We start from the raw sequence: 55,564 nt of genomic DNA, 5'->3' as shown, positions 1-55,564 counted from the left end.
GCCTCGTTGAAGCGGCTCCGCGAGTCGGCCGGGTTGATGCTGTGCCCGAAGTGCTCCCAGCCGATCCCGCGGACGAAGCCGGACAGGAGCCGGCCCTTCGTCAGGTGGTCGAGCATCGCGATCTCCTCGGCCACCCGCAGCGGGTTCCCGCGCAGCGGGATCGCGTTGCCCAGCACCATGATCGTCGCCCGGCTCGTCCGGCGGGCCAGCGCCGCGGCCATGATGTTGGGCGAGGGCATGGTCCCGTAGGCCGACTGGTGGTGCTCGTTGACGACGATGCCGTCGAACCCCACCGACTCCGCGTACTCGAGCTCGTCGAGGTAGCGGTGGTAGAGGTCGACGCCGACCGCCGGGTCGAAGTGGGCGTTGGAGAACGTCAGCGACGGCGAGGGGTACTTCTCGACGTCGTCGAAGTCGTCGGGCAGGTACGGGTAGGGCATCAGGTGGAAGAAGTTGACCTTCATTCTCAGCTCCCCAGGTGCTCGACGACGGCGGCGGTGACCTCGGCGGGACGCTCGCCGTGCAGGGCGTGGCCGCAGTCCTCGACGACGACGAGCCGGGCGTCCGGGATGCGCTCGGCGAAGCGCTGCGCGTGCTCTCGGGGGACCAGCCGGTCCTCGCCCGCGGCGAGCACGAGCGTCGGGGCGGTGATGCGGTGCAGGCGGCGCTCGAGCTTCGGGTCGTTGAGGAACGGGTGCCAGCCGAAGCGGGCGAGGGCGCCGAGGTCGCGGTAGGTGGCGAGGATCTGGTCGGTGGTGGGCTCGGCCGAGAGTGCCGCGGTCACCAGGGCCTCGTCGTGGAACAGCGCGCGCATCAGCTGCGGCGGGTTCATGAGGAACAGGTCCGCGATCGGCGCCTCGGGGATCCGCAGACCGATCGCGGCGCCGAGCACGAGGCGGCGGACGCGCTCGGGGGAGTGCATCGCGAGCTCCGCGGCGACCCAGCCGCCGAAGGACACGCCCACGACGTCCACCTGCGCGAGCCCGAGGCCGTCGAGCAGGTCGAGGTAGTGGTAGACGAGGTCGTCGACCGTGTGCAGCTCGGGGAGGTCGTCGGAGAGGCCGAAGCCGGGGTGGTCGGGGGCGACGAGGTCGCCGACGCCGGCGAGCCCGAGCTGCAGCGGGCCCCACTCGTTCGCGCCGCCCGCGGAGTGCAGGAGCAGCACCGGGTGGCCCTGCCCGGCGCGCCGGTAGGCGATCTCGCCGCCTGCCGCGCCGCATCGCTGGACCGGCGGCGTGGCCGGGTCGACGTCGGTCAGGGTCATGGGTCCTCCTGGTCATCCGGCGGGCTGTCGCGTCAGGATGTGAGTGCGGACACTAGGAAGTGGGCCGCGCCCGGCACGATCCGCCGACCGCCGTCGTCGGCCGGTTCCTGCAGCGGATCCCGCGGGACGGAGGACATCGATGTCGCTCTTCACCGAGGACCTGGCGCGCCCCGAGCTCGGCGCGGCGGACACCGTCGACATCCGCACCTCGCGCCCCGCGGTGGCCCGGTCGCGGACGATCGAGTTCCTCGGCTGCGGCCACGCGATGACCGTCGACGACGACGTCGAGGACTTCGACGCCGCGGTGTCGTGGCGCCGTGTGGGCGGGGTCGGCGTGCTGCGGTCGCGCTACCGCTCGCCCGTCACGGTCACCTGCACGCCGCCGATCCCGTGGGTGACGATCAGCTTCATCCCGCGCGGGGCGGTCGCGTTCGCGGCCGGGGGCCGCCGCACCACCGGCGACCGGCGCCGCGGCGTCGTCCTCGACTACGCCGAGCGCGTCGACATGCAGTGGGGGCCGGGAACCGAGCAGTTCATGGTCGCGATGGAGCGCGACCGCCTCGAGCGCGGGCTGCGCGGCCTGGTCGAGGACGTCCCCGACGCGCCGCTGGAGTTCGAGCCGGGCCTGGACGTCGAGGGCACCGGGCGCGCCGTGATCGGGGCGGTGGCGAGCCTGCGGGCCCTGCTCGCGCACTCGCCCGGGCAGGTCCCGGCGGTGCTGGCGGGGGAGGTCGAGCACGCCGTCGTCACCGCGCTGCTGCTCGGCACGCGGCACAACCACCGTGACCGCATCTTCCGCCGCTCGCCGCCCGCCCCGCGGCGGGTGCTGCGCCGGGTGCTCGACCTCGTGGAGTCCGCGCACGACAGCACGCTCACCGTCGCGGACCTGGCGGCCTGCGCGGGCACCAGCGAGCGGGCGCTGCACGCCGCCTTCCGCCGCGAGCTCGGCACCACGCCCATGGCCTACCTGCGGGGCCGGCGGCTCGAGGCCGCGCGCGAGGACCTGCTCGCCGCGCCACCCGGCGACGGCGTCGCGGCGATCGCCATGCGGCACGGGTTCTCGCACCTCGGCCGCTTCGCCGCCGCGTACCGGGCGCGGTTCGGGGAGCCGCCGTCATCCACGTTGCGACGCTGATCAGCACCGGCGGGGCGAGGTGGGCGTGCGCCTCAGAGGTCCACCAGGACGATCCCGATCACCACCACCGCCGCGGCGACCGCCCGGCCGCGGCCGAAGCGCTCGCCGAGGAAGACCGTGCCGATGACGGCCCCGATGACGATGCTCGTCTCGCGGAGCGCGGCGACCGCGGCGGTGGCCCCGCTGGTCTGGGCGACGAGCACCAGCCCGTAGGCCGCGAGCGACACCAGGCCGCCACCCAGGCCGGCGAGGACGACGCCGCGGCTGAGCGTGCGCAGTCTGCGCCCCCGTCTCGCCAGGGCGACGAGCGGCATCACCGGGCCCTGGAGCAGGAACATCCACGCCGCGTAGACGGGCACCCGTGTCGTGGCGACGGCGCCGGCGTCGACGACCGTGTAGGTCGCGATGGACAGGCCCGTGGCCAGTGCAGCGCCGAGGGCCGGGAGGGAGGCGCGCGAGAACCGCCCGCCGTCGAGGGCGAGGCGCAGGAGGCCGAACGAGATCACGCCGATCCCGACCAGCTGGAGGGCCGGCACGTCCTCGCCGCGGGCGATCTCGACCAGCGCGACCACCCACGGCGCGGTCCCGCGCGCCACCGGGTAGACCTGGCTGAACTCGCCGAGCTGGTAGCTCCACCAGAGCAGCAGCGTGTAGACGACGTGGACCGACGCCGAGGCGAGGATCGCCGGCCACGCCGCGGCCGGCGGCGGGCCGAGGGCTAGCGCGGCACCCCCGCCGATCACGACGTACGTCGTGCCGATGAGGGCGAACCCCACGAGACGGTCCGGGACGCCGTGCGCCACGGCGTTCCACGTCGCGTGCAGGACCGCGGCGAGCAGGGTGAGGGCCGTGATGGCGGTGGTCACCGAGGAGGCTCGTGGTGTCGCTGCCCGCCCGGAGGCGGGCACGTCGAACAGGAGCCCTCGGGGCTTCTCTCCCGTCAGGTGTCGACCGGCCCGGACCGTGGGTCGGGGGCGGCCGTGGCGCCGCTCGGTCCAGACCCCGACCGTCCCTGGTTGTGGGCTGGGCGACGGGAGGCGGGCGGAACCCTAGGCGCAACCACGTGCTGGCCGGACCCTAACGCCGATCGCCGTGCGCCCGCCCCTCCAGCGCGCTTTTCTTCGCTTTTGCCCCTTACGCGGCCCGAGATCTCGCGCTACGATCGAACACGTGTTCGACAGCGGGTGGACTGCGGTGGCCGAGGAGCCACGTCCGTCCCCCGCTGTCGCCTGGTCGCAGTGGGCGCCGGGGGCCGGGCTCGCGGCGGCCCTGGAGGCCACCGAGCCCCTCGACCTCGCCGACGACGAGGGCTACGACGCCGCCGAGAGGCTCGCCGGGTGGGAGGCCCTCGTCAGCTGGGCGACCGGCCGGCTCCACCGCGAGACCGCCGAGTACCTGCAGGCCCGCCAGGCGCGCGTCCGGGGTGCCGGCCGGAGCGAGCTGGTGTCGGAGTCGGTGGCGATGGAGGTGGCCACCCTGGCGCGGGTGGCTCCGCGCACCGGCGAGATCCGTGTCTTCCAGGCCGAGAGCCTGCTCGATCGCCTGCCGGGCACTCTGGCGGCGCTCGAGGAGGGGCGCATCTCGCTGGGGCACGCGCGGGTCGTCCTCGAGCAGACCGAGATGTGCGACACGGCCACGGCGCGCGCGGTCGACGCCGATCTCTGGTCGCGGCCGACGCGCGACCGGACGCCGACCCAGCTGCGCGACCTGGTCCGCCGCATCGTCACCCGCCTCGCCCCGGACATGATCCGTCGCCGGCCCGAGCAGGCCGAGAAGAAGCGCGGCCTGCGCTACTGGTCGGACGACCACGGCGCCACCGGCGTGCTCCAGCTCCGCCTCCCCGCCGACCAGGATCGCGGCGTCTACAGCGTCATCGACGCCGTCGCGCGCCGCGCGGGCGACGAGCCCGACGGCCCGAAGCGCGACATGGAGCAGAAGCGCGGCGACACCGCCCGCGACCTCGTCCTGGACGGGGCCACCGCGCACGGCGTGCTCGGCGACGGCGCGTGCGGCGGGGACGACGACGCGATGCAGCCGAGCCGTGGCGGCGCGACTGGCGGCAGCGCGACTGGCGACGACGCGGCGGAGGGCGGTGTGATCGGTGACGACGCGCCCGGTGACGACCCGACCGGTGACGACGCGGCCGCCGGCGCAACCGGTGGCGGCGCGGGCAACGGCGAGGAGGTGTGCGACGCCGCGGCCGGCGAGGGCGACTCCCGCGATCCGGTGCGGGGTGTGCGGCGCGGGGTGCGGTCGCCGGTGCGCACCGAGGTGCGGGTGACCATCGGGTGGGACGTGCTGGCCGGGTTCTCCGATCGACCCGGTGAGATGGAGGGCCACGGCCCGATCCCCGCCGCGATGGCTCGGCGCCTGGCCTCCGACCCCCAGGCGTGGTGGCGGCGTCTGCTCACCGACCCGGTCACCGGCACGGCCGCGCACCTCGACGCCCGGCGCTACCGGCCACCGGCCGCGATGCAGGATCTCGTGCGCGCCCGCGACCAGACATGCGCGGCGCCCGGTGCCGGCTGCCGGCGTCGCGCTGCGACCTCGACCACGTCGCGCCCTACGAGCACCATCGCCCGGGCGGTGGCGCCGGGCCGACGCGGGCGGACAAGCTCAAGCCCGCCTGCCGGCGACATCACCGGGTGAAGACGCACGGGGAGTGGTCGGCGGCGCTCGGTCCCGATCCCGACGGCGGCAGCGCACCGGTGATCATCTGGACGTCGCCGTCCGGTCACCGCTGGTCCGTGCGCTCTCCGGAGCTCGACCCACCTCGGTGGGAACGGGACGAGACCGACGACTGGCCCCGCGACATCGACTCGTGGCGACGCCGCGAGGCCCGCCCTCCACCTGGCGACCCGTGGCGCCGGCGCGCCGTCTGAGCCGGCGCGCCCGGCGGGCGATCTTCTTCCCGCTCGCCGGGAGTCGCGCTGCGCAGCGGGCCCGCCGCACGCGAGGGTGGCGGGGTGCGGACGGACGTGGTCGTCGTGGGGGCCGGGCCGGCGGGGCTGATCCTCGCGTGGTCGCTGCAGCGGGCGGGCGTGGCGACGACGGTGATCGAATCCCAGTCCCGCGAGGAGCTCGGGAAGCTCCCCAAGGCCGGCATCGTCGAGTACCGCACCGTGCAGCTCCTGACCGCCGAGGGGCTCGGCGGCACCGTGCTCGAGTTCGCGGCCGAGAACCACCGCTGCGAGTTCCGGACCGCCGACGAGTCCGTGCTGGTCGACTACGGCGCGCTGACCGGGGGCCGCCCGCACTACGTGTTCCCCCAGCACGCCCTGGTCGACCGGGTCGCGACGTCGCTGCTCGACCGCGGCGGCGAGGTGCTCTTCGGCCACCGTGTCACCGGCGTCGAGCAGGACGCGGACGGCGCCACGGTCCGCACCACCGGACCCGAGGGTCCCCACGAGCTGGAGGCCGAGGTCGTGATCGGGTGCGACGGCGCGGGCAGCGCGGTCGCGCGGTCGCTGGCCGGCGTGGTCACACAGCACGACCGTCGGCACCCGCAGCGCTTCCTCGTGATCAGCGCGGCGATGCCCCCGCTGGTCGACCACACGATCTACGCCGCCCACCCCCGCGGCTACGCCGCCCACATGCGCCGGCTGCCCGACGTCACGCGGCTCTACCTCGAGGTGCCCGGCGACCAGTCGCCCGCCGACTGGCCGCACGACCGGATCCGCGACGAGGTCGGCCGGCGGCTCGGGGTCGGCGACGCGCTGCGGCACGTCGAGCTGCCCGAGGTCGACGTCCTCGACCTGCGGACCCGGGTGACGACGCCGATGCAGCACGGGCGGGTCTTCCTGGTCGGCGACGCCGCGCACCTGATCACGCCCGCGGGCGGCAAGGGCATGAACCTCGCGATCTTCGACGCCGTCGAGCTCGCCCACGGGCTGATCGCGCGCTTCGGCCCGGACGCCGACCCCACCCGCTCGGAGCGCTACGGCGAGACCCGCCTCCCCGCGATCTGGCGCACCCAGGCGTTCTCCGACTGGTTCCTGCGGATCATGACCGCCCCGCCGGGCGCCGGCGACGAGCGCGACGGCTTCGGGCTCGGCCTGCGCGAGGGCTGGGTGTCGTCACTGCAGCGCGATCCGCTGCTGCGGCGGTGGTTCGCCCACGCCTACGCCGGCGTCGACCCGACGGAGTGATCGCCGGGCCCCGTCACCCGCGCCCGGCGGTGCGCCGCCATCCGGGCCGGGGCGTCGGCGGCGCCGTGGCCGCGGTACCCGCCGACGCGCTGGACCGCCTCGAGGAACACCCGCCCGCCGAGCACCTCGGTGACCACGTGCCGGTACTCGCCGTGCTCGTCGCGGTCGAGCAGGACGCGGTGGGCGTGCAGGTCGGCGGCGGTGTCCTCGTCGACCCAGCCGCGGGCGACGAGGTCGTCGTAGTGGTTGGGCCCGACGTCGACGAGCCGCACCCCGGCCGCCGTCGCCGCTCGCGAGACGGCGAGCACGTCGTCGACGGCCAGGGCGAGCGACTGCGGCGCGGGCACCCCGGGCGCCCAGCCGCCGCGGCGCACGACCGAGGACGAGAGCACGATCCGCAGGGCGTCGGCACCCGCGCCCGCCCCGAGCAGGCGGCTGCGGACCAGTCCGAACGGGGCCGCGACCTCCCACTCGCCGAGCGGTTCGAGGCCGAGCACGGCGCGGTGGAACAGCGAGGTCTCGCCGACGTCGTCCCAGGGCGGGGTCAGCGCGACGTGGTCGATGCCCTCGACGTGCCCGGCGCGGCGGGGGACGTCGATGGGGACGAAGTCGCCCGGCCAGAAGTCCGCCCGCCCCGGTCGCGGGCGGCGCGGGCAGCACAGCAGGAGCGAGCCGTCGGGTGCCGCGACCGCGCGCAGGTCGGCCTCGCCCGCCGCGTGCGGCAGCGGGCGCCGCGGGGCGAGCAGCGCCGCCGCCCGGGACGCCAGCGCCTCCGGGTCGTCGGTGCGGACGGCCAGGCCGGCCACCGAGGTGGTCGGCACGGGCTCCTCGCTCACCACCACCCGCGCGTCGCCCGCCTCCCAGAGCGTGACGGGCTTGGTGCGGTGGCGTCCGGTGGCGTCGAGACCGAGCGCGTGCAGGGCCGTGCCGACCTCGTCGGCGGTGTCGGGGTCGACCGCGATCTCGACGAACGCGGGACCGTGCACGGGCGGCCGCGACGGCAGGCCGGGCGCGGGTGACCCGACCGCCTCCTCGAGCGCCAGCAGCGACCGCCGCGCGTCGCGGGCCGCCCGCCACGGGTCGGCCTGGCGGACGACGTCGTTGAACACCTCCAGCGACCAGGGCCCCGCGTAGCCCGCGTCGGCGACGGCCGCGGTGAACGCCTCCAGGTCGAACGAGCCCTGCCCCGGGAAGAGCCGGTGGTGGCGGCTCCACGGCAGCACGTCCATCGCGAGCTCGGGGGCGTCCGCGAGCTGGACGAAGAAGATCTTCTCGCCCGGCACGTCGCGGACGGGCGCCGGGTCGGAGCCGCGCGACAGGATGTGGAAGCTGTCGAGGCACACCCCCAGCGCCGGGTGGTCGGCCGCGGCGACGATGCGCCACGAGCGGTCCCAGGTGTCGACGTGCCGGCCCCAGGCGAGCGCCTCGTAGGCGAGGCGCAGCCCGCGGTCGGCCGCCCGCGCGGCGACGGTGTGCAGCTGCACGGCGGCGAGGTCGTCGTCGTCGACGGCGCGCGGGTGGACCGACGAGCACACGAGCGCGGTGTCCACCCCGAGCTGCTCCATCACCGCGAACTTGCGGTCGAGGCGGGTCAGGACGGCCGCGAAGTCCTCCGGCGGCAGCGCCTCGACGTCGCGGACCGGCTGGAAGAGCTCGATCGCGAGGCCGAGGTCGGCGCACCGCGCGGCGATCTCCGCGGGGCGCTCGGGGGAGCCGAGCATGTCCGGCTCGAAGATCTCCACGCCGTCGAAGCCCGCCGCGGCGGCCGCGGCCAGCTTGTCCTCGAGCAGCCCGGAGAGACAGACGGTGGCGAGGGCGTGACGGGGCACGGCTCCTCCTCTCGGGAGGGTCAGGGGGAGACGGCGACCAGCTCGGTGAAGTGGGCGAGCATCCGGTCGGCGTCGGGCTCCACGCCGGTGAAGAGCCGGAAGGCGTCGACCGCCTGGAACACGGCCATCCCGCCGCCGTCGAGCACGCGCAGGCCGCGGGCCCGGGCCGCGCGCACCAGCTCGGTCTCCAGCGGCCGGTAGACGACGTCGGCGACCCACAGGCGCGGGTCGAGCAGGTCGGTGGGGACGGGCGAGCCGGGGTGCCCGCGCATCCCGGTGGGTGTCGCGTGCACGAGGCCGTCGGCGTCGGCCAGCACGGACGCCAGCGCCGCCACCGACGCCGCCGTGGCCGCCGGCAGCGCCCCGGCCAGCGCCGCCGCCCGCCCGGCGTCGGCGTCCACGACGGTGAGGTGGCCCGCCCCGAGCCGGCCCAGCGCGTGCGCCACGGCCGCGCCCGCGCCGCCGGCGCCCAGGACGACGACGTGCCCCAGCGCGGCGTCCGGCAGCCCCCGGCGCAGCGACGTCGCGAAGCCCGACCAGTCGGTGTTGTCGCCGGTCGCGGTGCCGTCGGGGGCGAGCACGACCGTGTTCACCGCGCCCAGCGCCGCGGCGTCCGCCGAGAGCCCGTCGAGGTGGGGCAGCACGGTCTGCTTGACGGGGTGGGTCAGGTTGAGGCCGCGGAAGCCGGCGAGCCGGGCCGCGTCGAGCACGCGCCCGACGTCGTCGGCGCCGAGGCCGAGCTCGTCGAGGTCCATCCGCTGGTAGAGGTAGCGCATCCCCTGCGCGTCGCCCTCCCGCTCGTGCAGCGCCGGCGTGAGGGACGGGCCGATGCCGGACCCGACGAGGCCGACGAGCACCCGCGAGGTGGTGACGACCGCGCCGTTCGGGGACGGGGCCCTCACCGCGACGGGGCCGACGCGGCCACGGCCGGCGCGTCGTGGAACGTCTCGAGCTGCGCGGTCGGCACGTGCGCGGTCTCCCGGGCGGTCGCCGCCGCCGCGGCGGCGACCACGCAGAGCACGCCGCCGAGGACGGCGACCGGGACCCAGCCGTTCGGGCCGTCACCGGCGATGGCGGCGGCGATCGTGGGGACGAACCCGCCGATGGCGAACCCGATCTGGGTGCCCAGGGCGACGCCGGTGAGGCGCACGCGGGTCGGGAACATCTCGCCGTAGAGCGCCGGCCACACGCCGTTGGCGGCGCTGTAGACGATCCCGGAGAGCAGGATGCCGGTGAGGAACACCAGCGCGTAGCCGCCCGACGAGATCGACCACAGGTAGAGGGCGAACGCGACACCGCTGGTCAGCGCGCCGCCGATGAACACCGGCCGGCGCCCGATGCGGTCGGCCAGCCGGGCCCACAGCGGGATCGCGGCGAGCGCCACGATGTTGGCGAGGATGCCGACCCAGAGCATCGCCGTCCGCGAGAGGTCGCGGTCGGCGGTCGCGAACGACAGGGCCCAGACGCTGACGAGCGTGCTGACCGACGACACGAGCGCGGCGAGCACCACGCGCAGGACCGCGGCCCAGTGCTTCCGCAACAGCACCACGAGCGGCGCGGCGTCGTGGGCGGTGTCGGTCTCCGCGAACACCGGGGTCTCGGTGAGGGTGCGGCGGATGACGAGCCCGGCGATCACGACCACGACGCTGAGCCAGAACGGCACCCGCCAGCCCCAGCTCAGGAGGTCCTCCTGCGGCAGCGCGGCGAACGGCAGGAACACCGCCGACGCGAACACCAGGCCGGCCTGCGTGCCGCCGAGGGTGAAGCTGGTGAAGAACGCGCGCCGGCCGTCCGGGGCGTGCTCGAGGGTCATCGAGCTGGCGCCGGCCTGCTCCCCGCCGGCCGAGAAGCCCTGCAGCAGGCGCGCGACGACGAGCAGCACCGGGGCGACCACGCCGGCCGTCCCGTAGCTCGGGAGGCAGCCGATCGCGAAGGTCGACACCCCCATGAGCAGGATCGTCGCCACGAGCACCCGCTTGCGGCCGACGCGGTCGCCGATGTGGCCGAGCACGATCGCGCCGAGCGGGCGCGCCACGTAGCCGACACCGAAGGTCGCGAGGGCGAGCAGCGTCCCGGCGGCCGGGCTCGACGACGGGAAGAAGACGTCGTCGAACACCAACGCGGCGGCCGTGCCGTAGATGAAGAAGTCGTAGTACTCCAGCGCGCTGCCGATCCACGCGGCGAGCGCGGCCTTGCGGGGCTGGGCGGTGACAGGGTGCGTCATGGCGGGCTCCCGGCTCGTGCGGCGGTGCACGACATCCACGGGTGGACCGCGAATGTACCGTTTGGTTACGTACCGGATGGTGAGTTAGCCGTCACGCGGTGTCAAGGGCGGGTCAGTCGCGCCCGACGTGCGCGGTGAGGTACTCCACGACGAGCTCGCCCAGCATGCGGCGGTAGTGGTCGCGCCGGGCGGGGTCGAGCATGTCCCGGTCGAACACCACCTGGAACGTGTGCCGGTTGGCGGTGCGGAAGACGCAGAACGCGCTGATGACCAGGTGCACGTCGACGGCGTCGACGTCGTCGCGGAACAGCCCCGACGAGCGTCCGCGGGCGAGGATCCGGTCGAGGACGTCGATCGCGGGCGCGGCCAGGCCGGCCAGGACCGACGAGGTCCGCAGGTGCTCGGCGTGGTGGATGTTCTCGATGCTGACCAGGCGGATGAAGTCCGGGTTCGCCTCGTGGTGGTCGAAGGTCACGTCGGTCAGCGCGCGGATCGCGGCGGTCGGGTGCAGGTGCTCGACGTCCACGCCCTGCTCGAGCGCGCGGATGCCGCGGTACGCCTGCTCCAGCACCGCCAGGTAGAGGCCCTGCTTGCTGCCGAAGTAGTAGTAGAGCATCCGCTTGGTGGTGCGGGTCTTCGCGGCGATCTCGTCGACGCGGGCGCCGGCCAGGCCGCGCGTCGAGAACTCCTCGGTGGCCACCGCGAGGATCTCCGCGCGGGTGCGCTCCGGGTCCCGTTGCCGCGTGTCCCCGCCTGCCGCCACGGACCGAGTACACCACGCCGGCGGTGTGGACCAGGCGGTGAACACGTCGGCCCCCGGCCCGGAGGACCCGGGACGGGGGCCGGTGCGCGTCGGCGCCCTCGGGGGACTCAGGCGCCGTGCGTCGTGGCCGAGCGGTAGTCGGTGTAGGTGTACGGGTTGTCGAGGACCTTGGTCTCCGGGATGTCCGGGTTCATCCCCTGCTGCCAGGCGTCCTCGCCGAGCTCGCCGCGCAGGTGGTCGACGGTCTGCTCGACGGTGCGGCGGGCCGCCGCGAGGTCGACCCCGACGAGGCGGTGGTCGCGCTTGACGATCCGGCCGTCGACGAGCACGGCCTCGACGTCGCCGCGCTGGGCCTGGAACACCACGTGTCCGTAGGGGTGCAGGACCGGGAAGCCCACCGGCGAGTGCTCGTTGCGGACGAGGACCAGGTCGGCCTTCTTGCCCACCTCGATGCTGCCGAGATCCGCCTCGCGGCCCAGCGCGCGGGCACCGCCCATCGTGGCCATGTCGACGACGTGCTCGGCGCGCAGGGCGTGGTGGGTGACGGTCTCGCCCTTGGCGTGCGCCTCGAGGTGCTCGCGGGAGCGGTCGGCGCTCAGCGTCGCGCGCATGGCCGAGAACAGGTCGCCGCTCCACCACATGGAGGTGTCCATCGACAGCGACATCGGGATGGCGTGGGTCCGCAGCACCCAGGAGGGCGGGTAGCCCTGGCCCGCGCTCTGCTCGCTCTCGGTGGACACCGACACCGAGCCGCCGGTGGCCGCCATCCGGTGGTAGGAGTCGGCGGACAGCGTCGCGGCGTGCACGTACACCGTCTCGGGGCCCATGAACCCGTGCTCGTGCATGAGGCGGATGCCGTCGTCGTTGGTCGCGCCCCACACCCCGGCGTGGGTGGTGACCGGCAGGCCGAGCTCGCGGGCGACCTCGAACGCGGGCTTCTCCGGGAAGGTCGGGTCGCCGGTGACGTCGAAGGCGAGCTGGAAGCCCTCGACGTCGCCGCGGCGCCGCTCGAGGACGTCGCGGAACCCGGGGCTCGCCGTCCAGTTCGCGGGCGCGTCCTGGATGTTGCCGTACGCGAGGACGAAGCGGCCGGGCACGCCGGCGAGCGCGTCGATCGCGGCGTCGGCGTGCTCGGGGGTCTGCAGGTTGTGGGACCAGTCGACGCACGTGGTGACGCCGGCCTCGATCGCCTCGAGGGCCGCGAGCAGGTCGCCGGCGTGGATGTCCTGCGGACGGAAGCGCCGCCCGTGGTCGAGGTAGTTCCAGACGAAGTACTGGGTCAGCGTCCAGTCGGCGCCGTACCCGCGCAGCGCCGTCTGCCACATGTGCCGGTGGGTGTCGATCATCCCGGGCATCACGACGCCCCCGCGGGCGTCGATCTCGTCGGTGCCGGCCGGGACCTCGACGTCCACGCCGATCGCGGCGATGCGGCCGTCGACGACGAGCACGTCGTGGCCCTCCAGCACGGAGTGCGCGGCGTCGACGGTGAGCACCGTGCCGCCGCGCAGGACGACGGGACGCCGCTCGGCGGCGGGCTGGCTCATGGAGCACTCCTCGGTCGGTGACTCGATGGCGGACGGACGTCCGGCAGACGGTCGGATGGCGTGGGTCACCCTCGTCCCGAGATGGTCGAGTTGTCAACGACCACCGTGCACCACGCCGTGGGGACCGTGGTGGTCGTGCTGTCCGCCCAGCGGTCGCAGCGGCTACAGTCCGCCCAGCCGCGTCGCGAGGGAGGGAGTCACCGTGCCGCGAGACGGAGCGGGGCCCGACTTCATCGAGGCCCTGGCGCGCGGGCTCGACGTCATCACCGCGTTCGGCGCCGCGCGCCCGGTGATGACCCTGGCCGAGGTGGCGGCCGCGACCGGGCTCGCCCGCCCGACCGCGCGGCGCATCCTGCTCACGCTCGCCGAGCTCGGCTACGTCCGGGCGGTCGAGCGCGGGTTCGTGCTCACCCCGCGCGTGCTCGACCTCGGCGTGGCCTACGTCGACGCCCTGGGCCTCTGGGAGGTGGCGCGCCCGCACCTCGAGCGCCTCGTCGAGCGCACCGGCGAGTCCTGCTCGATCGCCCAGCTCGACGGCTCGGACATCGTCTACGTCGCGCGGGTCGCCGTCCCGAAGATCGTCGCGCTGAGCGTGCAGATCGGGACGCGGTTCCCGGCGCTGGCGACCTCGCTGGGCAAGGTGCAGCTCGCGGCGCTCCCGCCCGACGAGCTCGAGCGGGTGCTCGCCGAGCCGACGCGCTCCGGCCTGACCCCGCGCTGGCGCCCCGAGCCCGACGAGCGCGACGCGGTGCTGCGCGAGGTGCGCGCCCGGGGCTGGGCGCTCACCGACGAGCAGCTGGCCGCGGGCATCCGGTCGGTGGCGGCGCCCCTGCGCGACGGCGAGGGGCGGGTGATCGCCGGCGTCAACGTCAACTGCCACGCGGCGGAGACGTCGGTCGACCACCTGCTCGGCCACCACCTCCCGCTGCTGCTGCAGGCGGCCGGTGACATCTCCGCCGACTTCGCCCGCCGCGCCGCGCTGCCGCGGCGGACGCTGCCGGCGTCCTGACGGGCGCGGTCAGGCCGCGGGCTCGACCAGGTCCAGGAAGACCCAGCTCGCCCCCGGTGCCAGCCCGGCCAGGTGGCGCCCGCACCCGTGCCGGACCGCCGGCCCGGAGGTAACGTGCTGGGTGCCGCCGTGCAGGTCACGGAAGACGCGGTTGAGCGGGCCGCTGCGCAGCGCGGTGGTGCCGGCCCACTGGTAGACGGTCCGGCCGACCTCCTGCGCGGCCTGGGTCGCGGTGTGCAGGGCGAGCCGCAGGAGCGTGTCCTGCTCGGTGGTGAGCCCCTCCCCGCGCTCGAGGCCGGCCTCGATGTCGGCCCAGACCTCGAGGTTCCAGGCGCGGGCCGCGCGCAGCGTCGCCTCGGCGCGGGCGTAGTCGGCGTGGAACTCGCTCGTGTCGACGCCGGCGTTCCGCGTCCCGGCCTTCGCCGCCGCGACGGCCTGCATCTCGTCGAGCAGCCGCCGCCCGACCCCGAGCGCCCACCCGACGTGCTGGAGGCTCGCGAAGGCGGCCAGGCCCAGCCGGAACACCCCGCCGCCGAGCAGCGGCTCGGTGGTGGTCGCGACGTAGGTGTGCTCGGCGGGGACGAACACGTCCTCGCAGTGGTAGTCGACGCTGCCGGTGGCCCGCAGGCCCATGACGTCCCAGTCGTCGACGATCGTGACCAGCTCGCGGGGCAGGGTGAACACGCGGACCTCACCGGTGTCGCAGAGCGCGGCGGTGTGGATGTGCGTGGCGTGGTGCAGGCCGGAGGCGAACGACCACGAGCCCGAGAGCAGGTAGCCGCCCGCGGCGGCGCGCGCCCGGCCGGGGCGGGTGCCCTGGCCCGCGGCCAGCGTGCGGTCGCCGTGCTCCGCGGTGATCTCGGCGAAGGGCTCGCGCCCGAGGTAGGCCGCGGTGGTCCCGATGGCCATCTGCAGGGTCATGACGACCCAGCCCGTGGACGCGTCGGCGCGCGAGAGGGCCTCGATCGCCGCGATGACCTCGCGCGGCGCGAGCTCCATGCCGTCGAGCTCGCGGGGCATGCTCTCGTGTAGACGCCGCTCGCGTGCAGCGCCTCCGCCACGCGCGGGGTCAGGCGGCCGCCGGCCTCGCCGGCGCCGGCCTCCTCGCGCAGCAGCGGGTCGAGCTCGCCGATGCGCGCCATGAGCGCGGCGTGGCGGTCGCCGGTGGGCCGGTCGGTGGTGTCGGTGGTGTCTGCCGTGGGGCGGACGAGCTGATCGGTCACGACTCCTCCTCGTCGGGCGTCACCGGGGTCTCGATCGGTTCGAGCATCGAGAAGATCTCCTCGCGGCGGTGCTCGAACTGCTCGGGCAGCTGGAACCGCTGCCCCAGCTCGTGCGGGGACTCGTCGCAGGTCCAGCCGCCCTCGGCGTGCGTCACGGCCAGCTCGAACAGCGCCCCGCCCGGCGTGCGCACGTAGACCGACTTGAAGTACTTGCGGTCCTTGAGCTCGGAGATGTCGGTGTAGCCGTTGCCCTCGATCTCGAACTTCAGGTCGTCCTGGTTCTCGAGGGTCTCCAGGTTCCAGGCGACGTGGTGGAAGGTCCCGGCGCCGTAGCGCCAGGTCCCCTGGTCGTCGGAGGTGTCGGCGATCAGCTCCACGTGGTTGCCGTGGCTGTCCTGGCCGACCTGGTAGGCGGCGCGGTCGCCGTCCTCGACCAGCTTGCCCTGGGAGTGGAAGACCTCCTCGGAGAACTCGACCATGCGCTCGGGCGTGGCCACGTGGATCCCGGTCCCGTGGATGCCGTGGATCGCGTACTCCGGGGGCACGCCCTGCCCGGGGTGGCCCACGCGCGGGTCGCCGTCGACGGGGACCAGGGCGTACTCGATGCCGCAGGGGTGGCGGAACTCCAGGCGGCGGCGGTCGAAGACCTCGGTGCTGGTCACCTCGACGCGGTGCTCGGTCAGGCGCCGCTCCCAGAAGTCCAGCGAGTCCGCCGGCACCGAGAGCAGCACCTCGCGGGCCTGGTTGGTGCCCCGGCGCCCGACGAGCCCGGCCTGGCGCCACGGGAACGTCGTCAGCACCGCGGACGGGTCGCCCGCCGCGTTCGCGTAGTACAGGTGGTAGATCGGCAGCGAGCCGTCGAAGAGCACCGTGCGCTTGATGAAGCGCATGCCCAGCGTGTCGACGTGGAAGTCGACGTCCTCCTGGGCGCCGCCCACCGACAGCGTCGTGTGGTGGGAACCGCGGATGTGGGACACGGGACCTCCTGGGGACCGGGCCGGGTGGCCGGGCTGCTCGCCCCGACGCTAGAAGTGGTCCACGTCTCGTGACTCTCGCTACAGTGCACGACCACCTCCGCTCGGTGCACGGCGCGGGGGTCGGCGGACGACGACCGGCCGTCCCGCCGCAGCGGAGGTGCTGCCCATGGACGCTCATGGACGCTGACGACGAGGTCCGCGACGCCCGCGACGTCGACGCCTGGCGCGGCGCGGTGACCGGGGCCCTGCTGCCGTTCCACGTCGAGTGCCCGGCCCCGGAGCGGTTCCGCGGCAGCATCGGCCGCCGCCGGCTGGGCGACACCTCGATGATCGCGATGACCTCCCGTCCCCACCTCGCGGTGCGCGCGGCCGAGCACATCGGTGACGGCCCCGCCGACTACCTCCTCTCGCTGCAGCTCGCGGGCACCGCGCAGTTCCGCCAGGACGACCGGCTGGCCCGGGTGGGCCCGGGCGACATGGTCTTCTACGACTCCGGCCGCCCCGTGGAGATCGTCAGCGGCGAGGGCTACCGCAGCCTGTGCTTCCGGTTCCCGATCGACGGGCTCGGCGGTCACCGCCGGGCCGGGGAGCTGACCGCGACGACGCTCGACCCGGCCCACGGGCTCGCGCCGGCCGTCGCGGGCCTGCTCACCGGGCTGCACGAGAGCCTCGAGCGCCCGGGGGCCGACGTCCGCGGCGAGACCGTCCTCGTCGCGGCGCACCACGCCACCGAGCTGGCCCGCACCCTGTTCGACGACGAGCTCGCCCGCCGCGGGCTGCTCGCTGCCCCGGACCCCCACGAGGAGCTGCGGGCACGCATCGACCGGCACATCGACCACCACCTCGCCGACCCGGGCCTGTCACCGCGCAGCGTCGCCGCCGCGCTGTTCGTCTCGACCCGCCACCTGCACGCCCTGCTCGCCGAGGACGGGCGCACCGTGGCGGGCACCATCCGCGAGCGCCGGCTCGCCCGGTGCCTGGCCGACCTCGCCGACCCGCTCCAGGCCCGCACCCCGGTCTCGGCCGTCGCCCTGCGGTGGGGGTTCACCAACGCGACGCGGTTCGGCCAGCTGGTCAAGGCCACGACGGGGCGCACGCCGGTGGCCTACCGTCGGGCCATGACGGACGGGACGGCGTGACGGCTCGGGCCGAGGCCCTGCGGGCGCCCGGGGTGGAGGTCCGCGGCGCCCCGCCGGGCACCGCGGCGCTCGCCGTCGTGCTGCTGCACGGCCGCGACCAGGACCCGGCGTGGATGCACGAGCACGTCGTCGGCCGGCTCGCGCCGCGCCTGCCCGACGGAGCGATCACCTGGGTCCTCCCCGCCGCGCCGGGCCGCACCTGGTACGCCGGCCGCGTCCACGACCCGCCCGGGGAGACCCTCGCCGAGCGGGACCGCGCCGCCGACGTCGTCGACGGGCTCGCCGACGCCCTCGCCGCGCACGGCCACGACGCCCGCTCGACCGTGCTCGCGGGCTTCTCCCAGGGCGCCTGCCTCGTCGCCGACCACCTGCTGCGGCGCCGCCGGCGCTGGGCGGGCGCGCTGGTCTGGACCGGCGCGGCCGCGGGACCGCCCGGCACCGACCGCACGCCGCCCGCGGACGACCCCCGCCCGCTGGACGGGCTCCCGGTCCTCGCCACCAACGGCGACGCCGACCCGTGGGTGCCGCTCGCGGCCACCGAGGAGATGGTCGCGGCGCTGCGCGGGCGCGGGGCCGAGGTCGAGCTGCGCGTCCAGCCCGGGCGCGACCACGAGGTCGCCGACGACGAGCTGGACGCGGCCGCGGCCCTGCTGCGCCGGCTGGCCGCGACCCGGTGAGGGCCGGAGCGGTTGACACCGCCCCGCCCGTCGGTGAAGGTCGTTCGGCCAGCGGACACCTGTCCGCCAGATCGACCGGGGGACGCCGCCGCCGATGACGACCGTCGCGACCGCACCGCACTTCGACGCCGACATCTACACCGACCAGGCGCTGCGCGAGCCCTACGGGCACTACCGGGCCCTGCGCGACCTCGGGCCCGCGGTGTGGCTGAGCGCCCACGACGCCTACGCGGTGGCGCGCTACGACGACGTCAAGCACGTGCTGGCCACCCCGGAGGTGTTCCGGTCGGCGAACGGCATCGCGCTCAACGAGCCGGCGAACGCGGCGATCCTCGGCTGCACGCTGGCCAGCGACGGTGAGCGCCACGCCCACCTGCGGCGGATCGTCGCGCACCGGCTGACCCCGCGGGCGCTGCGGCCCATGCGCGAGGTCGTCACCGACGCCGCCGACGCCCTCGTGGCGGACCTCGTGGCCCGCGGCTCGTTCGACGCGGTCGGCGACCTCGCCCGGGCCCTGCCGCTGTCGATCGTGCCGGACTTCATCGGCTGGCCCGAGGAGGGCCGCGAGCACCTGTTGCGCTGGGCCGGCGCGAACTTCGACTCCTTCGGACCGCTCAACGCCCGCACCGAGGCGGCCCTGCCGCAGTGCGGCGAGATGGCCGCCTACGGCGCCCGCCTGGTGCGCGAGGGCGGCGTGCTGCCCGGCAGTCTCGGCGCCGGCGTGCTCGAGGCGCGCGACGGCGGCGAGATCACCGACGAGCAGGCCATGATGCTCATGCTCGACTACCTCGCGCCCTCGCTCGACACCACGATCAGCGCCGTCGGCAGTGCGATCTGGCTCTTCGGTGCGCACCCCGAGCAGTGGGACCGCCTGCGCGCGGAGCCCGAGCTCGTCCCGAACGCGGTGCAGGAGGTCGTGCGGCTCGAGTCGCCGATCCGCGGGTTCGGGCGGCTCGCGGCGCAGGACACCGAGATCGGCGGCGTCGCCGTGCCCGCGGGCTCCCGGGTGCTCGTGCTCTACGCGTCGGCGAACCGCGACGAGCGGCACTTCGCCGACCCGGACCGCTTCGACGTGGCGCGCCCCGACGCGCTCGAGCAGCTCGGGTTCGGCTTCGGCGAGCACGGCTGCGCCGGGCAGGGGCTCGCGAAGCTCGAGATCGCGGCGCTGCTCACCGCGCTGGCCCGCACGGTGCGCCGCTTCGAGGTCGGCGCGCCGGAGCGGGCCCTCAACAACCTGATCCGGGCGTTCGCGTCGGTCCCGGTCACGGTGCACGCCGACTGAGCGGACCGGGCACGGGCAGCAGGGAGGCGGACATGCGCATCGAGGCGGACTACGACCGGTGCGAGGGGCACGGGCAGTGCGAGGAGCGCGCCCCGGAGGTCTTCGAGCTCGACGACGACGGCAACCTGGTCCACCACTACGAGGGACGGGACCTGCCCGCCGGGCTGGAGGACGCCGCCCGGGGCGCGGCCGCGGTCTGCCCGGTGGCGGCGCTGCGCGTCGTCGAGACGTCCCCGGCGCCCCGGACTTGACGATCTCGGCCGCCGCGAGCAGGCTCCCCTCGAACACGGACACGTGTCCGTAGAGCGGACAGAGAGGCAGGACGCATGGCGCAGGAGGACCCCACCGCGCAGGGCTCGGGAGGTCCGCTCGCCGGGCTGCTCGTGGCCGACTTCTCGCGCGTGCTCGCCGGGCCCTACGCCACGATGCTGCTGGCCGACCTGGGCGCCGAGGTGATCAAGGTCGAGTCGCCCCAGGGCGACGAGACGCGCACCTGGATGCCGCCCACCCGCGACGAGACGTCGACCTACTACCTCGGGATCAACCGCGGCAAGCGCTCCATCGCGCTCGACCTGCGCGACGAGGCCGACGTGGCCCTCGCGAAGGAGCTGGCACGCCGCGCCGACATCCTCATCGAGAACCTCCGCCCCGGCGGCATGGCCAAGTACGGGCTCGACTACGCCTCGGTCTCGGCCGACAACCCGGGGCTGGTCTACGCCTCGATCTCCGGCTTCGGGTCCACCGGCGGCGGCCACGTCCCGGGCTACGACCTCATGGTCCAGGCGGTGTCCGGCCTGATGAGCCTCACCGGCGCGCCCGACGGACCGCCGTTCCGCGCCGGCATCTCGATCTTCGACGTGATGGCGGGCAAGGACGCGCTGATCGGCATCCTCGCCGCGCTGCGCCACCGCGACGCCACCGGCCGCGGCCAGCACGTCGAGCTGTCGCTGCTCGCCTCGGCGATGTCGGGGATGGTCAACCAGAGCTCGGCGTACGCCGCGGGCGGCGTGGTGCCGACCCGCATGGGCAACGCCCACCCCAGCGTCGTGCCCTACGAGCCGCTGCCGACCGCCGACAACGACCTCATCGTCGCGGCCGCCAACGACGGCCAGTTCCGCAAGCTGTGCGGCGTCCTCGGGATGCCCGAGCTGGCCGACGACCCGCGCTTCCTGCGCAACGCCGACCGCACCGAGCACCGCGACGAGCTCAAGCCGATCCTCGTCGAGGCGCTGGCGGCCAAGGGCGCCGACGAGTGGTTCGACCTGCTCGTCGACGCCGGGGTCCCGGCCGGCCCGATCAACAGCGTCGCCGGGGGCTTCGCGATCGCCGAGCGCTTCGGACTGGACCCCGTGGTCCCGGTCGGCGAGGGCGACCGCGCGGTGCCCACCACCCGCAACCCGATCCGCTTCTCCGAGACCCCGGTGACCTACGAGCTGCCGCCGCCCGAGCTCGACGAGCACGGCGCCGAGCTGCGGAAGTGGCTGGCGAGCGATGCCTGAGTACCCGACGGCTCTGGGCGCGGCGTCCAAGGACACCATCACCCTGCTCGGCCAGGACCTCGCGAACGACGTCATGGGCGAGGTCGGGTTCGGCGAGCTGGCGTTCTGGCTCGCCACGCAGCGCCGGCCGACGCCGGGGGAGACCCGGGTGTTCGAGGCCGTCCTCGCCGCGCTGGCCGACCACGGGTACACGCCCACCGCGATCATCAGCCGCCTCGCCCACCTGTCGGCGCCCGACTCGGTGCAGGGCGCGCTCGCCGCGGGCCTGCTCGCCGGTGGCTCGCGCTTCCTGGGCGTCACCGAGGACTGCGGGCGGTTCCTGCACGAGGTGCTGGAGAACGCCGGCCCGCTGCCGACCGACGACGCCGGCTGGGACGACCTCGCCCGCGCGACCGTCCGGCAGCAGCGCGAGGCGACGAAGTTCGTCCCCGGGCTCGGCCACCACGTCCACAAGGACGGCGACCCCCGCACGCCGCGGCTCATGGCGATCGCCGCCGAGGAGGGCGTCACGGGCCCGCACCTGGCGCTGTTCGCCGCGATCGGGCGTGTCCACCCCGAGATCCTCGGGAAGACGCTGCCGCTCAACGGCGCCGGCGTCTGCGGCGCCGCGCTCGCCGACCTCGGGCTGCCGCTCGAGCTGCTGCGCGCGTTCGCGCTGCTGGCCCGCACCGCGGGCCTGATCGGCCAGCTCGCCGAGGAGCTGCGCCACCCCGTCGGAAGAGACATCTTCCTGTCGGTGGACCTCAACAACCGGCCGGTCGATCCTGACCCCTACGAGCCACCACCGTTGGAGGGATGGCGATGACGCAGACACCCGTCACGGTCACCGAGGACACGATCACCGACCTCGCCGCGTCCCGCTGGGGCACGGCGCACGACCCGCGCACCGCCGAGCTGCTGACCGCACTCGTCCGCCACCTGCACGCGTTCGCCCGCGAGACCAAGCTCTCGGAGGCCGAGTGGATGGCCGCGGTCCGCTGGCTCACCGAGGTCGGGCAGATCAGCGACGACAAGCGCGAGGAGTTCATCCTCACCTCCGACGTCCTCGGCCTCTCGATGCTCGTCGTGCAGCAGAACCACCGCTTCGCCGAGGGCGCGACACCCGCCACCGTGCTCGGCCCGTTCCACATCGAGGGCTCGCCGGAGCTGGCGTACGGCGCGGACATGTCCGACGGCCTGCCCGGCACGCCGCTCTGGATCCACGGCACCGTGCGCTCGCTCGACGGGACCCCGGTCCCCGGCGCGGTGCTCGACGTGTGGCAGGCCGACTCCGACGGCGCCTACGAGTCCCAGCTCGACGTCGACGAGGCCCGCCTGCGCGGGAAGTACACCGCGCGCGAGGACGGCACCTACTGTGTGCGGACCATCGCCCCGCTGGGCTACGCCATCCCCATGGACGGGCCCGTCGGGCGCCTCATCGCGCAGACCGACATCAGCCACTACCGGCCGGCGCACGTCCACTTCCTGCTCAACGTGCCGGGCTTCGAGCCGCTGATCACCCACCTGTTCCGCGAGGGTGCGCAGTACCTCGACAGCGACGTCGTGTTCGGCGTCAAGCGCGAGCTGGTCGTCACCTTCACCGAGCGGGAGCCGGGCCCGACGCCCGACGGCGGCCACTGCGACGTCGCGTGGTGCGAGGCCGCGTACGACTTCGTGCTGCAGCCGAGCTGAGAGGACCCCTGATGGCGACGCTCCCCCTCCTGCCGACCTCGCTCGTCGGCAGCTACGCCCAGCCCGACTGGCTCATCGACCGCGCCCGGCTCGCCGACCGGTTCCCGCCCCGGGTGCGCGCCAAGGAGCTGTGGCGGGTGGCGCCGGAGCTGCTCGAGCAGGCGCAGGACGACGCGACGCTGCTGGCGGTCCGCGCGCAGGAGCGGGCGGGGCTCGACGTCCTCACCGACGGCGAGATCCGCCGGGAGAGCTACTCGAACCACTTCGCCACCGCGCTCGAGGGCGTCGACGTCGACAACCCCGGCACCGCGCTGGACCGCAGCGGCCACCCCAACCCGGTCCCGCGCATCACCGGGCCGATCAGCCGCCCGCGGCCGATCCAGGTCGACGACCTGCACTTCCTGCGCGCGGCGACCGACCACACGATCAAGATGACCGTGCCGGGCCCGTTCACCATGTCCCAGCAGGCCCAGGACGACCACTACGGCGACCCGGGGGCGGCGGCCATGGCCTACGCCGCCGCGGTCAACGCCGAGATCCGCGACCTGTTCGCCGCGGGCGCGGACGTCGTGCAGATCGACGAGCCCTACATGCAGGCCCGGCCCGACGCGGCACGCGCCTACGGGCTCGAGGCGCTGAACGCCGCCCTGGAAGGGGTCACCGGCACCACCGCGGTGCACATCTGCTTCGGCTACGCGGCGATCATCCACGAGCGCCCCGAGGGCTACTCGTTCCTGCCCGAGCTCGCCGGCTCGCCGGTGAAGCAGATCTCGATCGAGACCGCGCAGTCCGGCCTCGACCTGGGGGTGCTGACCGACCTCACCGACAAGACGATCATCCTCGGGGTGCTCGACCTGTCGGACCCGGCCGTGGAGAGCCCGGGGGTGGTCGCGTCCCGCGCGCGCCGGGCGTTCGAGCGCATCCCGCCCGAGCAGCTCGTGCTCGCCCCCGACTGCGGGCTGAAGTACCTGCCGCGCGACGCGGCGTTCGGCAAGATGCGCTCGCTCGCCGACGCGGCGAAGCGCCTGCGCGCGGAGCTCCGCTCGGGCGGGGAGGGCGTGCCGACGCCGCAGTGACGGTGCAGTGACGGTGCAGTGACGGTGCAGTGACGGTCGGGCCCTCGCCGTCGCGGCCCCGAGGTCGCGCACCGCCCGCGGGGAGCACGTGGCCGCGGTGATCGACCGCCGGACGGATCGGGTACCAGCGCGCCCGGAAGCCGTTCGAGCAGGAGGAGCCCATGGCCGACCCCGGGGAGTCCACCAAGGCGGCGCGCGCGGGGCAGCGCGTCGCCGGCGCCGTCAAGCAGGCGGCCGGAGCGATCACCGACAACCAGGACCTGCGGGCCGAGGGCGAGCTGCAGCAGGAGAAGGCCGACGCGGCCAAGGAGGCCGAGCGCGCCGACGAGTTCGCGCAGCAGAAGCGCGAGGAGGCCGAGGCGCGGGCCCGGGAGGAGGAGCTGGCGGTCGAGCGCGAGCGGTTGGCCGCGCAGGACGCGACCGCCGCGCGCGAGGAGCGCGCCGAGCGCGACCGGCAGGCCGAGCAGCAGCGGGCCGCGCAGGACACCGCGTCGCGCCGGCAGGCCACCGAGCAGGTCGCGCAGGCGCGCGAGCAGGAGCTGCGCCGCGACGAGGCGGACGCCGTGCGCGAGCGCACCGCCGCCGAGGCGCGCGCCCGGGACGAGGAGGTCCGGGCCGAGCAGGCGCGTCACGACGCCCGGGCGATCGAGAACGTGGAGGAGAGCTGAGATGGCGCCGCTGGCAGGAGTGCCCCGCACGGTCGTGTCGCTGGGGTTCGGGGTGGCCCGGGTCCCGGTCGACCTGCTCGCCCAGGTGACCGGCAACGGCGGCAACCGCGAGTTCGGGCCGACCCTGGCCTTCGACAGCGTCGAGGCCACCGTGCGCGGGATCCTCGGCTCGGTGCTCGGCGACCCCGAGCTGGCCGCGCAGGGGCACCGGCAGGACGCCCGCGTGCAGCGCCGCAGCGCCGCCGCGGAGCGGGACCGGGCCGCGGACGCCCGGCGCGAGGTGGCCGACGACCGGCTGGCGCAGCGCCGCGAGCGCGACCAGCAGCAGCGCGAGCAGGTGCGCGAGCAGACCGTCGAGCAGGAGCAGCGCCTCGAGCAGGAGCGCCGGCAGCGCGAGCAGCAGGCGCAGGAACGCGAGCGGCAGCGCAAGGAGCAGGCCGCGCGCGACGAGGCGACGGCCCACGAGCGCATCGACGAGCACGCCCGGGAGGCGCGCCGCACGCGGGTGCAGGAGGAGTCCGAGGCGGTCGTCGCCGAGCGCGAGGCCGCGGAGAAGAAGGCCGAGGCCCTCGAGCTCGCCGAGGCGGCGGACGAGGCCGGGCGGCGGCGCTGACCATGGTCGACCGCGAGGCGCTCCTGGCCCGCTACCGCGAGCTCGTCGACCGCGAGCTGCCCGCCGCGGCCGCCCGGGACCGGTGGGTGCTGCGCCACGACCACTGCTTCGGGCGCGTGCTCCTCGACGACGCGGTGGGCGCCTGCTGGTACGACGTGCTCGACCGTCGCGCCGGCGCCGCGTACCGCCAGCTCGACGACGACCGCCTCGCCCACGCCGTGGCGCAGGGGGAGCGGTTGCTCGCCGAGGGCGATCCGCTGCTGCGCGGGCTCGACGCCCGGTCGCTGGCGTGGCGGGGGAAGCCGGCGAAGGTGGGCGCCCAGCACAAGACGTGACGTGGACCGCAGGGCGCCGGGCACGGCATGCTCTGCCGATGGTGGCGCCCGCTGACACGGCCCGGGACTCGCTGACGGTGCTGTGCCGGGCGCTGCTCGAGGAGGTCGACGACCTCGCCGACCGGCTCACCGCGCGCATCCTCGAGCGCGAGGACGTGTACGGCGCGCTGGGTGTCCCGGTGCACGACGACCTGCGCGCCACGTGCCGCGCGAGCCTGGAGCGTCTGCTCACCCAGCTCGCCGGCGACCTCCCGCCCGACGTCGACGCGGGCGCGCTGACGGTCGACGCCGGCCGGCGCCGGGCGCGGCAGGGCGTGCCGCTCGAGGTCGTGCTGCGTGCCTACCGCCAGTGCGGCCGGCTCGTCTGGGAGCGGATGCGGGTCGTGTCGAGCGAGCGCTTCGCGGGTGTGCACGACGGCGCGCTGCTGGTGGTCGCCGACGACGTGTGGCGGATCCTCGACGCGAGCTCCGACCGCCTCGTCGACGCCTACCGCCGCGAGGAGACCCGCCTGCGCGGTGTGGAGATCGGCCGGCGCTGGGCCGTGCTCGAGGGCCTGCTCGCCGGGCGCGGCCACGAGCCCGCGTGGGCCCTCGACGCCGCACGCCTGCTCGACGTCGACCCCGAGGCCCCCGTCGTCTGCGTCGTCGCTCCCGCCGGGGACGGCGCGGAGCGGGGCTCGACCCGGTCGAGCGGCGACGATCCGCTGCCCACCGGCGAGGCGCTCGCCGGCGCGTTCTGGCACGTCCGGTCGGCGGAGCTCGTGGGTGTCGTGGTCGGTGCCGCGAGCGCGGGTGACGTCGTCGCGGCCCTGCAGCCGGAGGCGACCGGACCGGTGGGCGTCTCCCCACCCGTGCCCGGCCTCGGTCAGCTCGACGTCGCCCACCGCTGGGCCCGCCTGGCCGCCCGGACGCTCCCGGCGGGCGTGGGCGCCGTCGCCGACCTGGACGACCGGCTCCCCGAGGCCCTGCTCGCCGAGGCCGCCGACCTCGTGCCCCGCCTGCGCCGCGCCGCGCTCGGCGACCTGCTCGACCTGCCCGCCGCGGAGCGCGGCACCCTGCTCGCGACCCTGCGCGCGGTGCTCGACGCCGACGGCTCGCCGTCGCACGCCGCCACCGCGCTGTACTGCCACCGCAACACCGTCATGTACCGGCTCGCCCGCCTCGAGGCGCTCACCGGGCGGCGTCCCGCCGACGCCCGCGACCGCCTGCTCCTGGGCCTCGCGCTCGTCGCCGGGGACGACGACGGGTAGCGCGTCTGCCGGCATGCGGGACGGGCGTCCCGGCGGGCGCCCGACCGTGGTCCGATGAGCGCGTGGAGCTCGACGTCGACCCCTTCGCCCTCGACGTCCTCGCCGACCCGGTCCCCGCCGACACCGCGATCCGGGAGGCCGCGCCGGCGGTCCGGCTGCCCGCGCACGGGGTGTGGGCGACCGGGCGGCACACCGAGGTGGCCGGGGTCTTCCGCGACTGGGAGACGTGGTCGTCGGCGGCCGGCACGGGGCTCGCCGACATCCGCCGCGGCGAGGGGTGGCGCCCCCCGAGCGTGCTGCTCGACGCCGACCCGCCCGCGCACACCGCCGCGCGCCGGGTGATGAACCGGGTGCTCGCGCCGCGCGCACTCGCCGACCTGGAGGCCCGGTTCGCGGCCGTGGCCGCCGAGGTCGTGGACGACGCGGTGGCGGCCGGCGAGGTCGACGCGGCGACGGCGCTGGCCGAGCGCTTCCCGATGACCGTCCTGCCCGACGCGGTCGGCATGGCCCCCGAGGGCCGCGAGCACCTGCTGCCCTACGCCGCGCTGAACTTCGAGTCGATGGGACCGCACAACACGTTGCGCGCCGAGGCCGAACGGCGGGCCGGCGGGGCGCGGGAGTACGTGACCTGGCAGGTCCGGCGCGAGGCGCTCTCCGACGACGGGATCGGCGCGGCGATCTACGCCTACGCGCAGGCGGGCGACATCGGCGCCGACGACGCCGCGCTGCTCGTGCGGTCGTTCCTGTCCGCGGGGATCGACACGACGATCCTCGCGCTGGGCTCGGTGGTGCACGAGCTCGCGCGGCGCCCCGAGCAGTGGGCGGCGCTGCACGCCGACCCGGCCTCGCGCGGGCGGCGTTCGAGGAGGGCCTGCGCCTCCACACGCCGAGCCCGGTGATCGGGCGGACGGCGACGCGCGAGGTCACGCTCGGGGACGCCACGATCGGCGCCGACGAGAAGCTGCTGCTCATGCTCGGTGCCGCCAACCGTGACCCGCGCCGGTGGGACGCGCCCGACGCGTTCGACCTGCACCGGCGCACCGCCGGCCACACCGCCTTCGGCGCCGGCGTGCACAACTGCGTCGGCCAGGTGATCGCGCGCATGGAGGCCGAGGCGCTGCTCGGGGCCCTCGCGCGCCGGGTCGCGCGGCTCGAGCCGACGGGGGAGTCGCAGCCGCGGCTGTCGAACTGGCTGCGCGGGTTCGCCACGGTCCCCGTCCGGCTGGTGCCCGCCTGACCCACCTCGGGCTTCCGGCATCCGGAAACCGCTGTTGGGTACAGCGCGTGACGCGCCGCACACTCTCCCGATCCGTGCCGCCGACGTCACCGGAGGGTCCATGACGGTCACGCACGCCGTCGACCGATCGGAGCGTGTGTCGACGGGGCCGGTCGTGGCCCGGGCACTGCGCCTGCTCGAGGCGTTCTCCGACGACCGCCCGACGCTGACGCTCAGCGAGATCTCCCGCCGCTCGGGGGTGCCGCTGTCCACCGCCCACCGCCTCGTCGCCGAGCTCGAGACCTGGGGCGCGGTGGAGCGCGACACCAACGGCCGCTACCAGGTCGGGCTGCGGCTCTGGGAGGTCGGCGCGCTGGCGCCGCGCGGCCCGGGGCTGCGCGAGCGGGCGCTGCCCTACCTCGAGGACCTCTGCGCGGTGACCCGCGAGAACGTCCAGCTCGCGGTGCGCGAGGACGACGAGATCGTCTTCGTCGAGCGCCTCGCCGGCACGCGCGCGGTCGGCGTGCTCACCCGCGTCGGCGGGCGGTGGGCGATGACGGCGACCGGCGTCGGGCTGGTGCTGCTCGCGCACGCCCCGGCCGCCGTGGTCGAGCGCGTCCTCGAGGGCCCGTTCACCCGCCACACGCCCTACACGCTGACCGACCCCGTGCGGGTCCGGGAGATGCTCGCCGCGATCCGGACCCGCGGCTACGCCGTCAGCGAGCGCCAGATCACCGACGACGCCACGTCGGTCGCCGCCCCGATCCGCGACGCCTCGGGCGAGATCGTGGCCGCCCTGTCGGTCGTCGCCCACCACGGCAACCCACCGGTGTCCGTCCTCGCCCCGCTCGTGCGCACGAGCGCCGCCGGTGTCTCCCACGCCCTGGCCGCCGGTCGCCGGCGCCGAACCCACTGACCCGGAGGGCCACCATGGCCGACGAGACCCCCACCCGCTCCGGCCGCGAGGTCCGCAAGGTCGCCCTCGCGAGCCTCGTGGGCACGTCGATCGAGTGGTACGACTTCTACATCTACGGCCTCGCGGCCGTGACGGTGTTCGCGCCGCAGTTCTTCCCGAAGACCTCGACGTTCACCGGCACGCTCGCCGCGTTCGCCACGTTCGCCGTCGGCTTCGTCGCCCGACCCATCGGCGGGGTCGTGTTCGGGCACCTCGGCGACCGCATCGGGCGCAAGGCCACGCTGGTCACGACGCTGGTGACGATGGGCGTCGCGACGACGCTCATCGGTGTCCTCCCGACCTACGCCACCATCGGGGCGCTGGCCCCCGTCCTGCTCGTCGTGCTGCGCCTCGTCCAGGGCTTCGCGGTCGGCGGCGAGTGGGGCGGCGCGGTGCTGATCTCGGTGGAGCACGCGCCGGAGTCGAAGCGCGCCTTCTACGGCAGCTTCCCGCAGCTCGGGGTGCCGATCGGGCTCATCGCCTCGAACGCGATCTTCCTGGTGCTCGCCGCCGCCATGCCGGCCGAGGCGTTCTCGACGTGGGGCTGGCGCATCCCGTTCCTGCTCAGCGCCGTCCTCGTGCTCGTCGGGCTCTGGGTGCGGCTGCGCATCGAGGAGAGCTCGGAGTTCGTGGCCGTGCGCCGCGCCGGGTCGATGGCGCTGCCGCTGGCGTCGGTGCTGCGCCACCACTTCCCGCAGGTGCTGTGCGGCATCGCGATGTTCACCGGCATCACGGGCATCGGCTACATGGCCGCGACCTACACCATCCAGTACGGCACGAGCGCCCTCGACCTGCCACGGGCGCCGCTGATCGCGATCGTGCTCGTCGTCGCGGTCCTCGAGGTGCCGCTGATCCTCTGGGTGTCCGCGGGCGCGGACCGCTGGGGCCTCTCCCGCACGATCCTCGCCGGGAGCCTCGCCACGGCGGTCGTCGCGGCGGTCTTCCTGCCGCTGCTGGCGACCGGGTCGCTGCTGCTCATCGCGGTCGCCGTGGCCGCGGCGCGCTGGGCGTCGGCGCCGATGTGGGGACCGTCCGCGGCCCTCGCCGCCGAGTGCTACCCGACCGAGGTGCGCTACAGCGGCGCGTCGGTGGGCTACCAGCTGGGCGCGATCGTCGGCGGCGCGCTGGCCCCGATCTTCACGACGCTGCTGCTCGCCTCGCCGCTGGGCATGCCCGGCGCGGCGGCCTACCTCGTCCTCATCACCCTCATCTCGGGTCTCGGCGCCCTGGCCGCCGACCGTCTCGTCCGCCGCGCGGGGACCCGCGAACCGACGCAGGCGGCCGCCTGAGCCCGGACGCCTGGCCGCGCCAAATCCCATAGGATATGGTCCGGCGTCGTGAGCGGGTCCGACACGGCGCTGCTCGGCGACGCCCCGGCGCTGCCCGAGCAGGTGGCGCTGCAGCTGCGCGAGCGCATCCTGTCCGGCGGGCTGCGCCCGGGCACGTTCCTGCGGCCCGACCGCCTCGCCGTCGAGCTCGGGGTCAGTCCCACACCGGTCCGCGAGGCGCTGCAGGCGCTGCGCGCCGACGACATGGTGCGCGCGCTGCCCCGCCGCGGGTTCGTCGTCGCGCCGCTGGACCGGGGCGACGTCGTCGACCTGTTCGCCGTCCAGGCGCAGCTCACCGGGGAGCTCGCGGCCCGGGCGGCCGGGTCGATCGGCGCGGAGGGCCTGGCCACGGTGCGGGCCCGGGCGGCCGAGGTCGACGCGCTCATCACCGGCGGCGCGGGGCCGGACGGGTCGAGCTCCGCGGGGCGTCGTCTCCCGACCGGCGACCTCGCCGACGCCGAGCGCCGCTTCCACGCGACGCTCAACCGCGCCGCGGGCGCCCGCAAGCTCGCCTGGCTGGTCGGGCGGGCCGCCCACTACCTGCCACCGCGCTTCTACACCGACCGCGAGGCCTGGCGCACCGCCACCGTCGCGGCCCACCGCACGCTGCTCGACGCGCTCGCGTCGGGCGACGCCGACACCGCCCGGGCGGCGATGGAGGGCCACGTCCTCGACGGACGCGACCTGCTCGTCGCCCACCTCGAGGCGGTCGGCTTCTTCGACGAGAGCTGAGGAGACCGACGATGCCCGTCACCCTGACCGAGGAGCAGCAGGACCTCGCGAACGCCATCGCGGAGTTCGCCCGCCGCGAGGTGCCCGACAAGGCGCGGCGCGACGAGCTGACCGCCGAGGGCCCGCACTCGATGGAGGTCTACCGCAAGATGGCCGACCAGGGCTGGCTCGGCATCGCGCTGCCCGAGGCCTACGGCGGCTCCGGCGGGTCGATGACCGACCTGCTCGTGTTCCTCGAGGAGACCTCGTACCACCAGATCCCCATCGGCGGCTTCGGGACGACGATCATCACCGCGGCGGCCCTCGAGCGCAGCGGCTCCGAGGAGCAGAAGCAGCAGCTGCTCGGCGACGTGATCAACGGCGAGCTGCTGGCGATCTCGATGTCCGAGCCGGGCGCGGGCTCCGACGTCGGCGGCCTGACCTGCAGGGCCGAGAAGACCGAGAACGGCTGGGTGGTCAACGGCCAGAAGACGTGGTGCTCGAACGCCCACATCTCGAAGCACATCCTGCTCGTCGCGCGCACCTCCACCGAGGGCGGCAAGCACGACGGCCTGACGATGTTCATGGTGCCCACCGACGCCGACGGGCTCGAGATGCACGGCATCGAGACGATGGGCGGCAAGGAGGTCAACGACCTCTACTTCACCGACTGCCACCTGCCCGCCGACGCCGTCGTCGGCACCGAGGGGCAGGGCTGGCGCCAGCTCATGGCCGGGCTGAACCTCGAGCGCATGATCCTGGCCGGGCTCATGCTCGGGCTCGCGCGCCGGGCGTTCGACGACACCGTCGCCTACGTCAAGGAACGCCACCAGTTCGGCCGGCCGGTCGGCAGCTTCCAGGCGATGCGCCACCGCATCGCCGACAACGCGACCGAGCTCGCGGCCACGAAGCTCCTGGTGCACGACACCGCGCGCACCATCGACGCCAACCCGGGCGCGCTGTACCCGCGCGAGGCCTCGATGGCGAAGCTCAAGGCCACCGAGATCGCCAAGCACCTCTCGCTCGAGGGCATGCAGATGCTCGGGGGCTACGGCTACGCCACCGAGTACGGCATGGAGCGCCTGCTGCGCCAGAGCGTGGTCTCGACCGTGTACGGCGGCACCAGCGAGATCCAGCGCGACATCATCGGCAAGTCGTACGGCCTGTGACGCCTGGTCCGACCGCGGTACCGCGATCGGCCCGGGACCTCGTGCTCGGGCCGGTCGTGCTCTCGGCGACCGCCAACGTGATCATGGAACTGTCGTGGCCCGGCGTCGGTCACGGGGTCGCCGAGAGCCGGGTCGACTCCGGCGACGTGATGCGCCACCCGCTGCACCGCTTCCGGACCACCACCGCCTACCTCGCGGTCGCGCTGCTGGGCACCGACGCCGAGCGCGCCGACTACCGGCGGGCGGTCGGCCGCTCGCACGCCCACGTGCACGCGACCGCCGAGAGCCCGGTCGACTACGACGCGTTCGACCCGGAGCTGCAGCGCTGGGTGGCGATGTGCCTGTACCGCGCGTTCGAGGACACCTGGGGCCTGCTCGCCGGCGAGCCCGGGACGCGGCTGCCGGACGCGGTGTACCGGCAGTGCGCCACGCTCGGCACGACGCTGCAGATGCGCCCGGAACAGTGGCCGGCCGACCGGGCCGCGTTCGACGACGCCTGGGACGACGGGCTCACCCACGTGCGGATCGACGACGCCGTGGCCGCCTACGTCGCGCGGCTGATCGACGGCGAGTTCCTGCCGGAGCCGCTGCGCGGGGCCTCCCGGGCGATGCGGACATTCCTCACCACCGGGTTCCTGCACGAACCGTTCCGCTCGCTGCTCGGCCTCGCGTGGTCGCCGGCCGACCAGGAGCGGTTCGAGACGCAGCTGCGCCGCCTCGGCGCGGTGGTGCACCGGCTGCCCGGCGGGCTGCGCCGCGCGCCCTACAGCACCGCGCTCGCCGACCTGCGCGTGCGCCGCGCGCTCGGCCGCCCGCTCGTCTGATCAGCCGGCGAGCTCCCGCCGCAGGGCGTCCTTGAGGATCTTGCCGGTGGCGGTGCGCGGGAGCGGGGAGTCCCGCCAGATCACCGTGCCCGGCACGGCGAACGCCGGCAGGGTCGCGAGCAGGGCCTCCCGCAGCGCCGCGGTGTCGGGGGCGGCACCCGGCGCGGCGACGAGGACCGCGGCGACGTCCTCGCCGAGCCGGGGATGGGGCACGCCGACCACCGCGGCCTCGAGGACGCCGGGCCGGGCGAGCAGCGCCGCCTCGACCTCCCCGCAGTACACGTTCTCGCCGCCGCGCACGACGACGTCCTTGGCGCGGTCGACCACGTGCACCCAGCCGTCGCGGCGCAGCCCGAGGTCGCCGCTGCGCAGCCAGCCGTCGCGCAGCACGGCCCCGGTCGCCTCCGGATCGCGCCAGTAGCCGCGCATGATCTGCGGGCCGCGGAAGCAGAGCTCGCCGACCGTGCCGTCGGGGACCTCGGCCCCCGTGCCCGGGTCGACGATCCGCAGCTCGGTGCCGGGCACCGGCCGGCCGACGCTGTCGGGGTGCGCGGCGTAGTCGGCGCCGGTGTTGGCGCACACCGCGGACGTCGTCTCCGTGGCGCCGTACCCGTTGGCCGCCGACGCGCGCCCGGCGAGCTCGGTGGCCACCCGCCGCACCAGCGACGGGGGGATGGGCGCGCCGCCCATCGCGATGCGGCTGAGCGAGGCGGTCTCGCGCGGGTGCTCGACGGCCAGCTCGACGACGTCGCGCAGCACGGCGGGCACCCCCGAGGCGTTGGTGAGCTGCTCGGTGGCGATGAGGCGCAGCGCCTCGTCCGGGTCCCAGTGGTGCATCAGCGCGAGCGTGGCGCCGGACAGCGCGGCGCCGTAGAGCCCGTTGAGCCCGGCGATGTGGAACATGGGGTAGGCCAGCAGCGTGCCGGGCCGGGCGGGCGCGGGCGCGGGCTCGCCCCGCCGCTGGGCGGCCAGCTGGTTGGCGCGGCCGAGGCAGGCGACGTTGAGCGCGTTCGCCACGTGGTTGCGGTGGCTGCTGACCACGCCCTTGGGCGCTCCGGTCGTGCCCGACGTGTAGATGATCGTGGCGGTGTCGTCGGGGGAGACGTCCACCTCGGGAACCGGGCCGCCGGTCCGGACCACGTCGTCCCACGCCACCACCCCGGCCGGGAGCGGGCCCTCGCCGCGCACCCGCACGATCGGCGGGAGCTCCGGGTGGCCGTCGAGCGCGGCGACCCGCTCGGGGTCCGCGATCACCACCCGGGCGCCGGCGTGCCGGATCGCGCCCGCCAGCTGCCCGCCGGTCCACCACGCGTTGAGCGGCACGACCACGAGGCCGGAGACCATCGCCGCCCAGAACGCCACGGTCCACTCGGGCACGTTGCGCATTGCGACGGCGAGCCGGTCGCCGGGTCGCAGTCCCTGACCGGCCAGCCACCCCGCGAGGTGCGCGACGAGGCGCCGGTGCTCGCCGTACGGGCACCGCTCGTGGCCGTAGACCGTGGCCACGCGGTCGTCGGGGGCGGGCGACGTCGCGTACAGCTCGCGCAGGGTGTGCGGAGCCCGCTCGTGGACGCGCATCGCGACGCCGTCGACGGTCACCGGGACCATCGCGAACTCGCCGCCCGGGGCGGTCAGCTCCGCGAGGACCGGGCCCAGCCCGGTGCGGTCGGCATGGTCGGTGGGGTCGGTGGGGTCGGCCATCTACGCGGCGGGCTTCCAGCCCAGCGCCGGGCCCAGCTTCGTCGCCATGTCGGTGAGGATCTGCACGTAGTCCTCGTGCTCGAAGGTGAACGGCAGCGCGAAGACGACCTCGCGGACCTCGCGGAACGCCGCGTCGGCGTACAGCTTCTCGGCGACCTCCTCGGACGTGCCCAGCACGTCGGGCGCGGCGAGCAGCCCCGGCCCGGGCGGGCCCAGCGGCGCCGAGGTCCGCGGGGTGCGCTTCGCGACGTAGGCCTCGTACCTGGCGCGCTGCTCGGGCGTCGCGGAGTCGGTGGGGATGACGACGAGCCCCTGCGAGACGCGCGCGGCCTCGCCGTCGGGGTGGTGCGCCCTGAACAGCGCGATCTGGCGCTGCTGGATCGCGGCGAAGTCCCAGCGCCCGTCGCGCTCGAGGTCGGAGTCCTCGGGCTTGATGATGTTGCTGGTCAGCAGGTTCAGGCCCTGCTCGGCGGCCCACCGCGTCGAGCGCCCGCTGCCCGCGCCGTACCAGATGCGGTCGCCGAGACCGGGGGCGTGCGGCTCGACCCGCGCGGAGAACTCCTCGAAGCCCGCGGTGCCCGAGAACGTGCTCACGGGCTCGCCGCGGACCATCCGCAGCAGGCGCGCGACGCGCTCGTAGGTGAGGTCCTCGGCGTCGGCGGTGTCCGGGTAGAGCGCCTGCTTGACGTCCTCCCAGTGGATCGGCGGACCCACGCTGAAGCCGGGCTCGAGCCGGCCGCCGGAGAGGATGTCGACGGTGGCGAGGTCCTCGGCCATGCGCAGCGGGTTCTCCCAGCCCAGCGGCGTCACCGCGGTGCCCATCGCGATGCGCGACGTCCGCTGCGTCAGCGCCGCCATGATCGCGATCGGCGAGGAGATGCCGGTCTGGAAGTGCCGGTGGCGCAGGTAGGCGCTGTCGAAGCCGAGCTGCTCGCCCAGCTCGATGACCTCGAGCGTCGACTCCATGCCCGGGCCGGGGTCGTCGCCGTCGAAGAGTCCGAGCGTCAGGAATCCCAGCTTCTCGAGCGGGACGTCGGGGGTGGGCACGGCATCTCCTTCCGGGGGTCCGGTGATCGGGGCAACGACCCTCGGCACGGGGGTGTTCCCGTCACTAGTGTCGAGCGTGACCCCGGAGCGGACGGAGTGGTGACGTGGCGACCACGCGCGGATTCCTCGGCCGGCGACGCGAGCGCGACCCGCGCCTGCCGCCGGGACAGTACGACGTCGGGGCGGGGTGGCCGGTGCTCACCGCCGAGGCGACGCCGCGGATGGACGCCGACACGTGGACCGTCACCGTCGACGGGCTGGTCGAGACGCCGACCACGTGGACGCTGCGCGAGCTGCGCCTGCTGCCGCCGTCGGTGTACGCCGGCGACATCCACTGCGTGACGACGTGGTCGAAGCTCGACACCAACTTCACCGGCATCTCGTTCGACACGCTGCTCGACGCGGTCGGTGTGAAGCCGGAGGCCACGTTCGTCGTCGAGACGTCGACCACCGGCTACACCACCAACCTGCCGCTCGACGACGTCCGCGGCGGCAAGGCGTGGCTGGTCTGGGAGCACGAGGGCAAGCCGCTGACGCGCGAGCACGGCGGGCCGGTGCGGATGCTCGTGCCGCACCTCTACTTCTGGAAGTCCGCGAAGTGGATCTCCAAGATCACCCTGCTCGACCACGACGAGCCCGGCTTCTGGGAGGTGAACGGCTATCACGAGCGAGGCGACCCCTGGCGTGAGCAGCGCTTCGACGGGGACTGACGAGCCCTGGGTCGTCCCCGACGACCGCATCGGCGGCCCGAACGACCGGCGGGCGGCGGCGAAGTGGCGCGACGCGCGCGTCGTCGAGGTCGCCCACCCGTCGACCGACGCCGTGGTGCTGCGCCTCGCCGTGCCCGAGCGCGTCCAGCACCACCCCGGGCAGCACTACGTCGTGCGGCTGCGCGCGCCGGACGGCTACACCGCGCAGCGGTCGTACTCGGTGGCCTCGGCGCCCGGCGACGACCTCGTCGAGCTCTTCGTCGAGCGCATCGAGGACGGCGAGGTGTCCGGCTACCTCGCCGACGTCGTCGAGCCCGGCGACGAGCTCGAGGTGCGCGGGCCGATCGGGCGCTGGTTCGTGTGGAGCGGGGGTGTCCCGGCCGTCGGGATCGGGGGCGGGAGCGGCGTGGCCCCGCTGGTCGGGATGCTGCGGCACGCGATCGACCTCGGGCACCCCGAGCGGCTGCGGCTCGCGGTGAGCGCGACCGGCCGCGACCGCCTGCCCTACGCCGACGAGCTCGAGGCCGTCGGCGCCCGGATCGCGCTGACCCGTGTGCCGGGCGGGAGCCGGCTCGACATGGCGGCCGTCGCGGCGCTCGTCGACCCCGGGGTCACCGTGTACCTCTGCGGCTCCGCGCGCTTCACCGGCGCGATGGAGACGCTGCTCGTCGACGCCGGCCAGCCCGCCGGGACGATCCGCGTGGAGCGCTTCGGCCCCACGGGCTGACCAGCCCGACCGCGCCGGAGGTCGCAGGACAGCGCGACGCAGGAGCGCTGGCGTGCGCATCTCCTTGGCGCGACCGACTAGTGCAGGCGGCGCTGCCAGTCCTCCGGGACGCGGCCCGCCGGTCCCGGCACCCCCTGGTCCTCGGGGTGGTTCTGCGCGCCCGCGAGGACGGGGCCGTGCCCCACCGAGCCGTCGCGGTCGTCGAAGAACCAGTCCTCGCCGGGCTCGAAGCTCGTGAGGATCGGGTGGCCCTGCTCGCGGGCGTGGCGCGTCGCGTGCTGGCTCGGCGACGAGTCGCAGCAGCCGATGTGGCCGCAGGCCGCGCAGCGGCGCAGGTGGAACCACCAGCCGCCGTGCTGGTCGCACTCGAGGCAGCCGGTGCCCGAGGGCTCGGCGTGCGGGTCGATCTCCTGGGTGCTCACTGGTCCTCTCCCGCCATCTGGGGTTCCGGAAGGCCGAGCCGCTGCCGGTCGTGCGGCGGCACGTCGGCGAGGTACTCGGGGTGCAGGCCGACCCACCGCTGGGCGTACTCGCAGAGCGGGACCAGGGCGATCCCCTCGGCGCGGGCGGCGTCGAACACGCCGCGCACGAGACGCCCGCCGAGGCCCCGTCCGCCGTAGGCGGGCTCGACCTCGGTGTGGATCAGGACGATCGCCGACGGCGATCGCCGGCGCCGGACGTCGACGTGGCCGGCCTCGACGCCGTCCACGGCCAGCACGAAGGCCCCGCGCTCCGGATCCTCCCGCACCGCGACGTCGTCCGTGTCGTCCATCGGTCTCCTCACGCGCGCCCGGTCCCCGACCCGCTCCCCATCCTGCTCCTCGGGGGCGACCGGCGCCGGTGAGGTGGAGCACCCGGCGTCGGCGGCGGCCCGGGTGCGGCGTCGGGCGCCGAGGAGGCGCCCGCCGGGCCGCCGGAGGGCTCGGGATCCGGGCCCTACGGCTCCTCGGAGCCGGTCTCCTCCGGCGCCAGCGGCGTGATCCGCACGCGTGCCACGCGAAGGCCGTCGACGGCGGTGACGACGAAGCGGTGGTCGAGGTCGTCGACGACGTCGCCGACGGCCGGGGTGCGCCCGAGCAGCTGCAGGACGAAGCCGCCGAGGGTGTCGAAGGAGCCGTCGGGCAGCTCGATGCCCGTCTGGCCGGCGACGTCGCTGCGGTGCAGGAGCCCGTCGACCTCGTAGGCGCCGTCGGTCGCCCGGGCGGCGACGGCCTTCGGGTCGTACTCGTCGCGGATCTCGCCGACGATCTCCTCGACGAGGTCCTCCACGGTGACGATCCCGTCGGTGCCGCCGTACTCGTCGATGACGACGGCGATGTGGCTCCCGCCCCGGCGCAGCAGCGACAGGGTGTCGAGCACGGGCTTGCTGCCGGGCAGGACCGTGATGGCGCGGACGACGTCGCGCAGCTGGGGCGACGTGCCCGCGGCCGTGATCTGGGCGGTCAGGATGTCGCGGACGTGGACGAAGCCCAGGACGTCGTCGACCGACTCGCCGATCACGGGGTAGCGCGAGTGCGGCCGGTCGGAGATCTGCGCGACCGCCTCGGCGGCGGTGAGGTCCGCGTCGAGGAAGTCGACCTCGGTGCGCGGCACCATGACCTCGCTGATCACCCGGTCGGTCGCCTCGAAGGCGTCGGTGAGCAGGCGGCGCTCGTCGTCGGTCAGCGTGCTGGTGGTGCGCACCATGTCGCGCAGCTCGTCCTCGCTGACCTCGTCCTCGGTGTGCCGGGGATCGACGCCCAGCAGGCGCACGACGGCGTTGGTCGAGACCGAGAGCAGCCAGATCAGCGGGCGCGTCAGCGAGGCGAGGCGGTCGAGCACCGGGGCGGTGGTCAGCGACACGCCCTCGGGGTTCTGGAGGGCCAGCCGCTTGGGCACGAGCTCCCCCGCGACCAGCGACAGGTACGACACGAGCGCGGTGACCAGGACCAGGGCGAGCGTCGCGGCGAGCGCCACCGGCAGGCCGATCCCGATCAGCCCCGGCTCGAGGCGCCCCGCGAGCGTCGCCCCGCCGTAGCTCGAGGCGAAGAACCCGGTGAACGTCACGCCGATCTGCACCGCGGACAGGAAGCGGTTGGAGTCGCCGCGCAGGTGGGCCACGGCGCGGCCCCGCCGTCCCCGCTCGGCGAGGGCGGCGACCTGGCCCGAGCGCAGCGACACGAGCGCGATCTCGGCGGCGGCGAAGAAGCCGCCGATCAGCACGAAGACCAGCACCAGCCCGAGCTCGAGCACGACGTCCACGCCGTCGATCCTGACAGTCCGGAGGTAGCGGGGTGATCAGGGCGTGCGGCCGGTCCCCGCGACGACGCGGTCCCACAGCGGCGCGTCCCGCCCCACCGCGACCGGCGTGTCCCACAGCTCGGGCAGCGGCGCCTGCGGCACGAACACCAGGACGTGGTCGAGCGTGGTGCGCAGGAGGCCGTCGGGCAGGGCGGGCAGCGGGCGGTCGACGGCGTGGGCGAGGTCCCAGGTGTGCACGACGAGCTCGGTGAGCCCGATGCGGCCCCAGGTCGGGCGGGGGAGCTCCGGGCCGGGCGCGCCCGCCGTCCCCTCCCCCGCCGCGGGGTCGCGCCAGGCGGCCGCCATGGTCCCGAGGGCCCCGGCCAGCACGGTGCGCCGCGCGGCGTCCCAGGGGCCGGCGCCGGGGTGCCCGGTGCCGCGGGCGAGGGTCGTGAAGCCGGCGGCGACGACGTCGAGGTGGTCGAGCAGGTCGGCCACCGACCAGCCCGCGCACGGGGTGGGGCGGGCGAGGTCGGCGTCGTCGAGGTCGGTGACCAGCGCGCCCAGCACGCGCGCGGCGGGGGAGAGGTCGATCGTCATGGGGGTGGGACGGGCCCCGGCGTCCCGACTCATCGGTCGGCGGTCACCCGGCCGCGCGCACCGGCCGGCAGGACACGACCGGCGCGGCGAGGACCTCGACGCCCTGCAGCGTGCGCCACCGCCCGCACCGGCAGCGCTGGTAGCGCACGAGCCCGTCGGCGGTGCGGTGGGAGGAGACGGTCGACCACTGGTGTTCTCCCACGGCGTCCACCGTGGTGTCATGGTCTTGTGCACCTCAACCCTTACGGGAGTGACGCGGTTCTCCTCGCCGCGGACCTCGTGAACCGCCCGCCGGCGAGTGCCGCCGAGCTCGAGGAACGGTGTCGCGAGGCCGGGCTGGTGATGGACCGGCCCGCGGTGGACCCCGACCTGACGGCCGTCCGGGCGTACCTGGAGCGCTGGACGGCGGTCGTCGACACCGCCGACGCCCCGGAGCGGGCGGCCCTGCTGAACGCGCTGCTGGCGACCTCGACGGCACACCCGCGCCTCACCGATCACGCCGGCACGGGGTGGCACATCCATTACCGCGACGACGACATGACGCTCGCCGGGCTCCTGCGCTCGCTGGTCAGCGTCGGCACGGCGCTGCACCTCACCGGCCGCGGGATGCACCGGCTCGCCCGCTGCGCCATCGATAGCTGTGAGCAGGTGTTCGCCGACGTCTCACGCACGGGCCGGCAGCGCTACTGCACGCCCGCCTGTGCCAACCGCGACGCGGTCCGGCGCCACCGCGCGAGCGCGCGGACAACGAAGGCGTAACGTGGGTCACAGCGGTCCGGCGACCGCCGACCGCGACACCTCGGTGACAACGGTGTCACCGATGGGTCATCGGAGGTACTCGCATGAGCGACGCCAAGCGCGAACCCACCGCCCCCCGCGAGCGGCACGACGCCGACGAGCCCGTCCGCAAGGGCAACGTCCACGGTCTCGTCGAGTCCGCCCGGCTGTGGGCCCGCCAGCAGGGCATGGCCGTACCGGCCAACGGCCCGCTGCCCCGCGAGATCATGGCGCAGTACAAGAGGCACCAGACCTGGGAGTAGGACCCCCGGGAGACGTCAGCCCTCGCGCAGGACGGCCCGCTCGTCCTCGGTGAACACGACCCGGCCGGCCACCACGTCGTCGAGCGTGATCCCCGAGGCGGCGGGCGCGTCCCAGCGCGTCGTCGTGTCCGCGAGCTGCAGCAGGGCGCCGAACGCCGAGCGCGGGCGCACGAACGCCTCGCGCCAGTGGGGGCTGGCCAGGTCCACGTCGACGACCTCGTAGCCGAGTCCGCTGAGGCGCGCGACCGCCACCTCGACGTCCTCGACGATCAGCGTGAGGTGGTGGACGCCCTCGCCGCGGCGCTCGAGGAACCGCGCGACCGGGGCGTCCTCGCGCAGCGGGGAGATCAGCTCGATCTTCATCCCGCCCGGGAGGACGAACTGGGCGACGCGGATGCCCTGGTGGTCGTTGTCGCCGCCGAACAGGAAGCGCCCGCCGAGCGCGCCGCCGAACAGCGCCGCGCCCGCGCCGACGTCGCGCACGGCCACGGCGACGTGGTCGAGGCGCAGCACGCCCGCGTCGGGGGGAAGGTCGGCGGGGAGGTCCTCGAGTGCGCTCACGCGTGCTCCTTCGCGCTGGTGGCCATGCGCTCGATCGTCGCCGCCGGGCCCTCCGGATCGCCGGGCACCGCGCCCGGCGTCAGCGCGATGGGCAGATCGACGCCGGCGGCACGCATCGCCGAGACGCGCTGGGCCACATCGTCGCCGGAGCCCAGCGCGCACATCGCCGCGACGGCGTCGTCGTCGACCGCCCGCAGCGCCGCGCGCCGATCGCCGCCGGCCCACGCGTCCGCGGCCTCGTCGAGGCGCGCGAAGCTGCCGCGGAACGACGGCCGGTGCGTCGGCACCATGGCGTACTGCAGCACGAACCGGCGGAGGCGCTCGCGGGCCTCCTCGACGCGGTCACCGGCGTAGGCCCAGAACGAGGCGGCGATCCCGACCTCGTCGGGGTCGCGCCCCGCGGCCTCCGCGCCCTCGCGCACCAGCGCGATCTTCGGGCCGTACTCCTCCGGCGGGGTCCAGGTCAGGAACGCGACGTCGGCGATCGCGCCCGCCACCCGCAGCATCCGCGGGTTCATCGCGGCGACGAGGATCGGAACGTCGACGGGCGCCATCCCGGCGCGGAAGCCGTGCGAGCGGACGTGCGGGCCGTCGAGGTCGGTGCGCTCGCCGCGGAACACCGTGCGCAGCGCGGCCACGTACTCCTCGAGGCGCGCGCGGGGCGCGTCGAACGCGAGGCCGTGCCACTGCTCGACGATGATCGGGCTCGAGGCGCCGAGCCCGGCGAGCACCCGACCCGGCGCGAGCGAGGCCAGCGTCGTGAACCCCATCGCCGTGAGCACCGCGGTGCGCGGGTAGACGCCCACGATCCCGCTGCCCAGCCGGATGCGGCTCGTCGAGGCGGCGATCATGCCGAGCATCGCGAAGACCTCGGGGCCGGCGACCTCGCCCACCAGCACGTCGGTGCACCCGGCGTCCTCGGCGAGCCGCGCGAGGTCGAGGTACTGCCCGGCGGAGAGGCCCTCGTCGACGGGCAGGGTGACGCCGAGGCCGCGCAGGACGGTCACGTCGCGCGGACCTGACGCGCGACCGCGGCCGTGTCGTACCAGGTCGAGAGCGTCGCGATCGTCGTGCCGTCGTCGGTGAGGTCGAAGACGTCGACGGCGTCGAACTCGACCGTGCGGCCCTCGGTGGTGCGCCCGCTGAAGTGGATCTCGACGAGCACGACGGTGTCGGCGACCACGACCCGGGTGACCTCGTCGTGGTGCACCGGCAGCGCGGCCAGGACCTGCGGGAAGTGCGCGGCGATCTCGTTGCGCCCCCGCCGCGTCGGGGCACCCACGGTGCGCAGCTCCGCGTCCGGGGCGAAGACCCCGCGGATCGCGTCCCAGTCCTCGGTGTTGACCGCGGCGAAGTAGCGCTCGACGGCCTCCGGGGTCATGCGCCCAGCCGCTTCCGCAGCTCCGACATCGCGCCGAACGACCAGCGGGCCAGGCCCGGGTCGCCGAACGCGGTGATGTTCCACATGACGAGGTGGCGCAGGCCCTTCTCGACGTACTCCTCGACCTGCTCGGCCACCTCGTCGGGCGTGCCGCAGAACGCGTAGTGGCGCACCACGGCGGGCGGGATCGCGTCGATGATGCGCAGCGACTCGGCGCGGTCGATGGCCGTGGGGATGAAGTCGTGGAACCCGGAGCCGTCGGGATAGGGCCCCTCGACGCCGAGGTCGCGGAACACCTGGGCGGGCAGCAGCACGCACAGCGCCCGCACCAGCGGGGCCTCGGTGAGCCGCTGCACGGTCTCGGCGTCGGGACCCATGAGGACGTAGCCGAGCATGCCGGGGGTGATCGCGTCCGGGTCGCGTCCCTCCTGGTCGGCGGCCGTGCGGATCGTGGTGAGCGCGTCGCAGTACTCCGCGGGGGAGAGCTTGGTGGGCAGCCAGCCGTCGGCCTTGCGCCCGGTCAGGCGCAGCATCCGCGGGCCGTGGGCGGCGGTCCAGATCTCCGGCGGCGTCGCCCCGTAGGGCTGCAGGCCGAGGACCGCCCGCTCGAGGCGGAGGAAGCGGCCCTCGTGGTCGACCGGGCCGTCGGCGGTCATGAGCAGGCGCATCACGTCGATGCCCTCCTCGAGCCGCGCGACGGGGCGGTCGAAGGGCATGCCGTAGGGCGTCGCGTTGAGCTGCTCGCCGCTGCCCAGCCCGATGATCGCGCGGCCCTGCGTCACGTGGTCGAGCGTCAGCGCGGTCTGCGCGGCCATCGCGGGATGGCGGCGGATGAGGTCGGTGACGCAGACCCCGACCCGGATCCGCTCGGTGGCCGCGCCGACCACGCCCATCATCACGGCGGGGTCGAAGTAGACGTGCGGGTTGGCCTGGTGCTCGGCGAGTGGGGTGAGGTCCGGCGTCCACATCGTGTCGGGGTGCCAGCCCATGAGGTGATCGGGCCACCAGACCGCGTCGAACCCCTCGTCCTCGCTGCGCTTCGCGAACTTCACCGCCGCGGCCGCCGGCGGCATGATCTGTCCGGGGACGCCGAGCTCGAGCCGCCCCGCCATCAGTAGCGCCACCCGTCGCCGAAGGTCGACAGGCGCCGGCCGAGGTACTCCTCGACGACGGTGAGCGCGGCGCGCGCGGCGCGGTCGGTGCCGATGCCGCGGCTGCGGAACGTCTCGCCGGCGAACCACAGGCCCTCGGGACGCGGCGGGTTCCAGTGCGGCCGGTAGGCGCCGACCAGGCCGGGCTTCTGGATCACGCCGAAGCTGGGCTCGAAGACGAGGTGGCGGCGGCGCCACACCGTCTTCGCGAAGCCCGGCCACATCTGCGCGACGTCGGCCTCGAACTGCTCGGTCTGGCGGCGCAGCCAGGCGCGGTCGCGGCCCTTCTCGCCGGGGAAGATCCCGCCCATGACGTGCAGCTGGGTGCCCTCCGGCGAGCAGGAGGGGTCCATCGCGGTCTGGTTGAACATGAACCCGGAGAGCTCGGTGTTCGGGGTCTTCAGCCAGGTGCTCAGCTCGCGCGGGTCGTACTGGTGCACCGGCTCCTCGGTGGCGAGGTAGAGCCCGATCCAGGCGATCCGGAACTTGTCCTGGGCGAGGAACTTGATCTGCTCGGCGTACCAGTCGGGCAGGTCGCTCTCGTCGACGACGTTCAGCACGTGCCAGACGGGCAGGGTGCAGATGACGTGGTCGGCCTCGAGGATCTCCTCCTCGAAGAACTCGTTGGGCAGCACGCGGGGCTGCCGCGCGATCGCGACGCCCTTCGTCACGCCGTCCTCGATGACGACGCGCTCGACGGGGGTCGAGAGCCGCAGGTCGCCGCCGGCGGCCGTGAACGCGTCGGCGAGGTCGGCCCACATGCCGTCCCAGCCCTGGCCCGGCCAGCACGAGTAGGCGGCGGTGCCGCGCTCGGCGAAGTGCATCTTGCGCACGAAGAGGTTGTCGCTGGCGGAGTGGTCCCACCAGTGGTCGGTCATGCACTCGAGGACGGTGATGAACTCGAAGAGGTCGACCACGCCCTGGTCGTCGGTGTGCTGGTGCAGCCACTGGCGCAGGGGGCGGTCGTCCCAGCGGTCGAGCTCGTCCCACTCGGTGTTCAGCAGGGCCTTGATGACCTTCTTCAGCTCGCCCTTGCTGCCCGAGTAGCGGTCGCGGATGGAACCCCAGCGGTTGTTCTCGTGGTCCCAGACGGGCATCTCGGCGGAGACCTCGCCGTGCTGCAGCGTCTTGCCGACGTGCTCGAAGACCTTGGTGAGCCCGGAGCCGGGGTCCTCGATGAGGTGGCCGCCGACGTTGACCGTGAAGCCCTCGTCGGGCACCGCCATGCCGCGCCCGCCGAGGTAGGGCGAGCGTTCGAGCAGGCAGACGCTCTTGCCCTCGACGGCGAGCAGCGACGCGGCCGTCAGCCCCGCCGCCCCGGCTCCGATGACCACGACGTCGTACTTCGCCATCCGCGCCTCCCGTCTACCAAACGACCGTTCGACAGCGTGGCAAGGGCGCGGGTCGGGGTCAAGCGGGCATGATGCCCGCGTGGCGACCACCCCCAAGTTCGGCTGGCTCTCCCCGGTGATCGGGAACCGCTGGAGCGATCACCGCCCGATCGCCGCCGACCAGGACACCGCGATCCTCCCGACGGCGCTCCCGCACTTCGACTCGCTGTGGATCGCCGACCACTTCTACGGCTTCGACCAGAAGACCGACCCGTTCCTCGAGGCGTGGACGACGCTGACGTGGCTCGCCGCGCGCCACGAGGACGTCGAGCTCTGCCACCACGTGCTCGGCGTCGGCTACCGCCACCCGCCGCTGCTGGCGAAGATGGCCGCGACGCTGCAGTACCTGTCCGGCGGGCGCTTCGTGCTGGGCATCGGCGCCGGCTGGCGCGAGCCCGAGTACGAGGCCTACGGCTACGACTTCCCCCGGCCCGCGGTGCGCTTCGCCCAGCTCGAGGAAGCGATCACGATCTGCCGGCTGATGTGGACCGAGGCCGACCCGTCGTTCGAGGGCCGCCACTACCGCATCGACGGCGCGGCGGCCCCGCCGCTGACCGACCCGCCGCCGCGCGTGTGCATCGGCGCCGCCGGCGAGAAGGTCGGGCTGCCGATGGTCGGGCGGCTGGCGGACCGGTGGAACGGGCCGTTCAAGGGGGAAGCGGCGGACTTCGTCCGGCGCCGCGACATCGTGCGCCGCGCTGCCGAGGACGCGGGCCGCGACCCGGACGCGATCGAGGTCTCGGTGACCCTGGAACGCGCGCTGCCCGAGACCGACGAGGACTCCTCGCGCCTGCTGGAGGAGCTCGCGGCCAAGCGCGACGTCGGCGTCGACCACTTCGTCATGGACTTCGGCAACCCGGCCTCCACGGAACCGGTGCTCCGCTTCGCCGACCAGGTCATCGCGCCCCTGCGGGGGTAGGCGCGCCAGCCCAGGTGATCAGCAGGTCGAAAAGCACCCCGGAGACGTACGGCGGGGTGCGTTTCGATCTGCTGATCACGCGGGAGGGAACCGTCCGGGGGCCGCGTCCCTCCAACCCGGTATGGAAATGGACAAGCCCTTCCGTGGGTCGGCGGCGATCGCGGCGGGCCTGACCACACGGCGACGCCTGCGCGGACCCGGCTTCCACGAGCTCGGGCGCGACACGTACGTGGCCGCGGGTGTGCCGGTCGACGACCGGATGCGTGTCACGGCGGCAGCGCTCGAGGTGCCCGGCGCGGTCGTCGCGGGATGGTCGGCGGTTCTCCTGCACGGGGTGGACGCGGCGCCCGGGGGCGAGGTCCCGATCGAGCTCGTCGTCGGGCCCCGGCACCTCCGTCGGGCCCACTCCGGCAGGATCCTGCGGCAGGACGTCCTCGGCGAGCACGAGGTGGTCCACGTCGACGGCGTCCGGGTGACGACACCGGTCCGGACCGCGCTCGACCTCGCGTCGCGTGTCGACCACGTCGAGGGCGTCATCGCCGTCGACGCGCTGGCGCGCCTCGGCGAGTTCCGCCCCGAGGAGTTGGTCGACCACCCCTGCTGCGCGACAACCCCCGTGGCCGCCGGCGTCTGGTCGCTGTCGTGGCCGACGCCGATCCCCGTGCGGAGTCGCCGCCGGAGACGCGCACGCGCCTGATCCTCCGCGGCGCGACGGGCATCCCGGAGCCGACACCGCAGCTCGTCGTGTGCGACGACCGCGGGGTCTTCATCGGGCGCGTCGACTTCGGGTGGCGCGCGTTGCGGGTCGCTCTCGAGTACCAGGGTGACCACCACCGCGTCGACAAGGTGCAGTGGCGGCGCGACGCGGTCCGTGCGACACGGCTCGCGGGCGCCGGGTGGGTGCTCCTGCCGATCACCGCCCACGACCTGTTCGTCGATCCGCGCGGCTTCGTGCTCCGTGTCCGCGAGGCGCTGGCGCGCCGTGCGCGGGAGCTCGGCGTCCTCTCCGCGTGATCAGCAGGCGGAAAGGAACGCGAGGAGCGCCCTCGACGGTGCCTTTCGACCTGGTGATCACCGGGGTGGGGGTGGGCGAACGACCCTTGACCCGGCCGGGTGTGATGCTAGTCTCGCTCCCCGTACCAAACGATCGGTAGGTACGACGCCAACGACGTCTTCGCAGGTCGGGGGACCCATGACGGCCACGCTCGAACCGCCGGACATCCTCTCGCCGGAGTTCGCCCGCGATCCGTACAGCGCCTATCGGCTGCTCCGCGACGAGTTCCCGCTCGTGTGGCACGAGGCCATGCAGACGTACGTGATCAGTCGCTACGAGGACGTCCAGCGGGCGTTCAAGGACCCGGTGTTCACCAGCGAGAACTACGCCTGGCAGCTCGAGCCCGTGCACGGGCGCACCATCCTGCAGATGGAGGGCCGTGAGCACTCCACGCACCGCTCGCTCGTCGCCCCCGCCTTCCGCGGCAAGGAGTTGCAGGAGCACTTCGGACCGACGATCCGGCGCAACTCGCGCGAGCTGGTCGACGCCTTCCGTCACGACGGGCACGTCGACCTCGTCGACGCGTACGCGACGCGCTTCCCGATCAACGTCATCGTCGACATGCTCGGGCTGCCGCGCACCGACCACGACCGCTTCCACGGCTGGTACACGTCGATCATGGGGTTCCTCGGGAACCTCGCCGGCGACGAGGCCGTGGCCGCGGAGGGCCTGCGCACCAAGGCCGAGTTCGAGGACTACATGATCCCGCGCATCCGGGAGCGCCGCGCGAACCCGGGTGACGACCTCCTCTCCACGCTCTGCGCGGCCGAGATCGACGGCGAGTCGATGACCGACGAGGAGATCAAGGCGTTCTGCAGCCTGCTGCTCACCGCCGGCGGCGAGACCACCGACAAGGCGATCACCAGCCTGGTGGCCGACCTCGTCGCCCACCCCGAACAGCTCGAGGCCGTGCGCAACGACCGCTCGCTGATCCCCGCCGCCTTCGCCGAGACGCTGCGCTGGTCGCCGCCCGTGCACATGATCATGCGTCAGCCGGCGGAGGACGTGCAGCTCTCGGGCGGGATCGTCGAGGCCGGGCGCACGGTCACCTGCCTCATCGGCGCCGCCAACCGCGACGAGCGCCGGTTCGACCGCCCCGAGGTCTTCGACCTCCTGCGCGCCGACCTCGACCACTCGCGCGCCTTCTCCGCCGCCGCCGACCACCTCGCCTTCTGCCTCGGCCGGCACTTCTGCGTCGGCGCGCTCCTGTCGCTGTTCGAGATCGAGGTCGGCGTCAACGACCTCCTCGACGCGATGACCGACATCCGCTTCGCCGGCGGCGAGCCACCGCCGGAGACCGGGGTGTTCACGCGTGCCCCCGGTCGCCTGCTCCTCGAGTTCACCCCCAGCCAGGAGACACCGTGACTGCTCGTCCTTCCATCGAGAACCTCCTCGGCAAGGCCTCCTGGGGCTACGACGAGGCCGACCCGGACCTCATCGCGTCCTGCTTCGCGCAGGACGCCCGCATGAGCCTGCGGATCGGCCGCGACGGCGAGCTGATCGGGCCGTTCGAGGGGCGCGAGGCCATCCGCACGCTGCACGCCGACTCGATGGCCGCCCAGACCGACCAGCGCCGGCACAACCTCTCCAACCTGTGGTTCGAGAAGGAGAGCGACGACGAGGCGGTCGCGGTCACGAACCTGACGCTGCTCTCGATCGAGCACGGCACGGTGAAGGTGCTCTCCAGCGGCTGGTACCGCGACCAGCTCGTCCACCGCGACGGCTCCTGGCTGATCGCCGACCGGTACGTCTACCTGGACCTCCCGTACTGATGGTCAACATCGGTCGCATCCCCGAGAAGTGGGCGGCCCTGACCCCGCGCGGGGACGCCGTCGTCGACACCACCACCGAGCGCCGCACGAGCTGGGCCGAGCTGGACGTGCGCGTGCGCCGCCTGGCCAACGGGCTGCGCGGGCCGCGCCCCGACGGGCTCGCCCTGCAGCGCGGCGACCGGGTCGCGGTGCTGGCGAAGAACTCGACCGAGTTCCAGGAGATCTACTACGCCGCCGGGCGCGCGGGCCTGGTCGTGCAGCCGCTGAACTGGCGGCTCGCGGCCGGCGAGCTCGCGCGGATCGTCGCCGACGGCGGGCCGCGGGCGATCGTCGTCGCGGGGGAGTGGGCCGAGGTCGGGCGCGAGCTCGCCGGGCTGGTCGACGTCGAGCACTGGCTCTCGTACGGGCCCGGCGGCGACGGCAGCTACGAGGACCTGCTGGCCGCGGCGTCGGACGACGAGCCGACCGACAGCGCGAGCGTCGGCGACGACGACCCGTTCTTCATCCTGTACACGGGCGGCACGACGGGGGCGTCGAAGGGTGCGCTGCACACCCACCGCAGCGCGTCGTTCGGGATGCTCAACCAGACCGTCGCCGAGCGCATCGTCCCGACCGACGTCTACATGCTGACCGGGCAGATGTACCACATCCCGGTGGTGCTCTCGATGAACTACATGCGCCACGGCTGCCCGCTGGTGCTGATGAACTTCGAGGCGAAGCGGTCGCTGGAGATCATCGAGGCGGAGCGCGTCTCGGCGTTCCTCGGCATCACCACGATGCTCAACTGGATGATGGCCGTGCCCGGGTTCTCGGGCTACGACATCGCGAGCCTGCGCAACATCCAGTACGGCGGCGGGCCGATGCCCTCGGCGGTGGTGAAGAACGCGCTGCAGGCGTTCCCGTGCACGCTCATCCAGGGCTACGGGCAGACCGAGGGCACGACGATGTGCTTCCTCTCCCAGGAGGACCACCACGCCGCGGTCAACGGGATCCACCCCGAGCGGCTGCAGTCGTGCGGGCGCGAGGGGTTCGTGACCTCGGTGCGGATCGTCGACGTCGACGGCAACCCGGTGCCCACCGACGGCCGCACCGTGGGCCAGATCATCGTGCGCTCCGAGGCCAACATGGCGGGCTACTGGAACCGGCCCGACCTCACCGCCGACACCCTGCGCGACGGCTGGATGTGGACCGGCGACCTCGCCACCTGGGACGCCGACCGCTACGTGTTCATCGTCGACCGTGCCAAGGACATGATCATCTCGGGCGGCGAGAACATCTACTCGGTCCAGGTCGAGGAGGCCGTCAACCACCACCCCTCGGTCCTCGAGTGCGCGGTGATCGGCGTGCCCGACGACGAGTGGGGCGAGAGCGTCAAGGCGTTCGTCGTGCTCAAGCCCGACACGACCGCGACCGAGGCCGAGATCGTCGAGACCGCCCGGGCGCACCTCGCGTCGTACCAGAAGCCGCGCTCGGTGGAGTTCGTCGACGCCCTGCCGAAGGCGCCCACCGGCAAGATCCTCAAGCGCGACCTGCGCGCCCCGTACTGGGGCGAGCAGGGGCGCTCCGTGTAGATCAGGAGCACACCGTGACCGGACGCATGGAGGGCAAGGTCGTCCTCGTCACCGGGGCCGCCCGCGGACAGGGCCGTGCCCACGCGGTGCGCCTCGCGCAGGAAGGTGCCGACGTCGTCGCCGTCGACCTGTGCGACGGCATCGACACGGTCGTCGGCAAGTACCCGCCGGCGACGCGCGAGGACCTCGACGAGACCGTCGCCCTGGTCGAGAAGCTGGACCGCCGGATCGTCGCCCGGGTCGCCGACGTGCGCGACCAGGCGGCGCTCGACGGCGCCGTGGCCGACGGGGTCGCGGAGCTGGGCCGGCTCGACGGCGTCGTCGCCAACGCCGGCATCGCGAGCTACGGGCGCGCGTGGGAGCTCGACGAGACCACGTGGCAGGACATGATCGACGTCAACCTGACCGGCGTCTGGCACACCGCGAAGGCGGCGATACCGCAGCTCATCGAGGCCGGCGGCGGGGCGATGGTGTTCACCAGCTCGATCGGCGGCTTCAAGGGCATCCAGCAGGTCGGCCACTACGTCTCGGCCAAGCACGGCGTCGTCGGCCTGATGCGCAACCTGGCCAACGAGCTGGCGCCCTACCGCGTGCGCGTCAACACCGTGCACCCGACGAACGTCGACACGCACATGATCCAGAACCCGGGCACCTGGGGCATGTTCGCCCCCGGCGACCCCGAGCCCACGCAGGAGAAGGCGATCCCCGGCTTCACCTCGCTGAACGCGCTCGAGATCCCGTGGATCGAGTCGGTCGACGTCGCCAACGCCGTGCTGTTCCTGCTCTCCGACGAGGCCCGCTACATCACCGGCGCGACGCTGCCCGTCGACGCCGGCGCCGCGATCAAGTGACCCGCCATGACGTGATCTCGGGAGGCCGATCATGAAGACCCGCGGAGCCCTGCTCTGGGAGCCCGGCACGCGCTCGGGCTGGAGCGTCGAGGACATCGAGATCGACCCGCCCAAGGAGCACGAGGCGCTGATCAAGCTGGCGGCCTCGGGCATCTGCCACTCCGACGACCACATCGACACCGGCGACATCCCGCTGCCCTGGGCGCCGCTGCTCGGCGGGCACGAGGGCGCGGGCGTCGTCGAGGAGGTGGGCCCCGGTGTCACGTACGTGAAGCCCGGCGACCACGTCGTGCTGTCGTTCCTGCCCTCCTGCGGGCGCTGCGCGATGTGCGTGAAGGGCAAGGGCAGCCTCTGCGAGCTGGCCGCGGGCGTGCTCTCCGGGGTGGCGCCCGACGGCACCCACCGCGTGCACGCGCGCGGCAAGGGCGTGGGCTGCATGTCCTACCTCGGCACCTTCAGCCCGTACGTGTGCGCCCCGCTGGACGCGGTCGTGAAGATCCCCGAGGACATGCCGCTGGACAAGGCCGCGCTGATCGGCTGCGGCGTGCCCACCGGCTGGGGCTCGGCGGTGTACGCCGCGGAGATCCAGCTCGGCGACACCGTGATGGTCGTCGGCACCGGCGGGGTCGGCATGAACGCGGTGCAGGGCGCCCGGCTCAAGGGTGCCCGCAACATCGTCGCGGTGGACCCGGTGGCCTTCAAGCGCGAGAAGGCGATGGAGTTCGGCGCCACGCACGCCGCGTCGGACTGGGCGGAGGCCCGCGAGGTCGTCGACGGGCTGACCAACGGGCAGGGCGCCGAGCGCGTGATCCTCACGGTCGGCGTCGTCGAGGGCGACATGCTCGAGGAGGCGCAGCAGCTCGTCACGCGCGGCGGCGTGCTCGTGCTGACCGGGGTCTCGCCGGCGCTGCAGCGCGAGGTGAAGCTCGACATCTTCACGGTCGTGCTCTCGGGCAAGCGCATCCAGGGCTCGCTGTACGGGACGACGAACGCGCGGACCGACGTGCCGCTGCTCGCCGACCTCTACCTGCGCGGCGAGCTCAAGCTCGACGAGCTGATCACGCGCACCTACGCGCTGGACGACATCAACCAGGCCTTCCGCGACATGCACGACGGCAAGAACGTGCGCGGCGTGATCGTCTACGACTGAGGGGGGCCACCCGTGCCGAACGCGGACGACCGCGCCGAGATCATCCAGGCCACGTACGTCTACGCCCGGGGCCTGGACCGCTTCGACCCCAAGGAGGCCCTCTCCGCCTACACCGACGACGCCGTCTGGGACGCGACGGGCGTCGGCCTGGACCGCTACGAGGGCCGCGACCAGGTGCTCGCGTTCTTCGAGCGCGACGCCGGGTCGATGTCCGAGCAGTTCCACGTCATGACCAACCACGTCGTCGAGTTCGACGACGACGACCGCGCGCACGGCACGAACTACGTGCTGGCCGAGGGCCGGACGACGGGCGGGGCGTCGATCCGGGCCGCCGCCTACAACGTCGACACCTACCGGCGCACGGCGGACGGGTGGAAGATCGCGAGCCGCGTGATCACGCCGCTGACGACCCCGCAGATGGAGGGGTTCGAGGCATGAGCCCGCCCGATGCCGAGGAGGTCGTGCGCGACTATCTCGACGCCGTCGGCGCGCTCGACCTCGACGCGCTGGCGGACACGTTCGCCGACGACGTCGTCATGGACCTGCCCTACGCCCCGCCCGGCTTCCCCCGGCGGGTCGAGGGCAAGGCGGACGTGACGGCCTTCTTCGGCGCGCTGCCGGCGATGATCACGCCGCTGCGCTTCCACGACCACCGGCTCGACGCGCTGGCCGACGACCCGGGCTCGATCGTCGCGCAGTACGCCAGCGACGCCCGGATCCTGGCGACCGACCGGCCCTACCGGAACTCCTACATCGCGCGGTTCCGGGTGCGCGGCGGCGCGATCACGTGGTTCGCCGAGTACTTCGACCCGATCACGCTGGTGGAGGCGCTCGGCGGCACGGTGACGATGCCGGGGCAGGAGGTCGCGACGTGAGGGTGCTGCGCACCCTGCCGCAGCTGCTGGACGAGGCGGCGGCGCGCTCGCCGACGCGGGAGGTCGCGTTCCCCGACGAGCGGGCGTCGTGGCCCGCCGTCCGCGACGCCGCGCGGGCCTGGGCGGTCGGGCTGCACGCGCGGGGCGTGCGGCGCGGCGACCGCGTCCTGCTGGTGCTGCCCGGCGGGCTCGACGTCGTCGTCGGGATCGTCGCGGCGGGCATGCTCGGGGCGATCCCCGCGCCGCTCAACCCGCGCGGCACGCGCGACGAGACCGCGTGGCTGCGCGGCGACGCCGACCCGGCCGTGGTGGTCGCGACGCCCGAGCTGCTCGACCTCGCCGGTCCCGGCGCCGTCACCCCGGACGAGGTGGTCGGCGACCCGGACGACGCGCCGGCGGTGGACGTCGCCCCCGGAGACCCGATGATCCTGCTCTACACGTCGGGCACCACGTCGCGCCCGCGCGGCTGCGTGCACACCCACGGCGCGTACGCGGCGCTGGGCGAGAACCTCGTCGAGCGGCTGCGCCTGACCCCCGACGACCGGTTCTGGACGCCGCTGCCCATGCACCACTGCGGCGGCGTCGACCTGCTCATGGGCTCGCTCGCGGCGGGCTGCACGCTCGTCCACGTCGGGGCGTTCACGCCGGACACGGCCTGGCGCCAGCTGGTCGACGAGCGCGCCAGCGTCGCGTTCCCGGCGTTCGACACAATCTGGCTGCCGGTGCTCGACCATCCGCAGTACGACCCGGAGCTGGTGCCCGACCTGCGCACGGTCATCAACGTCGGGCCCGCCGAGCGGATGGCGGCCATGCAGGCGCGGATGCCGGGGTCGATCCAGATCTCCTGCCTCGGCGGCACCGAGGCGGCGGGGTTCTGCTGCGTGGGGTCCGTCGACGACCCGCCCGAGGCCCGCGCGGGCACGAGCGGGGTGCCGCTGCGGGACATGGAGGCGACCGTCCGCGACCCGGAGACCGGCCGCGAGTGCGGGCCGGGAGAGATCGGGGAGTTCCTCCACCGCGGCGTGTCCCGCATGGCGTACTACCACGGCGACCCGGCGACGACCGCCGAGCGGATCGACGCCGAAGGCTGGTTCCACACCGGCGACCTGGTGCGCCGCGACGCCGCCGGCCGCTTCACGTTCGTCAGCCGGCTCAAGGACATGCTCAAGGTCGGCGGGGAGAACGTCGCGGCCGCCGAGGTCGAGGGCCGGCTCGCGGAGCACCCGGCGGTCGGCGTGGTGGCGGTGGTCGGCGCGCCGGACGCGCGGCTGGGCGAGGTGGCCGCCGCCTACGTGGAGCCGGCGCCGGCCTACCGGGACGCCGACCGGGAACACCTGGCCCGCGAGCTGCTCGAGCACTGCCTGGCGACGCTCGCGACGTTCAAGGCGCCGCGCTACGTCGAGTTCGTCGACGCCTGGCCGATGTCGGGCACCAAGGTGCAGAAGGGGGTGCTGCGCGAGCGGATCGCCGCCGACCTCGCCGCGCGCGGGATCACCGAGGCGCCGCGGCTGTCGCGTCGTCACCTGACGGCGGGGTGAGCGCCTACCGACCGTATGGTGGACGAGCGGGTCGAGCATCAGGAGCAGAGCACATGGCACAGGACCGCCGGCCGGCGGGGCGCAGCGAGCGCCGGGCCGCCGGGGAGCGCAAGCCCCGGGAGGAACGCTGGGCCCAGCTCCTCGAGGTGGCCACCCAGATGTTCTACGAGAAGGGCTACGACGGCGCCTCGCTCCAGGACATCGCCGACCGCCTCGGCATGCTCAAGGGCAGCCTGTACTACTACATCCAGTCCAAGGAGGACCTGCTCTTCGAGGTGATCAGCGAGGTCCACCGCGAGGGCTTCGCCGTCGTGTCCGCGGCGTCGCAGGGCCCGGGCGACCCCCTGGACCGCCTCGAGCGCACCATCCGCGCGCACGTCGAGCACGAGTGCCGCAACCTCGTGCCGACCGCGGTGTTCCTCCACGAGCTGGAGTCGCTGCCGACCGGGCGCCGCGAGGAGATCCTCGGGACGGGGCACGCGTACCAGGGCGTGTTCCGTGACCTCGTCGCCGAGGCCCAGCGCGAGGGCCTCGCGCGCCCCGACGTCGACCCGCGCGTCGCGGGCCTCTCGATCCTCGGCTCGACGAACTGGGTGTACCGCTGGTTCCGCCCCGACGGCCCCTCGACGCCCGAGGAGATCGGCGCGCAGCTCGCCGCCATCGCCGTGCACGGCGTCGCGACCGCCGACGCCCTCGCCGCCCGCGGGGCCGCGGTCGGCGCCTAGGAGAGTGCTGAAGAAGCGGGTGTTGGGGGCGGGGCGCCTCGGCAGTCGCGC

The 55,564-nt window shown here is 74.5% G+C and carries 63 protein-coding genes (1 of these 63 cut by a window edge); 40 read left to right on the top strand and 23 right to left on the bottom strand.

Annotated features, from left to right (window positions below; all coding sequences use genetic code 11):
• A protein-coding gene (locus PHK61_RS23595) for an LLM class flavin-dependent oxidoreductase (RefSeq protein WP_274283469.1) crosses the window boundary here: on the bottom strand, positions 1–464 show its 5' portion. Its footprint begins 694 nt before the window's first position; 464 of the gene's 1,158 nt are visible here — the first part of the coding sequence; its start codon is at positions 462–464; its stop codon lies beyond the left edge, outside the window.
• A gap of 2 nt (positions 465–466) precedes the next feature.
• Positions 467–1,264 (bottom strand): alpha/beta fold hydrolase, encoded by a 798-nt coding sequence (locus PHK61_RS23590; protein WP_274283468.1) that lies wholly within the window; start codon positions 1,262–1,264, stop codon positions 467–469.
• A 139-nt stretch (positions 1,265–1,403) separates the two neighbouring features.
• Between PHK61_RS23590 and PHK61_RS23585 the strand changes: the two genes are divergently transcribed.
• Positions 1,404–2,399 carry an AraC family transcriptional regulator gene (locus PHK61_RS23585; RefSeq protein ID WP_274283467.1) on the top strand — a complete coding sequence of 332 codons (996 nt, stop codon included), beginning with the start codon at positions 1,404–1,406 and terminating at the stop codon, positions 2,397–2,399.
• Between the two features lie 32 nt (positions 2,400–2,431).
• Here PHK61_RS23585 and PHK61_RS23580 read toward each other — a convergent pair whose 3' ends face one another.
• Positions 2,432–3,265 (bottom strand): DMT family transporter, encoded by an 834-nt coding sequence (locus PHK61_RS23580; RefSeq protein ID WP_274283466.1) that lies wholly within the window; start codon positions 3,263–3,265, stop codon positions 2,432–2,434.
• 304 nt (positions 3,266–3,569) lie between these two features.
• Between PHK61_RS23580 and PHK61_RS23575 the strand changes: the two genes are divergently transcribed.
• The 3 genes from PHK61_RS23575 (at position 3,570) to PHK61_RS23565 (ending at position 6,547) form a co-directional block, all read left to right on the top strand.
• Complete coding sequence (locus tag PHK61_RS23575; RefSeq protein ID WP_274283465.1) at positions 3,570–5,048, top strand: DUF222 domain-containing protein; 1,479 nt, start codon at positions 3,570–3,572, stop codon at positions 5,046–5,048.
• Entirely contained in the window at positions 5,045–5,281 is a 237-nt protein-coding gene (locus PHK61_RS23570; RefSeq protein WP_274283464.1) for a hypothetical protein, read from the top strand. The genes PHK61_RS23575 and PHK61_RS23570 overlap by 4 nt, the downstream gene beginning before the upstream one ends.
• A gap of 84 nt (positions 5,282–5,365) precedes the next feature.
• Complete coding sequence (locus PHK61_RS23565) at positions 5,366–6,547, top strand: FAD-dependent monooxygenase (protein WP_274283463.1); 1,182 nt, start codon at positions 5,366–5,368, stop codon at positions 6,545–6,547.
• Here PHK61_RS23565 and PHK61_RS23560 read toward each other — a convergent pair.
• From PHK61_RS23560 to PHK61_RS23540, 5 genes are all read right to left on the bottom strand, one after another.
• The gene (locus PHK61_RS23560; RefSeq protein WP_274283462.1) at positions 6,520–8,376 is read right to left on the bottom strand and encodes a sugar phosphate isomerase/epimerase and 4-hydroxyphenylpyruvate domain-containing protein; all 1,857 of its coding nucleotides are present in this window, start codon (positions 8,374–8,376) and stop codon (positions 6,520–6,522) included. The genes PHK61_RS23565 and PHK61_RS23560 overlap by 28 nt on opposite strands.
• 20 nt (positions 8,377–8,396) lie before the next feature.
• Positions 8,397–9,278 (bottom strand): shikimate dehydrogenase, encoded by an 882-nt coding sequence (locus PHK61_RS23555; RefSeq protein ID WP_274283461.1) that lies wholly within the window; start codon positions 9,276–9,278, stop codon positions 8,397–8,399.
• A complete protein-coding gene (locus tag PHK61_RS23550; protein ID WP_274283460.1) occupies positions 9,275–10,600 on the bottom strand; it encodes an MFS transporter in 1,326 nt (441 codons plus the stop codon). Before PHK61_RS23550 ends, PHK61_RS23555 begins: the two co-directional genes overlap by 4 nt.
• A gap of 112 nt (positions 10,601–10,712) precedes the next feature.
• Positions 10,713–11,363 carry a TetR/AcrR family transcriptional regulator gene (locus PHK61_RS23545; protein WP_274283459.1) on the bottom strand — a complete coding sequence of 217 codons (651 nt, stop codon included), beginning with the start codon at positions 11,361–11,363 and terminating at the stop codon, positions 10,713–10,715.
• A 107-nt stretch (positions 11,364–11,470) separates the two neighbouring features.
• Entirely contained in the window at positions 11,471–12,907 is a 1,437-nt protein-coding gene (locus PHK61_RS23540; RefSeq protein ID WP_274283458.1) for an amidohydrolase family protein, read from the bottom strand.
• 202 nt (positions 12,908–13,109) lie between these two features.
• Here PHK61_RS23540 and PHK61_RS23535 point away from each other — a divergent pair, with 202 nt between their 5' ends.
• Positions 13,110–13,916: an IclR family transcriptional regulator domain-containing protein gene (locus tag PHK61_RS23535; protein WP_274283457.1), complete on the top strand. Its 807-nt coding sequence runs from the start codon at positions 13,110–13,112 to the stop codon at positions 13,914–13,916.
• A 9-nt stretch (positions 13,917–13,925) separates the two neighbouring features.
• Here the strand turns inward: PHK61_RS23535 and PHK61_RS23530 are convergent, their stop codons facing one another.
• From PHK61_RS23530 to PHK61_RS23520, 3 genes are read right to left on the bottom strand one after another with little or no spacing between them, the layout of a single operon-like run.
• Positions 13,926–14,936, bottom strand: a complete 1,011-nt coding sequence (locus tag PHK61_RS23530) for an acyl-CoA dehydrogenase family protein (protein WP_274283456.1) — start codon at positions 14,934–14,936, stop codon at positions 13,926–13,928.
• A complete protein-coding gene (locus PHK61_RS23525; RefSeq protein WP_274283455.1) occupies positions 14,834–15,139 on the bottom strand; it encodes a hypothetical protein in 306 nt (101 codons plus the stop codon). The genes PHK61_RS23530 and PHK61_RS23525 overlap by 103 nt, the downstream gene beginning before the upstream one ends.
• Positions 15,136–16,116: a VOC family protein gene (locus PHK61_RS23520; RefSeq protein WP_274283454.1), complete on the bottom strand. Its 981-nt coding sequence runs from the start codon at positions 16,114–16,116 to the stop codon at positions 15,136–15,138. The genes PHK61_RS23525 and PHK61_RS23520 overlap by 4 nt, the downstream gene beginning before the upstream one ends.
• 176 nt (positions 16,117–16,292) lie before the next feature.
• Here PHK61_RS23520 and PHK61_RS23515 point away from each other — a divergent pair, with 176 nt between their 5' ends.
• The 19 genes from PHK61_RS23515 (at position 16,293) to PHK61_RS23425 (ending at position 32,529) form a co-directional block, all read left to right on the top strand.
• Entirely contained in the window at positions 16,293–17,255 is a 963-nt protein-coding gene (locus PHK61_RS23515) for an AraC-like ligand-binding domain-containing protein (protein WP_274283453.1), read from the top strand.
• Positions 17,252–17,932, top strand: a complete 681-nt coding sequence (locus PHK61_RS23510; RefSeq protein WP_274283452.1) for an alpha/beta hydrolase — start codon at positions 17,252–17,254, stop codon at positions 17,930–17,932. The genes PHK61_RS23515 and PHK61_RS23510 overlap by 4 nt, the downstream gene beginning before the upstream one ends.
• 94 nt (positions 17,933–18,026) lie before the next feature.
• Entirely contained in the window at positions 18,027–19,214 is a 1,188-nt protein-coding gene (locus tag PHK61_RS23505) for a cytochrome P450 (RefSeq protein ID WP_274283451.1), read from the top strand.
• A gap of 32 nt (positions 19,215–19,246) precedes the next feature.
• The gene (locus PHK61_RS23500) at positions 19,247–19,465 is read left to right on the top strand and encodes a ferredoxin (protein WP_274283450.1); all 219 of its coding nucleotides are present in this window, start codon (positions 19,247–19,249) and stop codon (positions 19,463–19,465) included.
• A gap of 75 nt (positions 19,466–19,540) precedes the next feature.
• On the top strand, positions 19,541–20,713 hold the full coding sequence (locus PHK61_RS23495; protein ID WP_274283449.1) for a CaiB/BaiF CoA transferase family protein: 1,173 nt from the start codon (positions 19,541–19,543) through the stop codon (positions 20,711–20,713).
• The gene (locus PHK61_RS23490) at positions 20,706–21,518 is read left to right on the top strand and encodes a citryl-CoA lyase (protein WP_274283448.1); all 813 of its coding nucleotides are present in this window, start codon (positions 20,706–20,708) and stop codon (positions 21,516–21,518) included. The genes PHK61_RS23495 and PHK61_RS23490 overlap by 8 nt, the downstream gene beginning before the upstream one ends.
• The gene (locus tag PHK61_RS23485) at positions 21,515–22,384 is read left to right on the top strand and encodes a dioxygenase family protein (RefSeq protein WP_274283447.1); all 870 of its coding nucleotides are present in this window, start codon (positions 21,515–21,517) and stop codon (positions 22,382–22,384) included. The genes PHK61_RS23490 and PHK61_RS23485 overlap by 4 nt, the downstream gene beginning before the upstream one ends.
• Before the next feature lie 11 nt (positions 22,385–22,395).
• Positions 22,396–23,460 (top strand): 5-methyltetrahydropteroyltriglutamate--homocysteine methyltransferase, encoded by a 1,065-nt coding sequence (locus PHK61_RS23480; RefSeq protein WP_274283446.1) that lies wholly within the window; start codon positions 22,396–22,398, stop codon positions 23,458–23,460.
• 161 nt (positions 23,461–23,621) lie between these two features.
• Complete coding sequence (locus tag PHK61_RS23475) at positions 23,622–24,128, top strand: hypothetical protein (RefSeq protein WP_274283445.1); 507 nt, start codon at positions 23,622–23,624, stop codon at positions 24,126–24,128.
• A 1-nt stretch (position 24,129) separates the two neighbouring features.
• Positions 24,130–24,741, top strand: a complete 612-nt coding sequence (locus PHK61_RS23470; RefSeq protein ID WP_274283444.1) for a hypothetical protein — start codon at positions 24,130–24,132, stop codon at positions 24,739–24,741.
• Between the two features lie 2 nt (positions 24,742–24,743).
• Complete coding sequence (locus PHK61_RS23465; RefSeq protein WP_274283443.1) at positions 24,744–25,076, top strand: hypothetical protein; 333 nt, start codon at positions 24,744–24,746, stop codon at positions 25,074–25,076.
• A gap of 38 nt (positions 25,077–25,114) precedes the next feature.
• The gene (locus tag PHK61_RS23460; protein WP_274283442.1) at positions 25,115–26,326 is read left to right on the top strand and encodes a PucR family transcriptional regulator; all 1,212 of its coding nucleotides are present in this window, start codon (positions 25,115–25,117) and stop codon (positions 26,324–26,326) included.
• A gap of 62 nt (positions 26,327–26,388) precedes the next feature.
• Positions 26,389–27,225 (top strand): cytochrome P450 family protein, encoded by an 837-nt coding sequence (locus PHK61_RS23455; RefSeq protein ID WP_274283441.1) that lies wholly within the window; start codon positions 26,389–26,391, stop codon positions 27,223–27,225.
• Positions 27,222–27,563 carry a cytochrome P450 gene (locus PHK61_RS23450; RefSeq protein ID WP_274283440.1) on the top strand — a complete coding sequence of 114 codons (342 nt, stop codon included), beginning with the start codon at positions 27,222–27,224 and terminating at the stop codon, positions 27,561–27,563. The genes PHK61_RS23455 and PHK61_RS23450 overlap by 4 nt, the downstream gene beginning before the upstream one ends.
• Positions 27,564–27,663: 100 nt before the next feature.
• Positions 27,664–28,458: an IclR family transcriptional regulator gene (locus PHK61_RS23445; RefSeq protein ID WP_274283439.1), complete on the top strand. Its 795-nt coding sequence runs from the start codon at positions 27,664–27,666 to the stop codon at positions 28,456–28,458.
• Between the two features lie 14 nt (positions 28,459–28,472).
• Complete coding sequence (locus PHK61_RS23440; protein WP_274283438.1) at positions 28,473–29,786, top strand: MFS transporter; 1,314 nt, start codon at positions 28,473–28,475, stop codon at positions 29,784–29,786.
• Positions 29,787–29,834: 48 nt separating this feature from the next.
• The gene (locus PHK61_RS23435; RefSeq protein WP_274283437.1) at positions 29,835–30,557 is read left to right on the top strand and encodes a GntR family transcriptional regulator; all 723 of its coding nucleotides are present in this window, start codon (positions 29,835–29,837) and stop codon (positions 30,555–30,557) included.
• A gap of 11 nt (positions 30,558–30,568) precedes the next feature.
• Positions 30,569–31,705, top strand: a complete 1,137-nt coding sequence (locus tag PHK61_RS23430) for an acyl-CoA dehydrogenase family protein (protein ID WP_274283436.1) — start codon at positions 30,569–30,571, stop codon at positions 31,703–31,705.
• Between the two features lie 41 nt (positions 31,706–31,746).
• On the top strand, positions 31,747–32,529 hold the full coding sequence (locus PHK61_RS23425; protein WP_274283435.1) for an oxygenase MpaB family protein: 783 nt from the start codon (positions 31,747–31,749) through the stop codon (positions 32,527–32,529).
• Here PHK61_RS23425 and PHK61_RS23420 read toward each other — a convergent pair whose 3' ends face one another.
• Positions 32,530–34,230: a class I adenylate-forming enzyme family protein gene (locus tag PHK61_RS23420; RefSeq protein WP_274283434.1), complete on the bottom strand. Its 1,701-nt coding sequence runs from the start codon at positions 34,228–34,230 to the stop codon at positions 32,530–32,532. It lies immediately after the preceding gene.
• Positions 34,231–35,277, bottom strand: coding sequence for an LLM class flavin-dependent oxidoreductase (locus tag PHK61_RS23415; RefSeq protein ID WP_274283433.1), 1,047 nt, complete (start codon positions 35,275–35,277; stop codon positions 34,231–34,233).
• A 104-nt stretch (positions 35,278–35,381) separates the two neighbouring features.
• Between PHK61_RS23415 and PHK61_RS23410 the strand changes: the two genes are divergently transcribed.
• Together PHK61_RS23410 and PHK61_RS23405 are read left to right on the top strand one after the other, a co-directional pair.
• Positions 35,382–35,987: a sulfite oxidase-like oxidoreductase gene (locus PHK61_RS23410; RefSeq protein ID WP_274283432.1), complete on the top strand. Its 606-nt coding sequence runs from the start codon at positions 35,382–35,384 to the stop codon at positions 35,985–35,987.
• Positions 35,962–36,714, top strand: a complete 753-nt coding sequence (locus PHK61_RS23405; RefSeq protein ID WP_274283431.1) for an FAD-binding oxidoreductase — start codon at positions 35,962–35,964, stop codon at positions 36,712–36,714. The genes PHK61_RS23410 and PHK61_RS23405 overlap by 26 nt, the downstream gene beginning before the upstream one ends.
• Positions 36,715–36,791: 77 nt before the next feature.
• Here the strand turns inward: PHK61_RS23405 and PHK61_RS23400 are convergent, their stop codons facing one another.
• The 5 genes from PHK61_RS23400 to PHK61_RS23380 form a co-directional block, all read right to left on the bottom strand.
• Positions 36,792–37,136 carry a UBP-type zinc finger domain-containing protein gene (locus tag PHK61_RS23400; RefSeq protein ID WP_274283430.1) on the bottom strand — a complete coding sequence of 115 codons (345 nt, stop codon included), beginning with the start codon at positions 37,134–37,136 and terminating at the stop codon, positions 36,792–36,794.
• A complete protein-coding gene (locus PHK61_RS23395; RefSeq protein WP_274283429.1) occupies positions 37,133–37,486 on the bottom strand; it encodes a GNAT family N-acetyltransferase in 354 nt (117 codons plus the stop codon). The genes PHK61_RS23400 and PHK61_RS23395 overlap by 4 nt, the downstream gene beginning before the upstream one ends.
• A 164-nt stretch (positions 37,487–37,650) precedes the next feature.
• Positions 37,651–38,955: a hemolysin family protein gene (locus PHK61_RS23390; protein ID WP_274283428.1), complete on the bottom strand. Its 1,305-nt coding sequence runs from the start codon at positions 38,953–38,955 to the stop codon at positions 37,651–37,653.
• Positions 38,956–38,991: 36 nt separating this feature from the next.
• Positions 38,992–39,567, bottom strand: coding sequence for a TIGR03086 family metal-binding protein (locus PHK61_RS23385; RefSeq protein ID WP_274283427.1), 576 nt, complete (start codon positions 39,565–39,567; stop codon positions 38,992–38,994).
• Positions 39,568–39,577: 10 nt separating this feature from the next.
• Positions 39,578–39,736, bottom strand: a complete 159-nt coding sequence (locus PHK61_RS23380) for a hypothetical protein (RefSeq protein WP_274283426.1) — start codon at positions 39,734–39,736, stop codon at positions 39,578–39,580.
• A 77-nt stretch (positions 39,737–39,813) separates the two neighbouring features.
• On the opposite strand from PHK61_RS23380, the gene PHK61_RS23375 reads away from it, so the two are divergent.
• Positions 39,814–40,293, top strand: a complete 480-nt coding sequence (locus PHK61_RS23375; RefSeq protein WP_274283425.1) for a CGNR zinc finger domain-containing protein — start codon at positions 39,814–39,816, stop codon at positions 40,291–40,293.
• An 83-nt stretch (positions 40,294–40,376) separates the two neighbouring features.
• A complete protein-coding gene (locus PHK61_RS23370) occupies positions 40,377–40,574 on the top strand; it encodes an Lsr2 family DNA-binding protein (RefSeq protein ID WP_274283424.1) in 198 nt (65 codons plus the stop codon).
• Positions 40,575–40,589: 15 nt separating this feature from the next.
• Here PHK61_RS23370 and PHK61_RS23365 read toward each other — a convergent pair whose 3' ends face one another.
• Genes PHK61_RS23365 through PHK61_RS23345 form a run of 5 tightly spaced genes read right to left on the bottom strand, consistent with a single transcriptional unit; the run spans position 40,590 to position 45,019 of the window.
• On the bottom strand, positions 40,590–41,135 hold the full coding sequence (locus tag PHK61_RS23365; protein ID WP_274283423.1) for a VOC family protein: 546 nt from the start codon (positions 41,133–41,135) through the stop codon (positions 40,590–40,592).
• Positions 41,132–42,142, bottom strand: a complete 1,011-nt coding sequence (locus PHK61_RS23360; RefSeq protein ID WP_274283422.1) for an LLM class flavin-dependent oxidoreductase — start codon at positions 42,140–42,142, stop codon at positions 41,132–41,134. Before PHK61_RS23360 ends, PHK61_RS23365 begins: the two co-directional genes overlap by 4 nt.
• Positions 42,139–42,516, bottom strand: coding sequence for a nuclear transport factor 2 family protein (locus PHK61_RS23355; protein WP_274283421.1), 378 nt, complete (start codon positions 42,514–42,516; stop codon positions 42,139–42,141). The genes PHK61_RS23360 and PHK61_RS23355 overlap by 4 nt, the downstream gene beginning before the upstream one ends.
• Complete coding sequence (locus PHK61_RS23350) at positions 42,513–43,628, bottom strand: LLM class flavin-dependent oxidoreductase (protein WP_274283420.1); 1,116 nt, start codon at positions 43,626–43,628, stop codon at positions 42,513–42,515. Before PHK61_RS23350 ends, PHK61_RS23355 begins: the two co-directional genes overlap by 4 nt.
• Positions 43,628–45,019: a phytoene desaturase family protein gene (locus tag PHK61_RS23345; RefSeq protein WP_274283419.1), complete on the bottom strand. Its 1,392-nt coding sequence runs from the start codon at positions 45,017–45,019 to the stop codon at positions 43,628–43,630. The genes PHK61_RS23350 and PHK61_RS23345 overlap by 1 nt, the downstream gene beginning before the upstream one ends.
• Positions 45,020–45,098: 79 nt before the next feature.
• Here PHK61_RS23345 and PHK61_RS23340 point away from each other — a divergent pair, with 79 nt between their 5' ends.
• From PHK61_RS23340 to PHK61_RS23285, 12 genes are all read left to right on the top strand, one after another.
• Entirely contained in the window at positions 45,099–45,977 is an 879-nt protein-coding gene (locus PHK61_RS23340) for an LLM class flavin-dependent oxidoreductase (protein WP_274283418.1), read from the top strand.
• Positions 45,978–46,104: 127 nt separating this feature from the next.
• Positions 46,105–46,674 (top strand): type IV toxin-antitoxin system AbiEi family antitoxin, encoded by a 570-nt coding sequence (locus PHK61_RS23335; protein ID WP_274283417.1) that lies wholly within the window; start codon positions 46,105–46,107, stop codon positions 46,672–46,674.
• A complete protein-coding gene (locus tag PHK61_RS23330) occupies positions 46,620–46,991 on the top strand; it encodes an endonuclease domain-containing protein (protein WP_274283416.1) in 372 nt (123 codons plus the stop codon). The genes PHK61_RS23335 and PHK61_RS23330 overlap by 55 nt, the downstream gene beginning before the upstream one ends.
• Before the next feature lie 178 nt (positions 46,992–47,169).
• The gene (locus PHK61_RS23325; RefSeq protein ID WP_274283415.1) at positions 47,170–48,396 is read left to right on the top strand and encodes a cytochrome P450; all 1,227 of its coding nucleotides are present in this window, start codon (positions 47,170–47,172) and stop codon (positions 48,394–48,396) included.
• Positions 48,393–48,803 carry a nuclear transport factor 2 family protein gene (locus PHK61_RS23320; protein ID WP_274283414.1) on the top strand — a complete coding sequence of 137 codons (411 nt, stop codon included), beginning with the start codon at positions 48,393–48,395 and terminating at the stop codon, positions 48,801–48,803. Before PHK61_RS23325 ends, PHK61_RS23320 begins: the two co-directional genes overlap by 4 nt.
• A complete protein-coding gene (locus PHK61_RS23315) occupies positions 48,803–50,374 on the top strand; it encodes an AMP-binding protein (protein ID WP_274283413.1) in 1,572 nt (523 codons plus the stop codon). Before PHK61_RS23320 ends, PHK61_RS23315 begins: the two co-directional genes overlap by 1 nt.
• Positions 50,375–50,388: 14 nt before the next feature.
• Positions 50,389–51,225, top strand: a complete 837-nt coding sequence (locus tag PHK61_RS23310) for a mycofactocin-coupled SDR family oxidoreductase (protein WP_274283412.1) — start codon at positions 50,389–50,391, stop codon at positions 51,223–51,225.
• Between the two features lie 31 nt (positions 51,226–51,256).
• Positions 51,257–52,375, top strand: coding sequence for an NDMA-dependent alcohol dehydrogenase (locus tag PHK61_RS23305; RefSeq protein WP_274283411.1), 1,119 nt, complete (start codon positions 51,257–51,259; stop codon positions 52,373–52,375).
• A gap of 12 nt (positions 52,376–52,387) precedes the next feature.
• Positions 52,388–52,813 carry a nuclear transport factor 2 family protein gene (locus PHK61_RS23300; protein ID WP_274283410.1) on the top strand — a complete coding sequence of 142 codons (426 nt, stop codon included), beginning with the start codon at positions 52,388–52,390 and terminating at the stop codon, positions 52,811–52,813.
• Positions 52,810–53,250 carry a nuclear transport factor 2 family protein gene (locus tag PHK61_RS23295; RefSeq protein WP_274283409.1) on the top strand — a complete coding sequence of 147 codons (441 nt, stop codon included), beginning with the start codon at positions 52,810–52,812 and terminating at the stop codon, positions 53,248–53,250. Before PHK61_RS23300 ends, PHK61_RS23295 begins: the two co-directional genes overlap by 4 nt.
• A complete protein-coding gene (locus tag PHK61_RS23290) occupies positions 53,247–54,788 on the top strand; it encodes a class I adenylate-forming enzyme family protein (RefSeq protein ID WP_274283408.1) in 1,542 nt (513 codons plus the stop codon). Before PHK61_RS23295 ends, PHK61_RS23290 begins: the two co-directional genes overlap by 4 nt.
• Positions 54,789–54,841: 53 nt before the next feature.
• On the top strand, positions 54,842–55,513 hold the full coding sequence (locus PHK61_RS23285; RefSeq protein ID WP_274283407.1) for a TetR/AcrR family transcriptional regulator: 672 nt from the start codon (positions 54,842–54,844) through the stop codon (positions 55,511–55,513).
• Positions 55,514–55,564: the final 51 nt, after the last annotated feature.

Source organism: Actinomycetospora lutea (assembly GCF_028737205.1).
Classification (GTDB): domain Bacteria; phylum Actinomycetota; class Actinomycetes; order Mycobacteriales; family Pseudonocardiaceae; genus Actinomycetospora; species Actinomycetospora lutea.
This window is presented reverse-complemented; position numbering and strand designations above follow the sequence as displayed.

Coding starts and splice junctions, on each gene's coding strand:
- PHK61_RS23590 (WP_274283468.1), bottom strand. CDS start 1,264: ATGACCCTGACCGACGTCGACCCGGCCACGCCGCCGGTCCAGCGATGC.
- PHK61_RS23585 (WP_274283467.1), top strand. CDS start 1,404: ATGTCGCTCTTCACCGAGGACCTGGCGCGCCCCGAGCTCGGCGCGGCG.
- PHK61_RS23550 (WP_274283460.1), bottom strand. CDS start 10,600: ATGACGCACCCTGTCACCGCCCAGCCCCGCAAGGCCGCGCTCGCCGCG.
- PHK61_RS23540 (WP_274283458.1), bottom strand. CDS start 12,907: ATGAGCCAGCCCGCCGCCGAGCGGCGTCCCGTCGTCCTGCGCGGCGGC.
- PHK61_RS23530 (WP_274283456.1), bottom strand. CDS start 14,936: ATGCCCCGCGAGCTCGACGGCATGGAGCTCGCGCCGCGCGAGGTCATC.
- PHK61_RS23515 (WP_274283453.1), top strand. CDS start 16,293: ATGGACGCTGACGACGAGGTCCGCGACGCCCGCGACGTCGACGCCTGG.
- PHK61_RS23505 (WP_274283451.1), top strand. CDS start 18,027: ATGACGACCGTCGCGACCGCACCGCACTTCGACGCCGACATCTACACC.
- PHK61_RS23500 (WP_274283450.1), top strand. CDS start 19,247: ATGCGCATCGAGGCGGACTACGACCGGTGCGAGGGGCACGGGCAGTGC.
- PHK61_RS23495 (WP_274283449.1), top strand. CDS start 19,541: ATGGCGCAGGAGGACCCCACCGCGCAGGGCTCGGGAGGTCCGCTCGCC.
- PHK61_RS23490 (WP_274283448.1), top strand. CDS start 20,706: ATGCCTGAGTACCCGACGGCTCTGGGCGCGGCGTCCAAGGACACCATC.
- PHK61_RS23485 (WP_274283447.1), top strand. CDS start 21,515: ATGACGCAGACACCCGTCACGGTCACCGAGGACACGATCACCGACCTC.
- PHK61_RS23480 (WP_274283446.1), top strand. CDS start 22,396: ATGGCGACGCTCCCCCTCCTGCCGACCTCGCTCGTCGGCAGCTACGCC.
- PHK61_RS23475 (WP_274283445.1), top strand. CDS start 23,622: ATGGCCGACCCCGGGGAGTCCACCAAGGCGGCGCGCGCGGGGCAGCGC.
- PHK61_RS23470 (WP_274283444.1), top strand. CDS start 24,130: ATGGCGCCGCTGGCAGGAGTGCCCCGCACGGTCGTGTCGCTGGGGTTC.
- PHK61_RS23465 (WP_274283443.1), top strand. CDS start 24,744: ATGGTCGACCGCGAGGCGCTCCTGGCCCGCTACCGCGAGCTCGTCGAC.
- PHK61_RS23460 (WP_274283442.1), top strand. CDS start 25,115: ATGGTGGCGCCCGCTGACACGGCCCGGGACTCGCTGACGGTGCTGTGC.
- PHK61_RS23445 (WP_274283439.1), top strand. CDS start 27,664: ATGACGGTCACGCACGCCGTCGACCGATCGGAGCGTGTGTCGACGGGG.
- PHK61_RS23440 (WP_274283438.1), top strand. CDS start 28,473: ATGGCCGACGAGACCCCCACCCGCTCCGGCCGCGAGGTCCGCAAGGTC.
- PHK61_RS23430 (WP_274283436.1), top strand. CDS start 30,569: ATGCCCGTCACCCTGACCGAGGAGCAGCAGGACCTCGCGAACGCCATC.
- PHK61_RS23420 (WP_274283434.1), bottom strand. CDS start 34,230: ATGGCCGACCCCACCGACCCCACCGACCATGCCGACCGCACCGGGCTG.
- PHK61_RS23395 (WP_274283429.1), bottom strand. CDS start 37,486: ATGGACGACACGGACGACGTCGCGGTGCGGGAGGATCCGGAGCGCGGG.
- PHK61_RS23385 (WP_274283427.1), bottom strand. CDS start 39,567: ATGAGTCGGGACGCCGGGGCCCGTCCCACCCCCATGACGATCGACCTC.
- PHK61_RS23370 (WP_274283424.1), top strand. CDS start 40,377: ATGAGCGACGCCAAGCGCGAACCCACCGCCCCCCGCGAGCGGCACGAC.
- PHK61_RS23355 (WP_274283421.1), bottom strand. CDS start 42,516: ATGACCCCGGAGGCCGTCGAGCGCTACTTCGCCGCGGTCAACACCGAG.
- PHK61_RS23350 (WP_274283420.1), bottom strand. CDS start 43,628: ATGGCGGGGCGGCTCGAGCTCGGCGTCCCCGGACAGATCATGCCGCCG.
- PHK61_RS23345 (WP_274283419.1), bottom strand. CDS start 45,019: ATGGCGAAGTACGACGTCGTGGTCATCGGAGCCGGGGCGGCGGGGCTG.
- PHK61_RS23335 (WP_274283417.1), top strand. CDS start 46,105: ATGGACAAGCCCTTCCGTGGGTCGGCGGCGATCGCGGCGGGCCTGACC.
- PHK61_RS23325 (WP_274283415.1), top strand. CDS start 47,170: ATGACGGCCACGCTCGAACCGCCGGACATCCTCTCGCCGGAGTTCGCC.
- PHK61_RS23315 (WP_274283413.1), top strand. CDS start 48,803: ATGGTCAACATCGGTCGCATCCCCGAGAAGTGGGCGGCCCTGACCCCG.
- PHK61_RS23305 (WP_274283411.1), top strand. CDS start 51,257: ATGAAGACCCGCGGAGCCCTGCTCTGGGAGCCCGGCACGCGCTCGGGC.
- PHK61_RS23295 (WP_274283409.1), top strand. CDS start 52,810: ATGAGCCCGCCCGATGCCGAGGAGGTCGTGCGCGACTATCTCGACGCC.
- PHK61_RS23285 (WP_274283407.1), top strand. CDS start 54,842: ATGGCACAGGACCGCCGGCCGGCGGGGCGCAGCGAGCGCCGGGCCGCC.